A 57,671-nucleotide genomic window follows, 5' to 3' on the forward strand; every position below is an offset into this window, starting at 1 on the left:
CTCTCTATTACTACTGTATCATTACTTTAAGTGGAGGTGGATGTTCTGAAATTGTTTCGAACACTGCCCAAGTCATTGTTCAACCTCAAGCTATTATTGATGTACAACCTTTGGCCTTTGACAGTATTTGTGTGGGAGGTAGTATTAACAATCCTCTTACGGTTAGTTATACTCAGGGAGTAGGAAATCCAAGTTACCAGTGGTTTGTGAATGGTACCCAAATCACAAATAATTCACCTTCTTTTACACCTCCTAATTTTAATACTACGGGAGATTACTTTGTAGAAGTCATTATTGATTTAGATGGAAACGGTTGTGACGCTGTAGGATCTGACTCCACACACATCACTGTACTTCCTGACCCCGTAATTAATCTTCAACCCATAGATGCTATTTATTGCCAAAACGCCAGTAATCCTGATACTCTAGTGGTAAGTGCTTCGGGTGGTTTAGGAAATTACAGCTACCAATGGTTTAGTAATACAACCAATAATAACACCTCTGGAAATGCGATTCCTGGGGCTACTGATTCTACTTTCGTTCCTAATGTTAGCAATATAGGTGACATCTATTATTACTGTGAAGTCACACAAACAGGTGCAAATTGTAATGTCACTTCAAATACTGCTCTTATACAAATTACACCTGCACCCGTTTTCAGCACCTTACCTTTATCTACGCAAGATTTATGTCTAGATGGAATTGCCTTACCCCTCGAAGTAAATTATCAAAATGGAACAAGCAGTGCAAATTATCAATGGTACGTCAATACTGTAAATTCAAATTCTGGAGGAGTAATCATACCTGGTGCAACTTCAAACATTTACACCCCATTAAGTGATAGTAGTACATTAGGTAGCAATTATTATTACTGTATTATAAGTTTCAATATTGGAGGTTGTTCCGAAATTATTTCACCTGTTGGACAAGTGAATGTTTATCCTCAACCTGTTATTTCAATTCAGCCGCTAGAAAATGATAGTTTGTGTGCGGGCGGAACCTTATCTTCTCCGTTGGAGGTTGCATATAGCTCTGGAATAGGAAACCCAAGTTATCAATGGTATTTAGGAAATGTATCACTTGTGAATGATACCCTTTCAACTTATACTCCACCTATGTACTCAACAACAGGAAATTTTAATTATTCAGTGGAAATAGAATTAGATGGGAATGGTTGTAATTTACTTACTTCCGACACTTCATTCATCGTGATCTTACCCGATCCAATAATTACATTGCAACCGCAAGACGCTGAGTATTGTCAAAACTCTCAATCAACTCTTCCTCTAAGCGTTTCTTCAACGGGTGGTATTGGTGCAAATTCATACCAATGGTATTACAATGTATCTACTAATACCTCTGCAGGAACATTAATTCCAGGAGCAACGGACTCAACCTACATCCCCTCAACAGCAATTGTTGGAACTGTATACTATTATTGTGTTCTAACTCAAACAGGAGTAGATTGTTCAACTACAAGTCAACCAGCAGCGATAGTTGTTAACGCACCTCCGAGTATAGATCAACACCCCATTGGATACCAAGAACTTTGTTTAGGAGGAAGTACAATCCCCTTGTCAACATCTTACATTAATGGTACGGGGACAGGAAACTATCAGTGGTACGTAAACACAACTTATTCAAGTCAAAATGGAACTATTATAAATGGAGCAACCACATCTTCCTACACTCCACCATCCAACCAAGTAGATAGCCTTTATTACTACTGTGAAATCAATTTTCTAACTGGAGGTTGTGATATGATTACATCCAACATAGCAACGGTTGTAATTAATATAGACCCTATTATTACTGTAGATCCTATAGTTTCTCAAACCATTTGTTTCGAGGACCCCATAGACTCTGCATTATCTATATCGCATCAAGGTGGGGTGGGGAATCCAATTTATCAATGGTACTTAGTTGGAAGTCCAAATCAAGCTATACTTGGCGAAACAGATAGTTCCTATTTTCCAATTATGAACCAACCCGGTAATTTCAATTATTTCGTCACTTTAAATTATACTGGGAATGGTTGTGATGTAGACACTTCTCAATTGGCAGAAATCATCGTGAATCCACTCCCTACGTTAACCAATATTATGGATACTTTAATTTGTAACAATACCCTTACAAATATTAGCCTATCGGCTTCAATTACCTCTAATTTTAATTGGTTAGCAATTGATAACCCTAATGTTAGTGGAGAAACTTTACAACTTCAGAACACCTCATTTATTCAGGATTCCCTAACCAACACTACGAGTTCTCCACAAATAGTTGAATATATTGTTACTCCTATTTCCATAGTAGATAATTGTCCAGGCCGTGATACTATAATACAGGTTATTGTTCAACCAGACATAGAATTAAGCATGCCTACCAGCATCGAAATTTGTTCTGGATCTCCTGTAAACGTTTTACTTGCTTCTAATGTAGCTGCTGAATTCAGTTGGTTCGTGAGTATAGATAATCCAAACGTTAGCGGCGAATCTATTTCAACAAGCACCAATACTCTAATTAATGATTATCTGATAAACAACTCAAACACAAATCAGGTAGTAGTATACTCAGTATTTCCGGTTTCAACGGAAGGTAATTGTATAGGAGAAGCTCAACCACTAGTTGTAACCGTTAAACCACCCATAGAATTGATTAGTTCCGATAGTTTAGCCGTTTGTTCTAATACCCCTTTAAACCTTCATTTGGTAGCAAACACTAATGTTAACTTCAGTTGGTATGCAGATCCATCCGTAGACATATTGAATGAAACCACAAGTGTGGTAAATGGGGATATAATCGACGACATACTTGAAAACCTGGTCAACTTTCCACAGGAGGTAATCTATCATGTAATTGCAACTTCAACAGTAAATGGTTGCTCTAGCCCTATTATACCGGTTAGTGTATTTGTTAACCCTATACCAACCGTAGACCCGCTAACCGACACCATTTTTTGTCATAACGAAATCGTAGCTCCAATTTCATTTAATGGTCCCGTAAATGGTAGTATTTACACTTGGACCTCTTCCAATACAAGCACAGGTCTTTATTTACAAAATGACATCAACTCTCTCCCTGGTTTTACAGCGAATAATACAAGCGGTTCTATCAATACATCTACAATTAATGTACTTCCAAGTTTCTCTAATTTCGGAACAACATGTTATGGCTCATCCACGTCGTTCAACCTTCAGGTTCTTCCGCAAACAGATGTATCTCCCCTTTTAGATATAGAGATTTGCGACAATAACAATGTTGTGCAAATCACCCCGTCAAGTTCTATAGCTAGCACTCAATTCAATTGGTCAAATTCAAACACAGATGTTGGTTTAAATGCTAATGGTATTGGTCATGTTCCCGCCTTCGTAGCGACAAATACCAGCATAAATGATATTATTTCCACGGTTACTATCACCCCAAGTTTTGTCCTTAATAACCACAGTTGTGACGGGGTAGCTGTCGACTACACGATCACTGTTCATCCTTCTCCAAAGGTTCTGAATACAGATATAGAAATCTGTTCTGAACAATCCACAGACATATTGTTAAATGCTACTCTTCCGAGTCAATTTGAATGGATTGCTACCCCAACACCTAACGTGTACAATGAAACCTCTTTTCCGCTTCAAAATAACTCATACATTAATGACAATCTTGTAAACAACACATTAACAAGTCATGTTGTAGAGTACACGGTAACTGCAACGTCTAATCTAAATGGTTGCATTGGACCGGATAGCACTCTAGAAGTCACTGTACACCCTCTTCCAATTGTTGGCTTGGAGATCATTACAGACCCTATATGTGAACAAAGCCCTGTAGCCTTCCAAAACAACAGTATCGGTAACTTAGATTTCATGTGGTATTTTGGTGATGGCGATTCTTCTTTCTTGGTCAATCCAACCCACATATACGACTCCATGGGTGTCTTTAATTTAAGCCTACACGCTCTAAATCCACTAAATGGTTGTACCAATGAAATAGATACTATTGTGTCAATTCTACCAATACCCAATGCAGAATTCATAATTTCTGATAGTATAGGATGTGATGTATTAAACGTTCTCTTTACAGCAGAAGAAACGCAACCATCTTGGAATTACCAATGGTATTTTGGTGATCTAGATAGCTCTGCGCAATTCGGTTTAGCTGGTTACCAGTTTACAGAAATTGGTTGTCATGATATTTCACTTACGGTTACGGACATTACAGGGTGTGCTTCTAACAACACCATGATTAACGGGGTATGTTTATATAAAACTCCTATTGCAAGTATCTATATAGACAACTCAACCATTTCTACTTTCGACCCCACGGTACAGTTCATCAACCAATCTCTTTATGCAACATCCTATGTGTGGGATTTTGGCGATGGAAGCTCTAGTATAGTTGAACATCCTGTACATACTTACCCTGATTATGGGCAAAACTATACTATTATTCTCACCGCTTCAAACGAAATAGGCTGTAGTGATACTACACAGAAAACGATTACTATTAAAGAAGATTTAATACTTTATGTTCCCAACACTTTTACTCCAAATGCAGATGATTTCAATAATGTGTTTAAACCCATACTTGCTCAAGGCTATGATCAACACACTTACAATTTAAAGATATACAACAGGTGGGGAGAATTGGTATTTGAAAGTAACAAACCTACTATAGGTTGGAACGGAAGCGTTCACAACCTTGGTAACAATATTTGTAAAGACGGTACATACACCTGGATACTCGAAATAGATGCGCTTCAAGACGGTGAAAGAAAACAATTTACGGGTCATGTTAATTTGATTAAATAGCTGGTTAAAATTTAAGTTCCCGATGATATCGGGAAATTTAAAGATTTAAGGATTATCTTCTTTTGAATTTTGAACCTTGAATTTTGATTTCATACAAAGTGAGGGGACTATAATGGATGGCACGGCCGTTTGCCAAAAACAGCCCTGCATCAAACTCAAATTATCGCTTTACAACTTTAAAGCTTTGGGCATGATTTGCAAAACGGATAAAATATATTCCTGCTGGAAATGAACTCAAATCCACGGTGAATTCTTTTGTAGAAGCATCTTCCTTGATTAAAGTTCTTCCTAGATTATCCAAAAGGATTATTCTGCCCAAAATTGAATTACCTGTTATGTTCAATTTGTCGTGCGTCGGATTGGGAAATAACTTTAGATCAGCGTGCTGTTCATTTACTTTCAAAAGTTCAGGAATAACAAACTGAAACAATTGAACCGCGTTGGGTTGCATATTGAAAGAAAGTTCACCATTCGTTAATTGCACAGGGGCATGCGCTAAGGATTGATTTGCCGTTATGATTCCAATTGCTGCACTTTGAGTATACCCTTCAGCGATGAGCGAATCATAAACGTGGTGTGCATTGTTGATGGTATTATCTATACGATAACTTCTCCCCAAGTGATTCCCTGTTAACCCAAGCACTTCCAACTTAAATTGTCTGTTAACTTGTTGTAAACTATCGAAATGGGCATATATGGGGATCGCATTATTGATTGAAGCAGGAACAGGATGATTATTGGAGACACTTATAAATCCTTGATAAATGGAATCTAGGTGGCTTATATCTCCACCTGTCAAATCTATATACCCTGCACTGTCGAATTGATTCACATTGAGTTTCCCTTCAAAAAGGCTATGATTGAAAGCCTCCACCAGCGCAGGTGGAATATAATTGGACACCAATACATTAAGTGTATCACTGTGAGCAGAAACCACCAAATCTACAGGAGCATTTGCCGCATATTGAACATGAACTCCTTTTAATTCATTGGCCAAACACAAGGCTTTATAGGCAGGTTTATGTATACTTCCATAACTAAGTAAACCATAATCCTTATGAAACTCATTTGTGCTTTGCTCAAAATCTTGCCAAGCAGCAACCATGTTATTTTCAATAGGACTTGCGGCCAAAGCTATCTGGTGCTTTACAAAATAAGCTTTTTGGAGTGGTGTTTCTCTCACTTCTGACTGCGTATTCCATTCGCTTATTACTAAGGAAGGAAGGTTTATTCCCAAGCTATTACACTTCTGCTCAATATATTCAACTGCGTTGTGATTGCTTTGATAACTAATATTGAAACTGTGCCATGAAATGAAATCTAAACTTTTGTTCCAAGCATAGGTAGAATCTAAGAGTTGACCAATGAGGGATGAATCTCCCCGAGCATTACTAACATAACCATAAGGAGGTTGATAGTTAATATTGTTGGCCCAAAAGTTTGTTGCCGCACCTCCTACTGAAAGGTTGGTATTCACGGATTTCACTGCATCGTAAGTGTGTTGAAAAAGCTTGAAATATTCAGCGCTTGTACCCGTCCAGGAACCCAAATCTGGTTCATTCCAAAACTCAAAATAAGCGTTATCTATACCAAAATCATTTACAATTTTATTGACCATGGCCACCACCATAGTATCCCAATGGGCGTAACTACTAGGTGGTTTAGTATTCAGCACATACCAACCGGGTGTAGTTGCAGCTGTACCGTCTGAAGAACTACTCAACCATGCCGGCATTTTTTCGAAAATAAAAAATACTTTATCCGCCTTATTCGCTAGCTCTTGCAAGGTGCTTTGAACCCCGTCCAATAATTGTAAACAATCTTGAAGGTTGCTAGAGTTATTCAACGCACTTTCAATTACATGCAAACGAATGGAGTTCTGACGCTTACCATTGGTTAAGAAATCTTGTTGCGCCGCTGTTGTTTTTGGTACATAAAATACCCCAGGTTGATAATTTGTACCTACTGGTGTAAGTAGAGTGTCTAAATATAAGTTCACTGTTGTTTGACTCAACAGCGGGCATGAAAACAACCAGAATAAAAGAGCCATTCCCTTCCACCTCATTCGTTTGATATGCCTTTGATTAATTCTGTATTTAGAACGCATTTTTTAGTCAATTGATTTACAATACACTACACCAATAAACATAGTTATTTTTCCGAAATTCTCACCTTGAATTTCAAATTTTCCTTCTCAAACAGTGACAGCAATGGCAGCGCCGTGAAGTTAGGCCTTAGTAAGCGCAAGGGAAAGGTTACGACCACCGGAAGTGGCATTGATTTTTTGTGCGACTTAGGTCGTAACGAAGGGACTATAATGGATGGCACGGCCGTTTGCCAAGACAGTATGGAGTGTGAGTAAGGAGTCCTGAGGTAAATTATTCTGTGTAAAAAAGAATGGAAAAATTAATCTGTTTACTTTTACTACAAATTTTTGAGGCATGAACGAGAAGTTTGAGAAGATATTTGAGCACAGTAATGAAGGATTATTGGTGGTAAATAGCTCGGGGGTGATAGACACTTTGAACCCGAAACTTTTGAAACTTTTTGGTTATGATGATGAAAAGGAAATCTTGGGTCAAAAGCTTGAGATACTGATCCCTAGAAGGTATACCAAGAGTCATGTTGGCTACCGTGAAAAATACAACGCCGCTCCCTCTAACCGTTCTATGGGAGCTGGGAGAAACTTGATGGCTTTGCGTAAAGATGGTACTGAATTTCCGGTGGAAGTCAGTTTGAGTCACTACGAAGAAAACGGCGAAACCAAATCCATTGCCTTTGTGGTAGACATCTCTAAACGTGTGGCCATAGATACGGAATTGAAAAAGCTAAACAACCAATTGGAAGAGGAAGTTGTGAAGCGTACCAAAGAGGTAAATGCGCAAAACAAAATGTTACGTTCCATAGCCGAGAACTTCCCAAATGGAAACATCTTTATCATCGATAAAAACTTCATTATAGAATGGGCCGATGGTTCGATGTTACGTAGCATGGGATTGACCGACTCTTCGTTAAAAGGAATCTCTTTTATTGAACGTTTGGGAGATCATGTAAAACCCGTGATTACCGAAAAACTACCCCGTCTTTTCAAGGGTGAAACCATTAAATTTGAAATAGAATTTAAGGAAAAATACTTCTCTATTTACGGGGTTCCATTAACTGAAAAAAATGGAGCTACCGACAGTGCTTTGTTGGTAGAAATGGACGTGACCATAGAGAAACATGCTGAATTGAACATAGAACGCGCCTTGCAAAAGGAGAAAGACTTGAATGAATTGAAATCGCGTTTCGTGGCCATGGCTTCGCATGAATTTAGAACTCCTTTGAGTACCATAGATACCTCTGCCACCCTTATTTCTAAGTACACAGAAACGGAACAAGATGAAAAGCGCTCCGTGCACGTGAAGCGTATTAAACGTATGGTTTCGAATCTTACGCAAATTTTGAACGACTTCCTTTCTTTGGAAAAATTAGAGTCTGGGTTAATCAAACCCAATGTTTCTAGTTTCAATTTCCATTCTTTAATTGAGGAAGTAATAGATGAAGTGGGATTGATCAAGCGCAAGGAACAATTTATAGAACTCGATTACGGTTTAACGACCTCACAAGTCATCTCATCGGATCAAAACATCTTGAAAAACTGTATTACCAATTTGGTTTCTAACGCCTGTAAATACAGTCCAGAAGGTGCAACAATTGACCTCATCATTAGCGAAGAAAATGGTAACATACATGTTAAAGTGAAGGATCAAGGAATTGGAATACCGGAAGAAGATCAACAACGCTTATTTTCTCGTTTTCACAGGGCAAGAAATGTAACCAACATCGAAGGTACTGGACTGGGACTCAACATTGTAAAAAGATACATGGATGTTTTGGAAGGAAACATCACCTTTACCAGTAAAGTGGGCGAAGGATCTACCTTTGAATTGTGCTTTCCAAAAAATTGATAAATATCAATTTTCTTTACCTTAATCGTCAATATTTAAAGTACTAACAACACTCATCTTTGTAAGATGTTTAAGCTGTTAGTCATAACGTCTTTAGAGGAAAGTATAGTTCCTTACCTGCACAATGTTCTCGAGTACTTTGCCGATAACAACGTGCACATAGATGTGATTCACGGATATGAACCGCAGAAAGACAGTGCCATTAGCATAATGAACTTAAACGACCTGATTTACAGGGAGAAAGTTAAAAAAATGGACGCTATCGTTTTACAAAACAAAGCTTTAACACAACATTTAATAAATTTTCAGCTCCACGGAAAAGTTCGTATTGGCGAGATAGAAGACTTGGTTCAAAATCAACTAGATGCGAACAAATACGACGCTATCCTGTTTACCTATGAAATTCCAAAGAGCGTTAGTAGAAAATTAAAACAATATCAGGTCCCCCTATTCTTACCAACCTCTTCTCGTTATACCTATCACTTGTCTTTCGAACAAAATTCGGAAGATACTACATCAATAGGTGAACTTACTGAAGTAATTCGTCGTCTAAATATGGTTGAGCAAGAGGGGGGATTTCTGTTAAACGTACCTCACATTTAGGCTGATTTTACTTACCTTTATCTTATACATCAATACTAAGCAATGAAGAAAATATTACTCATAGAAGACAACGAAGATTTTAGGTTAAATACTACAGAAATTTTAGAGCTTAACGACTATGAAGTAATCACCGCGTGTAATGGTGTGGAAGGTATAGAAAAGGCCATTCTTACTAAGCCAGACATCATTATTTGTGATGTAATGATGCCTCAATTGGACGGTTATGGTGTAATTAACATCCTGACTAAAAATCCAGAAACTTCGAGCATTCCTTTTATCTTTTTAACAGCCAAAGCTGAAAAAACGGACATTCGTAAGGGAATGAATTTAGGAGCAGATGACTATTTGTTGAAGCCCTTCGACGAACAAAGTTTGATCTCTTCTATAGAAACGCGTATTGCCCGTAACCAGAAAATCAAATCGCAAATTTTGCAAGCTTTTGTGGGTCAGGGTGCCGTGATAGAAGAAGACAACAAACACCAAGATATTAAGAGTTTATTGGAGCACAAGAAAACCAAATCTTACAAGGCAAAAGAAGAGTTGTATAGAGAAGGTGATTTTGCCCATTACTTATACTATGTAAACAAAGGGAAAGTTAAATGTCAGAAAACAGACAGTTACGGAAAAACCTTTGTCACACAAATCATTAACCCCGAAGAATTTTTCGGTTACATGGCCCTTTTGGAAGGAAGTGAGCACAACGAAAGTACCATCGCTTTAGAGGATACAGAAATCACACTTATTCCTAAAAAGGAATTCTTAAAGTTGATAGAAAGTAACCGAGAAGTAGCTACCCTATTCATCAAATTATTGACAGGGAACATCAAGGAAAAAGAGGAAAAACTTTTGCAATTGGCTTACGCTCCAGTTAAAGAAAGAATTGCGCGTACACTTTTAAACTTATGTGAGAAAGATGGGGTGCATACCTTAAATATTTCTAGAGACGACTTGGCCAACATCGTAGGAACGGCCAAAGAATCTTTGGTGCGTAATTTAAGCACCTTTAAAAGTGAAGGTGTAATACGTACCAGCGGTAGAGAAATCACAGTTCTAAAGCCAGAAGAATTGTCGCGCCTCATCGACCTGGTATAGAATTAATCAATAAATTGACATTTGTCAATTCTTAAGCTTTTCTGATTAAAGACATTTGCAGCATGAATTGTTACCATTGTGGAGATACATGCGCAAGCACTATCGTTCTAGACGACAAGAACTTCTGTTGTAACGGATGTAAATCTGTGTACGAAATACTACAGCACAATGCACTGGGCGATTTCTACACCATCAACAATTCACCAGGTGTTAAGATAGACGAAAACCAGCAAGGCTATTTCGATTTTCTGTTGTTACCTGAAATCCAGAAAAAGTACCTTTTCTTTGAAAATGAGACCCTCAAAAAAGTCGTATTTCACTTACCACAAATCCATTGTAATTCCTGTATTTGGTTGCTCGAAAACCTTCCTAAAATTTACGAAGGTTTAGAACACGCCGAGGTGAATTTCAATGCTAAGAAGGTTCAATTCACACTTACGAAAAATGCAGACATCATTGCCTTTGCAAGTTTTCTTCAAAAACTGGGTTATCCTCCAGATTTTAGTACGCAAGAAACCGTTGCAAAAAGCAATAAAAAGCTCTTGATTAAAATTGGGGTTGCTGGTTTCTGCTTTGGAAATATCATGTTGTTTGCCTTTCCGGAATATTTAGGAATGAGCGAAGATGAAAGCTTTAGAGATCTGTTCCTCTACCTTTCTTTCTTTTTGAGTTTACCGGTTACTTTTTACTCGGGTTGGGACTATTTTAAAAACTCCTTTATCGGTTTAAAGAACGGTGTTTTTAATATGGATTTGCCCATCGTTTTAGGACTCATCACGCTATTTGTTCGAAGCACCTACGAACTATTTGTTTACACCGGTCAGGCCTATTTCGACTCATTGTCTGGACTAATTTTCTTTCTATTGATAGGAAAGTGGTACCAAGACAAGACCTATAATCATTTAAATTTTGATAGAGATACACTTTCTTTTTTCCCCATAGCTATTCAACGTAAAAAGGGAGAAGCATTTGAAACCACGAATATTTCAGACCTCCAGCCGGGAGATATCATTCAAGTACGCCACAAAGAACTAATCCCAGCGGACGCCTTGGTTATGGAAGGGAAACCCGTAATTGACTACAGTTTTGTTACAGGTGAAAGTACACCCGAATATCCTACTCAAAAAGAAGCCGTTTATGCAGGTGGAAAACAAATGGGTGGACGCATACTCTTGCAAGTCGTTAAAAAAACAGATCAGAGTTATTTGACTTCGCTTTGGAACACCCAAAACTCCTCTTTGCGTCCCAAAGACCATAAACTCACTTTACTTTCCAATGCCTTAAGCAAGTATTTTACGCTGTTCATACTTCTATTGAGTTTAGGTACGGCTACCTATTGGTATTTCCACGATGTAAATATGATATGGCGCAGTGTGAGTGCCGTGTTGATAGTGGCTTGTCCGTGCGCCCTGGCTTTGAGTCTACCTTTCACCTACGGAAACGCGCAACGCCTCTTGGCCAAAAACGCCTTTTTTGTCCGCAAAATGGATTTGATAGACAATTTGCCCGACGTTACAGATATCATCTTTGACAAAACTGGAACCCTTACAGATACAAGTGCAATTGAACTTTCATTTGATGGAAAATTAAACCAAGAAGAGATAGATACTTTGTTCACCGCAACAGCCTCCTCTCTTCACCCCTTGAGTATAGCCATACATAACTATTTAAAGGAACATTACGAGCCACAAAAAACGGAAATTGAAGCTTTTGCCGAAACGCCTGGTCAAGGTCTCTCCTTTAAAAAAGGCAACTTAACTTATAAAGTAGGATCCTCAGAATTCACTGAACTTGAGGGTAAAAAAGACATCAATGGCGTGTTCGTAACCATTAACGGATACTATCACTGTTGGTTCAGAGCTACGCATAATTTTAGACCGGGAGTACAAGAAAGTATAGCAAAACTGCACCATAAATACACCTTGCATTTACTTACTGGAGATAAGAATAAAAACGAAGCATTTTTAAAACGCGAATTTGGTTTCCTCAACCTTCACTTTAACCAAAAGCCGTCGGATAAGCTTGCCTATGTAGAGCAATTGGAGCAAGAAGGTAAAAAAGTAATGATGATAGGTGATGGAATTAATGACGCAGCGGCACTTTCAAGAAGTAGCTTTGGTGTTGCCGTAGCCAACAAGGAACACGGTTTTACCCCAGCAAGCGATGCCATACTCGACGGAAAGAAATTACACCTTCTCCCCCAAATCATGAAATTTGCCAAGCAAAGTAAGGCCATTGTTGTGAGTAGTTTTACGCTTTCATTTCTCTACAATGCCATAGGTTTATTTATTGCTGTTCAAGGAATTTTCGCACCTGTTTTCGCCGCCATTTTGATGCCTTTAAGTTCTATTTCTGTAGTCTTATTCACCACCCTTAGCACAAGTATAGTTGCCCGCAGAACCTTGCGCTAACCGCTTTTTCTGGACAATTTTCCATTATTGACAAAAATCAATTTTGGGGTTGATCAAACACATTTTAATCCCTTGTAATAATGCCTCTCTTTGTTGAACAATTTGTACAACATGGAAGTAATAGTTTTGCTCATCTCGGTTAGTTTGCTTTTGGCAAGCATATTTCTCGGAGCGTTTATCTGGGCACAAGTTAATGGTCAATACGAGGATGATCAAAGTCCTGCCGTTCGCATGCTAATGGACGATGAACAAACTATCACTTCTAACAATAGAACTAAGCAGTAATGGAAGTAGAAAAATTTCAGTACGACAATAAGATCGTAAGCAAATTTGCCCTGGCCACAGTGATCTGGGGTGTAATTGGTATGCTCGTCGGGTTGTTAATCGCATGTCAGCTCGTTTGGCCTTCGCTTAACTTAACCTCTTGGCTTACCTTTGGTAGAATTAGACCACTGCATACCAATGCGGTGATTTTTGCCTTTGTAGGAAACGGTATTTTCGCCGGTGTTTACTACTCACTTCAGCGTTTATTAAAAACCAGAATGTGGAGTGATAAACTAAGTAACATCAACTTTTGGGGATGGCAACTTATCATTTTATCGGCAGTAATTACACTTCCTTTAGGGTATACAACTTCTAAAGAATACGCAGAATTAGAGTGGCCGATAGACATCGCCATTACTTTGCTTTGGGTAGTTTTTGGTTGGAACATGTTTGCTACTATTTTAAAGCGAAGAGTAAAGCACTTGTACGTAGCCATTTGGTTCTACATTGCCACTTTCGTTACGGTAGCAGTATTACACATAGTTAACTCTTTTGAGTTCCCGATTCACTTCATGAAAAGTTACTCTTGGTATGCTGGTGTGCAGGATGCCTTGGTACAATGGTGGTACGGGCATAACGCCGTTGCTTTCTTCTTAACAACTCCTTACTTAGGGTTGATGTACTATTTTGTACCGAAAGCGGCAAACAGACCGGTTTACTCGTATAGATTATCTATCATTCACTTCTGGGCCTTAATCTTTATTTACATCTGGGCTGGACCTCACCACTTGTTATACACGGCCTTACCCGACTGGGCACAATCATTAGGAGTTGTTTTCTCTATCATGTTGATTGCTCCATCTTGGGGTGGTATGTTGAACGGTTTATTGACCTTGAGAGGTGCGTGGGATAAAGTACGTGATAACGTAGTATTGAAATTCATGGTGGTTGCCTTAACCTGTTACGGTATGGCCACTTTTGAAGGTCCAATGTTATCGTTGAAATCAGTGAATCTTATTAGTCACTTTACCGACTGGACCATTGCTCACGTACACGTAGGAGGTTTAGGATGGAACGGTATGTTGACTTTTGGTATGTTGTACTTCATCATCCCAAAAATTTACAGAAAGCCATTATACTCTAAAAAGTTAGCCAACGCACATTTCTGGATAGCAACCTTAGGAATCTTGTTATACGCCATTCCTATGTACTGGGCAGGATTTGCACAAGGATTAATGTGGCAACAATTTAACCCAGACGGAACTTTGGTAAACAAAGATTTCTTAGAAACAGTTACGCAGTTACGTCCTTTCTTCGCTATGAGAGCAGCTGGTGGGGCCTTGTTTATCATAGGAGCTGTAATGATGAGTTACAACTTATTGAAAACAGCCTTAGCAGGTAAATTAGTAGCCAACGAAGATGCTGAAGCAGTAAATGCCTTAGTAATTGAACACAAAAAAGAGAAAAAAGAATACTGGCACAAAGTGGTTGAGCGCAAGCCGGTAAGAATGTTGATTTTGAGTTTAGTGGTTATCCTTATTGGTGGAGCCATAGAGATCATCCCAACTTTCTTGGTAAGCTCTAACGTGAAGACGATTTCTAGTGTAAAACCCTATACTCCGTTAGAATTAGAAGGTAGAGACTTGTACATCAGAGAAGGATGTAACAACTGTCACTCTCAAATGGTACGTCCACTACGTTTCGAAACAGCACGTTATGGAGAATACTCTAAGGCAGGGGAATTCGTATACGACCACCCTTTCCTTTGGGGATCTAAACGTACAGGACCAGATTTACACAGAGAAGGTGTAGGGAACAAACAAAACCGTCCAGACTCTTGGCACTACTTACACATGATGGAACCAGCAAGTATCTCTCCTGGAAGTATCATGCCGACTTACGAATGGTTGATAGAAGATGACCTTAATGCTGAGCATGTATTGAACAAGATGAGTGCAATGAAAAGCATGGGTGTTCCTTACGAAAACATAGAAGAACAAGCGGTAAGAGATAGTATAGATGCACAAGCTAAGCGTATTGCGAAGAGTGTATTGTACGACATCACCAAAGACAACTACACAGAAGAAGATGTAGCCAGCTTGAAGCAGAAAGAAATCGTTGCACTAATCGCCTACTTACAACGATTGGGTTCTGACATTAATAAATTAGAAGCAACTAAAACAGAATAAGATGCTGAAGTATATCAAACACCACATGACCTCTATTGATGGTATAGAGATTTATCCCATCATCTCATTGGTCATTTTCGTAGCCTTTTTCATAGGATTATTCTTTTGGGTATTCAGCATGAAAAAGAAACACATTAATGAAATAAGTGATTACCCTTTAAACGATTAAAACATGGAAAAAAGTGTAATATTTTGGGCCTTGGTGGTAACCGCGTTTGTATTACTACTCAGCATATTCAGTTTAGGAAATGCCATGAAAGTGTACATCAAGAGCGATACCTTCAAGCAAAAAGTAAATAAAATAAAAGAAAACAATACCCTTAAAACTTTGTTGCTACTCCTTGCTTTCGTAGCAACAAGTACAGGGACCTTTGCACAAGATGCCGCACCAGCAGTAGAAGAGGCAAGTTTTTATACTTCTACAAAAATCTACATCCTTTTGGCCATAGATTTAGCCTTGGTTGCCTTCTTGGTGTACTACAGAACCTTCTTCAATAAGTTGATACACATCGACAAGAAAGAAGAAGACGAAGCGCCTGTTCAAGAATTTGTAAAAGAAAGAGCGAGCAAGCTTACGCAAATCTTAACAGATACTGTTCCTGTAGAAGAGGAAGAAAGCATTTTGATGGACCACGAATACGATGGCATCCAGGAGTTGGACAACAACTTACCACCATGGTGGATCTACGGTTTCTACTTAAGTATCATCGCCGGTGTACTTTACTTATTGAACTACCACGTTTTCAAAATCTCTCCTTTGCAAGAGGAAGCCTACCAAACTGAGGTTAAAGAAGCCAAAATTGCAGTGGATTTATACTTGAAAGAACAAGCCTTGAACGTGGATGAAAACAGCGTAACGGTATTAACAGATGACGTTGATATTTCTAAAGGTAGAATGTTGTTTAACCAATACTGTATCGCTTGTCACAAAGAAGGCGGAGGTGGAGACGTTGGTCCAAACTTAACAGATGATTACTGGATACACGGAGGTACAATCAACGATGTATTCAAGACGATAAAATACGGAGCCCAAAACGGGATGAAGAGCTGGAAAGACGAATTAAATCCAGTACAAATGCAACAAGTTGCTTCATACATCAAGTCTTTGCGAGGAACAAATCCTCCAAACGCCAAGGAGCCTCAAGGGGACTTGTATGTAGAAGAAGGAACAGCTGAAGCGGAAACAACAGAAGAAGCTGCAGTTGAAGTTGCAGACACCTTAAATGTAGAGTAATGGCACAAGAGGAGTTTAGAGACAAAATCGCTACTGTAGACGCACAGGGTAAACGCATTTGGATATTTCCTAAAAAGCCAAGTGGAAAGTTCTACTCGAAGCGAAAGATATTGAGTTACTTCCTGCTCTTGCTCCTCTTTGCTATACCCTTTATTAAGATAGATGGAGAGCCTTTTTTACTCTTCAACATTATTGAGCGAAAATTCAGCATTTTTGGTCAGGTTTTCTGGCCACAAGATCTTTATCTCTTCGCCTTGAGCATGTTGGTAATGATTTTATTCATTGTTGTTTTTACCGTAATATTTGGTCGACTTTTCTGTGGTTGGATTTGTCCGCAAACCATCTTCATGGAAATGGTATTCAGAAGAATAGAATACTGGATAGAAGGTGATTACAAAGCGCAAAAAAAGTTAGCCAACAGTGAATGGAATAGAGAAAAGATTTGGAAACGCAGTTTAAAATACAGCATCTTCTTTGGTATTTCTTTCATCATTGCCAACACTTTTTTAGCGTACATCATCGGGTACGAACAAGTTTGGGAAATTGCCACGACTTCTCCTTCTGAGCACATCGTTGGTTTCATAGCTATATTGATTTTCACTTTCATCTTCTTTATGGTGTTTTTGAAATTGAGAGAGCAGGTGTGTACAACGATTTGTCCTTACGGAAGATTACAAGGCGTACTCTTAGACAGCAAATCTTTAAACGTTATTTACGATTACAAACGCGGTGAAAACAGAGCCAAGTTCAACAAAAAAGTAGACCGTAAAGAAGCCGGACAAGGAGATTGTATAGACTGTAACCAGTGTGTAAATGTTTGTCCAACAGGTATAGACATCAGAAACGGAATACAATTGGAATGCATCAACTGTACCGCTTGTATAGACGCATGTGATTTCATGATGGAGAAAACCAATCAGCCCACAGGTTTGATTCGTTACGACTCTGAAGACGGTGTATCTAAAAAGGAGAATTTTAAATTTACGCCACGTGTAATTGCTTATACCATCGTCTTGGTTGGCTTATTAGGACTGCTCACAACCCTATTGATGTTGCGAAGTGATTTTGAGGTGACGCTACTCCGTACACGTGGAACATTGTTTGAGCAAAATGAAGCAGGTGAGATATACAACATCTACGATATCAACATCATCAACAAAACCAACAAAGACCTTCCGGTTCATTTCGAAATCATTGGTCATGAAGGAAGAATACAAATGGTGGGAGATGATATTACACTAAAAGCCAGAGATGCAGCAAAATCTAAGTTTATCATTTACATAGAACCGAAAGATTTAACCCAACTCAAAACCGACCTTGAGATAGGAATTTACGAGGGTGAAGAGTTGGTAGAAACAGTAAGTACAACATTTATAGCACCAAGAATATGAAGTTTACATGGGGATGGGGAATAGCATTATTTTTAATGGGTTTTATGGCCTATATCTTATCTATGGTATTCCAAGCGCAGAAGGTTCAAACCGATTTATATGCCGAAGATTACTACGCACAAGAAGTTAATTTTCAGCAAACTTTAAACGCAAAAGCACGTGCCGTTGTTTATAAAGACAGTATACGTGTTGAGCAAAATGAAACAGGAATTAAAATCAGTTTTCCGCAAGCTTTGGCAGGAAAGGAAAACACGAAAGTGAATTTATATAGGGCCAACAATGCACAGTTGGACCTTAATTTTAAAGCTCCACAGAACAACTTTATTTGGATAGCTAGCGAAGACTTGATCAAAGGTAACTACCAGTTAAAAGTGCAATGGGAAGCTGAAAACGAAGAATATTTAGTAGAAAAAAACATTTATTACTAGAATGCTCTGGACTGCATTAACATTAGGACTCATTAGTAATCTTCACTGCCTTGGTATGTGTGGACCTATCGCCCTTGCCCTACCTGTAGGGAACATGCAGCCATTGCAAAAATTCATTTCCATTTTCACGTATAATTTTGGTAGAATTACGGTCTATACCCTACTCGGTTTGGTTCTAGGATTTTTCGGAAGCTCTTTAAAACTCATAGGTTTCTTACAAGGTTTTAGTATACTGGCTGGAATAGCTTTAATACTCATCGGTTTAAGTGAATTCGGAATCTTAAAATTTAAGTTGCAGCACGTAGGTTTTAAAGCCTTGAATCAATTGAAAGGAAAGTTTGCCCAACTCTTACAGAAAAGAAGTTTAGACGCCTTCTTTATGATGGGGATTTTCAATGGTTTACTCCCCTGTGGTATGGTTTACTCGGCGTTGATTGCCTCTTTGGTAATGGGAAGCGTGCAGGGCGGTGCTACGTACATGTTCCTTTATGGAATAGGAACTTTACCCGTGATGTTCTTTCTACCCTTCTTTAAAAGCTTCTTTCATTTCAAGGCCAAGCGCTATTTAAAAATACTCATTCCAGCCTCTTTTATACTCATAGGAGGATTACTAGTACTGCGAGGAGCAAACTTAGGGATACCCTATATGAGTCCTGCCCTCCAAGAACAAATCGGGGTGCTACCCGCAAATCAAATTAACTGTCATTAACATGCATACTTTTCTCTTTAAATATCTAGTTTTCGGACCTATATCCAGCAGAAGACTGGGCAGATCCTTAGGCCTTAACATTTTGCCCAAAGAGCACAAACTTTGCAATTTCGATTGTGTGTACTGTGAGTGCGGTGAAGACCATGAAAAACATCAAAATGTAAAATTCCCAACGGTAGAAGACATCATTGAAGAATTGCTTTTAAAGTGCCAAATGCTCAACGATAGAGGTATAGAAATAGACACCATAAGCTTTGCTGGAAATGGTGAACCAACACTTCATCCCGACTTTGAGGAGATCATGTACTCGGTAAAAACAGTGAGGGATCTATTGTTGCCCAAAGCAAAAATTGCGGTATTAAACAATGCCACTATGCTACACAAACGTCAGGTTAAAAAGGCATTGGATATTGCGGATTACTCGATTTGCAAACTCGATGCTGGAGACGAAAAAAGTTTTCAGTTAATCAACAGACCTTTGGGGAATTTGACCTATGAAAAAGTAAAAGAAAACTTGAGAAACTACGGCAATAAACTCATCATACAAAGTTTGTTTTTCAAAGGAAAAAACGCCAATGAAAAGTTGGGGAATTACAAAGACGAAGAAATAGAAAAATACCTTCAAGAGGTAGTTGAAATACAACCCGAGAGTGTAATGCTTTACAGTTTGGATAGAACTACAGCCGTTCCCGATTTAGAAGCGGTAAGTATTGCTCAATTAAAAACCATCGCCCAACGTTTAAATCAATTAGGAATTACTGCAACCGTAGCATAAAATGAGTGAATTAATACGCAAATACAACCAACCTGGACCTAGATATACAAGTTACCCCACAGTTCCTTTTTGGAAGGATATGGACATCGATAAGGAAGCTTGGAAAAAGAGTTTGGTAGAAGCCTTTAAAGTAAGACGCAACAAAGAGGTTAGTTTATACATACACCTCCCGTTTTGCGAGCAACTCTGTACCTTTTGTGGCTGTCATAAACGCATCACAAAAAACCATGCGGTGGAAGAACCCTATTTACTTACAGTTTTAAAAGAATGGCAATTGTACACCTTCTTTCTTGGAGAGGACATGGTGATAAAGGAAATTCATTTAGGAGGAGGAACACCTACTTTTTTCCAACCCGAAAATTTAGAAAGACTTATTCAGGGCATACGCGCACTTAGTTTATTTGACCCAAACGTGAGTTTAAGCTTTGAGGCGCACCCCAACAACACTACGGAAGAACACCTTAAAACTTTTAGAGAACTAGGTTTTAATCGTTTAAGTTTTGGAATACAAGATTACGATCCGAAGGTGCAAAAAACCATTAACAGAATTCAATCTTTCGAGCAGGTTCAATCTGTACATCAATTGGCTTTGGATTATGGTTTCACTTCTGTGAGTCATGACATTATCTACGGTTTACCTCATCAAACCTTGGAGAGTATACAAGATACGATAGCTAAAACAGCGCAGTTAAGACCCCACCGTATTTCCTTCTACAGTTATGCACATGTTCCCTGGATCAAAGGTGTTGGTCAACGCGGTTACAGCGAAGACGACCTTCCTAAAAACGAAGAGAAGCAAGCCTTATACGAATATGGAAAAGCAGAATTATTGAAATTAGGCTATGAAGAAATAGGGATGGATCACTTTGCTTTACCGGAGGATGAATTGTCTATTGCCCATCACAAGGGTGAACTTCACCGCAACTTTATGGGCTATACAACGCAAAGTACAGAAGTGATGATAGGTTTGGGTATGTCGGCCATCTCCGATGCTTGGGGAGCCTTTGCACAGAACGACAAACACGTTGAAGATTATCAAGCGACAATCAACAGCGGTGAATTAGCCGTTTTTAGAGGTCATTTTTTAAGCGAAGAAGACGAAATCGTGCGTAGACTCATCTTAGATTTGATGTGTAGGTATAAAGCCTCTATTCCAGCTCAAATTGCAGAAAGTGAATTTATCAATCAAGAGTTGCTTCAAGAACTTATCAGCGATGAACTTATACATTACAAGGGTAATGAATTAGAAATTTTGGAAAAAGGAAAACCCTTTCTTCGCAATGTTTGCATGTGTTTCGATTTGAAACTCAACCAACGCGAAAAAAGGGAGCAATTATTTAGTTCTACGATATAATATCCTTCGAATAACTTAGATGAATAATCCGTTTTGCATGGCGTACATCACCAATCCAACACGAGATTTTACACCTAATTTATCAAAAACAGATGCTCTGTAGTTATCTATGGTTTTCACGCTTAAACACATTTTGTCAGCGATTTTATCATAGGTATCTTCAGAGCAAGCTAATTCTATAAAGCGCAATTCTTTAGGGTTTAAAGCATCTTGTTTTTCCAATTCAGACTTGTCACCGTTAATGGTTCCTATCAATTGAGAGGTCATCTGTTCTGTATAATGAAAACCTTTGTCCACCATATCAATAATCGCACGCTCTAACTCCTCAGGATCTACATCTTTTGAGATATAACCTTTGATACCCAAACGCAACATTTTTAATAGAGAAGTATCATCATCATTCATGGTCACCACCAAAAGTTTCATTTTTGGATACAACTCCTTTAATTGCTTAACGGTTTGAAAACCATCCATTACGGGCATGTTAATATCCACTAAGGCTAAATCGGGAATGATTTGGTTTTCTAACTGCTCTAAGAAATGTTTTCCATGATCCGCTTCGCAAACCACTGTAAAATTTGAATTGATGTTTTGGATTAAGTTGGCTAATCCACTTCTAAAAAGTTTATGATCGTCTACTACAGCGATGTTAATGTTTTCCATTTTATATACTAATTTGATAGGTTGTACCCTTACCTGGAACTGATTTTAAATCAAAACTTCCTCCGATAAATTTACACCTTTCTTTGATATTTAATATTCCTGAACCCAAATTGACTTCCTCCAAGACAAAACCTTTACCATTGTCTTCTATACGAATGAAACTGTCGTTTTCATCCATCTTAATGGTGATAAAAACTTCGGTGGCTTCTGCGTGTTTGATTACGTTGTTGAGAATTTCCTGCACCATACGATACATGAAAATTTCTTTATCCTTATCAATCTCAACATCTTCAGTAGGTAGTTCGAGATGTATTTTTAACTCGCCCGCTTTTTCGTAGCGATCTACATCCATTTTAATCATACCAAATAACCCGAAACGATTTAGATTTTCTCCCTTTAAACTTACAGACAATGATCGAATATCCTGAATGTGCTGTTTAATTAACTCCGTGGATTGTTTAAGATTTTCTTCTCCACCTTCATCTACATGTTTGGTTAACAGACTTAAGTTCATCTTTATTAAAGAAGCAACTTGCCCGAAATTATCATGCAACTCTCTTGAGATTGTGGTCAATGTTTCTTCCTTCATCTCTATTTGAGCTTGAAGTACCGCTTGTTTAAATTGTTCCCTTTCCAACTCAAAAACCTCTTGTTTTCTTCTGTACAGAATAATAAAGTAGATAATGAATACCAACAAGGAAATGACCAGTAGCGTACCGGTAATTACAGAAAATATTATTACGAATTGATCAGACATAAAGTAAAAAATCACATCAAGCAGTGTGCTCTAAATTGGTCTTAATATAGTTAAACTAAATCTTTCTTTTTTAGGCTAGCGAAAATTCTAATGTAACTAGAAATTCATTTTAACCACGTAATACTTAGTGACCTCTTATTAATTGACCGTTCTGACTTGATAAGTGTTACACTCTTTAGAGCAAGCATGTCCCAAACCAACGTAATTCCCACTTATTACCCCATCTTTCATTTGTCCAACTGAGAAGTTCAAATGTCTTGGTACTGTATTTCCTTTCGCCGGAGAAAGCACAGGAATAAACACAAACACATCTTTCTTATTCTCTTCTGTGGTTGTTTTATCCAAACCTAAAAAGTCCAAAAATTCTTTCGTAAAATTAACTGAAGTAATTTTTTCACCATTGGGTAACACCAAGACTTCCTCTCCAGACAGAACCGCTTGTTTCAAATCCTCATTTAACTGTACAGGATTTGGCGTCTCATCAAAACTGTTAACGTCTTTTGAACTTATGGGCAAAGTAACAGGATGCTGAGATGAAGGCATCATAGCATCAAGGTTTACCGTTAAATTCTTTATGGGAGAAAGATACACCTCCATCTTCGCTACTTCAGTAGTTCCTGTACATGCAAGTGTTAAACAGAGTTCTTTCGCCTTTTGAAGGGCAAGTCCTATCTCTTCTCTAGAAAAAGCATAAGCCCTTATGAAATTGCCATAAGCATCAAAAAATAAATCATTAGAACTTACATTTTGATACATATGTATAGACTTTTGAATTTGGACAGGGGATAAATTTACAGTTGGAATTTCCATGGTATCTATTTGGTAGGTCCAAATGTAAGCGCTAGTAAGTGGCTTTGTTCATAATCCGATAAAATACAGGCATAAACATGCATGAAAAGGGGGGAAATCCCCTAACGATTTCAGGCTCTCCCCTTGGGCTAAAAACTTAAAGGCTTAGCATCTTTGTGTCATATATAATTGAGAACTTATATAATACGCATTTTACTAACCACTCCAAGCGGCATTGATGATCATCAATGCCGCTTGTTTTTTATCCCTTTTTCCCCTCTACAAGTATTTTCGGTTTTAAAAATATAATGTACAGCATCACGGTATACCCCATGTCCAAGCAAATGGTGGAAAGATCAAAAACCATCAACCTGTATTCAATTAATATTTCCAAAGGAAGTTTGTACAATACCGGTCTAAAGGATAAGGACCAGAATTTCACACAGTAGATCAATACGTTGGCAAATGAAAAAAGGAATACTGGATTTTTAGCGAGCGGAATATAACTCGGACTTTCCATCAATTGGACAAAGCTCAACAAACACAGCACGATGGTATAGATGCAAAAGATAGCAACAGACAAAAAAGGAAATGAATAATCCCTCGAAAATACAGACGGATTAAAAATTATCAAGAATAAAAATCCCAAGCTCACCCAATAAAAGCGCTTTTCTCCTTTGGGCGAAAACTTTAAATACAGAGAAAAAATAAGATAATTCAATGCATAGAGAAAAACAGTAATGAGCAAATAGTTAAAGCGATTATTGATCTCCAGCACTCTGAAGAACATCATTGTTGATTCTAACAAAAACACACCTAAAAAAAGCAAGTTGATAAACCGAGCCATGCGCGTTAATTTAGGGAAATGAATTAGACCGTATAAGACTCCTGTTAATAAGACAAAGTTGTAGTAAAAATACTGAACACTAAGTTGATCTAAGTAGTAATAAAGGAGGGAAACAGCTACGAACAAGGTTAAATCTAACCCTAGAAATCGTTGAATACTTTGAACGCGTTGCAGTAGCATAAGGAGCTGATTTACTCAAAGATATAAGATTTCAGGTAAATGTTCGGTTTATTTGACAGAAGACATAAAGATGATGATTATTGACAAAACCTTAAGGAAGAAACCTTGGGCTATCAATGCATTGACTTCGAACTTATCATCAAATTTCATTATTTAAAAAATCACTCTATTTACTCCCTCCGCTTGGGTGCATAATCAAAGTACTTGTTTGAATTGGACATTAAGCACCAGCTTTAGGGCCGCTGTTTTCTTTAGGGAAGTGTTTGATTTCAAGGCTTAACGCATAAGCTATCAAGAAATAACCTATAATTTGAATTAGAATATGAAAAGTATGAAAGACAAACCTGTATTGAAAAAGAAAATCTTTTGGAAATTTAGAGTAAACAGGTAAGAAAGATATGACCCAAAACAGGGTGCTATAAATCAGTAAATTGCCTAACGAATACACAAATAGAGTATCCTTTTTTAAGGGAGTTAGCTTGGGTCTATCAAATAGGGCATACATGTAACACAAGGAAAACAACACGTTAATTAGGCACAAAAAAGAAATCGAAATTTTCGGTGTGAAGATTAACCCTAGGTTTACCAGGTAATCTAGAACAGATACACTAACCCCTAATAAGGTCACAATTACCAATATCTTATTTGTTAAAATTGAATTTAATACGGAATTGGTATAGAGCATCCAATTTAAAACGAGGCCGGCGATGGATAATAGCGTATAGATTAAGAGAATTCCAACATCATCCAAGGTAAACAAAAGCTGTTGTCCGCTTATTTCTGCAAACAATACAAAGAATAAATACAGCAATAAAGCCTTTCCACGTAGAGATAACTTTTTAAACTGAAAAACCCCGTAAGCTAAAGATGAAACCAGAACAAGTAAGTAAACCAAAAATGGAACTGATTTATTGAACAGCCAGAATTGATTAATATCTAAAACACCTAAGATTGCAAGGAGACTAGCAACGATAAAAATCTTATGATACTTGAATACTTTCATCATGCTGCTTTTATATATGCTTTCTTCAAAAGTTTGAATTCTACTCCTTGGGTTTGTTAATATCCATATAAAGATCATAAACAATAATCGTATAGCTTAAAAGATACCACATTTTTAGTTTCTAAAATGCCAAGTAAACATATCAGAATCACATGAAGAACACTTCGTGTATTTCTTTTAAAAAAACAGACTTACACTCATTTTGCTATCGTACCCACCAAAACCATCAATAAATCAGAATATTCAACAGTTAGTCTACTTCTATAGTTAAACTCAATTTCCCTCCAGTTGAACAGGTTCCTTTTTATCTCCATATAACAGAATAAATACAAATACGCAATAAGCTATTTCCATTATATAATTTGAAAAATTGAAGAGTAAGAACTTATATTTCAACATGATTTCCATAGGCAATTTATGCAGTACGGGACGAAAAGACACATTCCAAAACTTCAAAGAATACATTACAAGTGTAGCTACTGAAAACAAGAATACAGGATTAATCCATAATCTGGTTTTAATAGGTACTTCTATTAAATGATAGGGTGTATATAAAGACATTGAAATGACGTAAATACAAAACAAGCTGACAGCAATTGATGGAAAACCTGATAGATTCCAATGGTATATCATTATACTTAAAAAAAGACTTGCAACTAGCAGTGAAAAAAGATTAAGCCCTTTTTTTTGTTTCCCAATTTGTTCTAAAAACTGACTAAAAATTAAGTGATGAAGTAGAAGGAGAAAAAATAATAACAAAAAATAATACAAAGGAACTAACAGCTTTAACTCAACCAGTATCAACACTCCTAATTCAGATAAAAAAACTCCCAAAAATAAAATGGTGACTAATTTTAAAATTTTAGATCTCTTTTTGTATTGCGTAATCCCAATAATGAATCCACTAAGTAGTGTTAGATTATATACCAAACTATGGACGGAAAGGAAATATATATTTACCCCAATATGATCTAAGTAAAAAGCTATAACTAAAAAACTTAAACTAATAGATACAAACAAACTCCCTTTCATTCTAATAAACTAAGTTTTCAAAATTAATCGAAGATGAATAAAGTATGAACTAGTTTTATTAACTAGTTCATACCCTCAGTTTTACATAAATACGTTTTGATATCCATTACATTTTGTTGGACAAAGTTCTGAGAAATCAAAAATATCACCCGACACTATACCATCATTAACGTAAGCTAATGCAAAAGTTAAATAAGGTTTTTGTGTTAAACTATCCACAGGTCTTATCATAGGAATAAAAGCGAAGGTATCATTTTTATTCTCTGATGTTGGTTGATCTTGAAGATTCAAACCTTCTATCATTGCTCTTGTAAAATTATAACCTTTCACTTTTTTGTCTGATGCTAAATGCAAGGGTTTTGGTTCAGCATCATTGATGTAATTATTGTACATATTCGTAAAATCAGCTGCCGTAACTGTTTTACCATCTGGATTTTTAGCGTTGTTTGTATTAAAAGTTAAAGGAGCAGACAAAGGAGTTGAGCTACTCACATACAAAGCGTTTACATCTATTATTCCGTTATCTACCCTACACAAAACTAAGTTCAAGAAATCCATGGATGCACCAGGGTAAGTACTTAATGCCGAAACCATAAAATACTCACTTGTCGCACTACTTCCTAACGCTTCAAATAATTCTTGTCTTGTAAAAATATGCCCGGTAATTTTGTCATCATTTGGATCTACAAAATTTGCACTTGTACCATTGGCAACATAATCCTGTACTTCAGGTTTAATAGTTGATAAATTAACTAATCCCATACTTGGTTATTTATTGATTTAAAATTTAATTGTTTGAACGGTAACTTGGTTACCTTGTAGCAGTAGTTTATAGATGGTTTTGTATTCGTGATCTCCAATCTTTTCTTGCGGTCTTTTTCCACCAAAGTGTTCTATCATCGGTAATAATATATCGCCATGTCCACATACAGCGCTTACTTGAGCCTTGTTTTGTTGAATATCATCAACAACTTGTTCCCAAGCTTCCCATTCGTATAAATTTAAGTGGGCTTTTGTACTATCCAACAAAGGATTGATAGTCATTAGGTTTCTAATATACTTGGTACTATAAACCTCTTCCAGTTTACTGTCTTTCAAAAGTTCACTAATCTGCAGCGCCTGTTTTTCTCCTTCTAGTGTTAAAGCAGGATTCTTTTCTGTACTGTCTAACACCTTCTCTGCGTGCCTAAATAAATAAACCGTTTTCGTTGAAGATAAATTTGAACAAGATGTTAGAAATAACAGGTTCAGTAGCAGTAAAATAACGAAAGGAGATTTTAGTTTATTCATACCATGAAATTAGAATTTCATTTTAAATCTAAGCCTATCCCTCGTACTTTTTTGTGCAATTTTGGAGAGGGCAAAAGCAGTTAATTGAAGTACTCTTGGGTATCCTCCACTTGTAGCCGCATCTTTCATAAGGATGATTAATTTTCCTCCCGAAGTTAGTTGTACCGTGCCTGGTATTACCGGACTCGATAAAATTTCGGGTATATCATTGGCAAGGCTTTCCTCCAATTGGTAGCCCATTCTGTTGTTGAGATTAGCAATAGTAAAAGTTGAATTAAACAACTCCTCCTTTTGTTGCTCAGATAAATGATCATATTCAGGTCCTGGTGTAACCTCTACTTCTTCGGAAAACAAATCTGCATTTACGACCACATTTCCATATTTATCTAAGAAATTAGCTTGAGGTAAGTAGTTTAATTTATCCCCTTGATCACACCTAATTTTTTCGGTAATTCCACTAAACCAACTTCTACAACCATACTGCTCTGGTGTTTGAAAACCACCTTTAATGGCCATGTACAATCGTATACCTTTTTGGCAATACCCTACCTTTACTTCGCTTTGGGCAGTTATCGCATAAGCTTTGTTCAACTCAATTTTTTCACCGTTAATTTTTACTTCAGCTTTTGCCCCAGAAAAGGCAATAACTGCCGCTTTTTCAAAATGCATGTGCGGACCAATTTGGGTGATCTCTAATACGGCATCACTGGTTTTATTATTCACCAAGGCATTAGCAATTTGTGCTGAAAAATCATCCATACAACCTGAAGAAGGAATTCCTTTATTGCGGTATTTCCATCTTCCTTGATCTTGTACAGAGGTATAAAAACCAGGTTTGATAAATGTTAGCATGGTACAGATTTTAGCTTATAATTTTGTTGATCAGCCTCCTTTTTTATGAATTCAAATTCTTGTGGTGAAACGGCAATAAACTTGAGATAATCTCCGGGTTGTATTCCATTTTCTTCTCTCAAATTGAGTTGGAGCATATCCACGGGAGTATTTCCAATAATGTTCCATCCTCCGGGTGATTCAACAGGGTAAATCCCCGTTTGTTGTCCCCCTAGCCCCACAGCTCCTCTTGGCGTAATTTTGCGCGGAATAGCCTTGCGCGGAATGTGTAATTTTTCATCCAAACCTCCGAGGTAACAGAAGCCGGGCAAAAAGCCCATGAAGTACACCAAATAAGTAGACGAAGTATGCAATTCTATCACTTCCTCTTTACTCAAGCCATTCTTTAAGCAAACCTCGGGCATGTCTAAAGCATAAGGTTTCTCATAACAAACAGGTATGTACCATGTTTGCCTATTCTTCAACCCCAAATCCAACACACTTTCATTTACAAAAAAGAGTATCTCTTTCTCATCTTCGGCACTGGGCTCCTCTAAAAACTGCAATAAAATACTGTTGTAGGCATTCTGCGTAAAAGCCAAACGCTTTTCGTATTTCTCTTGTAGGGCATTTTGGAAATTAAGCACCTCCATGAGTATACTTTCTTTGATTTCATTGGGCCAGGTCAACAAGAGTCCATGACTACCATATCTTTTGCAGCTCACTTTCATACTACTTCAATTTGACCGTTGTGTTCCCAAGCTGTTCGCAGGTAATGCAGTACATCTTTTGCATTAGGATTATCACCATGTATACAAAAAGTTTCGCCGTGCATCTCTATGGTTTTACCACTCTTTGTAGTTACCTGTTGGTTCAAAGCTATACTTTCTATCTGCATCAAAATATCCAAAGGATTATGCAATACTGCTCCTGATTTTGTTCTCTTCACCAAACCTCCGGATTTGTTATAGGCTCTATCTCCAAAAGCTTCGTTTAAAAAGCGAACACCTCTCTCCAGAGCAACATTTTCCATCACACTGTTAAAGGGAACGTATAGTTGATAATCTGAAAACACGCGGTTACAGGCATCTATGAAAACATGAACCGTTACGGCGTCTTCGGCTGCTTTGTTGTAAAGTGCGCCATGCGCTTTGATATGATTCAACTCCATGCCTTCCTCTTCCATAACTGCCTTAAACTCTTCAAGCTGACTTACGATGCTTTGCTCTAAAGTATCGAAGTCTATATCCATTATTTTTCGTCCAAAATTCTCCTTATCTGGATAAGAAGGATGTGCACCTATGCGCACTCCGAAATGTTTGGCGAGCATCATGCTTTTGCGCATACTTTCGCGGTCACCATAATGGCCACCACAAGCAATGCTACACGAACTCAGAAAGGGCATATACTCCTCTTCCGTTTCTATTCCTTCTCCTACGTCTGCGTTTAAATCAATCAGTATTGTTTCCATTTTATAAAAGTGTGTAAATGCTTTTTAAGCTCATACCGAAAGCGAAAAGGACAACCAATGCACCAAGTATGTTTTGTATGTTAGTATTTCTTTGATTCCCCAGTAAAGCTTTGTTGTTCATCATCCACAATAAAACCACCGCGATTAGTGGTAAAACGATGGCATTGGCAATTTGTGCAAATTGAATGAGTTCTAAGGATTTCAAACCTAAACTAGAAAGCGTAACGCCCACCAATAAAACGAATATCACAACGCCCTTTTCTTGTTTCTCGTTTAAGTTAAAACAACCTTTTGCAACAAACCCGGCTGCCAAAGGTGCTGTAATAGCACTGGTGAGTCCGGCTGCGAACAAACCAAAAGCCAATAAATATTGAGCTATATTTCCATACAAAGGAGCTAGAGAATCGGCCAATTGATGAGGAGCTAGTAATTCTTGCAAACCACTTTCTGCTGCGCTTACGACTATGGCCATAGAAACTAATCCACCCAATATCATGGCGATGAATACATCTCTTTTACTTTTGACTACTCCTTCTTCTCCCTTCCACTTTTTTGCTGCCAAAGAAGCATGGAGGAATAAATTGTAAGGAACCACTGTTGTTCCGATCAAGGCGATTACGGTTAAAAAACTTCCTTCGGGTTGTTGAAAAGTGAAGAGTCCTGCAAAAAACTCTGACCATTGAATATCTGCTATCAGTGCTGTTGAAATAAAAGCTAAACTCATTAAAACAACAAGGGTAAGCAGGAATCTCTCTACGCGAACAAAACTTTTTGATAGCAACAAGAGCAAAGCAATGGTTCCTAAAAGCAGGCTGTAAAAATTAAAGTGAAAGGGTCCGACATCATGCGTTAATGTACCAAAAACACTTGTTAAGCCCATACTACCCCCAGTAATATTCCCTCCTTCGTAGGCTGCATTACCCACAATAATTGCAGCAATACTCACTGCTAAAACGAAATATTTCAAAATGGGATTTGCAATGGATTCACGCATCACCTGCGCCAAACCTTTTTGACTCACCACCCCTAAACGAGCGGCCATTCCTTGAAAGAGGATGCAAATGAACACAGAGAGCAACAGCGCCCACAACAATGCATAAGAAAAGTTCACCCCTGCTTTGGCGCAAACGGTAACTGTACCGGGTCCGATAAAAGCAGCAGCAACTAAGGGACCGGGGCCCAAGTCTTTGAATACATTGATTAGTTTGTTCACCCTTCTAAGTTAGTGAGAGTTTGGGGAGGATGGTTGGGAAGTTAAGAGATGTTATTCACGGGGGAGTGTTGGTATAGGAAGGTAAACTTCTTCTTCACCCTTTTCTTCATTTACCAACACCAGTTCTTGATTTTTATTGATAAACAAATACTTTGTCCCATAGGGAAAATAAAACTTGTCATTTCTACAGTCCAACTGAATATACTTCCCGTAGGAAATGTAATAATCGCCTTCTTTCGATCGATATAAATCGGTACATCCATCCTTAACTTTCCATTTTCCCAAACACACATTTTCGCCCTCAACAAATTTTATGAATTGATTCGCTTGTCTGGTAAGTTCTTCCAGGTCAAAAGACTCATCATTTAGGCAAGATATTGTATCCCCTTTTTCCCAATAAGAATCTATGCTTTGATTAAGGTAACTCCAATCACTGCTCTGTGATATTTCGTTAATGCCAACCATATTTTTATAGGTCATTCTATTTAAGTTGATAAGAGGAGAATGCATCCAGAGTGTAAGGGACATCCATAAATAATCGTGACCTTTTGTTTTTGTGGTATCAAAATATTTGGTTGATGAGTAAGCAAAGTGATCGTAAAAAGCAAGGGCTTTTACCCAGTTCTTAGTATGGATAACAGGGTTTCCTAAATTGCTTAAATCTTGATCCGAAGCATATAATTGTTTCCAGAAATTATCGATAAGGGAATCACTCGTAAGTGCTTTGATTTCCTCTTTTATCTCTGACAAGTTGATTGGATTATTTAACTCCTGACTAAAAAGTGCAGAATTTAGAAGGAGGGAAATCATTAAGAGCGATGAAAAGTGGTTCATATCTTAAAGATAGAATTTTTCTAATTAGTCGCATGTTTGCCAAAAGGTAAACCTCAATAGAATCAAGGCTTCTAACAGAATCTAAATATGAATAAGCTTCATTTTTTTATACGATTCGAAAAAAAACAATAAAAAAGTAACGAAATTTTCTAAGCATTATTCGCCCAATCGTCTGCCATTACTCGGCTTTGAGCTTTGGCAAACATGCGACCAATCAATAAATATAAAAGAAAAAATTTAAGCCTTCACCAATTCTACTTCGGCCAAATGCCCAGCCATCTTTTGCTTCACAATGCGGTAGAAATAATAACTCACCAAAGCCGTAAACACATCTGCAAAAACAAAGGAATACCAAATGCCCTCCAAGCCCCAGAAAAGTGGCAATATCAATACCAAGGGTACTAAGAAAATAATCTGTTTACTCAACGATAAGAACAGTGCCGGCATTACTTTTCCTACAGCTTGGTAATATCCACTCATCAACATATTGATGGCAACCAAAGGTGTAGCTGCAAAAATCCAACGCATGGCAAAGGTAGCATCCTCTATCAACGTAGCATCTTTGGTAAAGATCATAACGATATAGGGTGTAAACACCATGATGAGTACGAATATGATAAAGGCCATTATCGTTGCCCATTTGATAGATAAACTGATAATATCTGAAACCCTCTGGAACAATTTGGCTCCATAGTTAAACCCAACGATGGGTAAGAAACCTTGAGTTACCCCCAAAATTGGGAAGAAAGCAAACATGGCGATACGATTGACTATTCCATACACAGATAAAGCAATATCTCCACCGTATTGTACCAATGAATTGTTAAGTACGATAGCCAAAATTGAAATAGCTCCTTGTCGCACCAAAGTGATAGAACCTATAGACCCAATCTCTCGAATGATTTTCGCTTTCCAAATCATTTGTTTGGCTTTGAAATTCAATTTAGAGCGCGTTGAAAAGAAAAATACAATGGTATACAAGGCGCATGCAATAAAGGAAACCGTTGTTGCCCAAGCGGCACCTTCTATTCCCATGTCGAAATACACGATGAGTATAGGGTCTAAAATGACATTGATCACTGCGGGTATAATCAATACGACCATGGATATTTTGGGGTATCCTTCCGCACGAATTACAGAGTTGGTCATCATGGCAATGGTAAGGAAGGGAACTCCGTAGAGCAGTATGTCAAAATAAGCGGTAGCCGGAGCAGTAATCTTACCAGCAGTACCAAAAAGCAAGAGAATTTCTTCCATGTAAAGCGAACCACCGATGTAGAAAAGCAAGGCAAAAGCAACGGTTAAACTCACCATGTTGGCAAAGGTATGGTTGGCTTTTTCCTGGTTCCCTTCTCCAAAAGCTCTGGAAATAATGGATGAACCACCTACACCTATGGCCATACCTACACTTGACATTAAAAACTGTATGGGCATCACAACCGTAATGGCACCAATAGCATATTTACCCACATAATGACCTACAAATATGGTATCCACGATACCGTAGATGGCCATAACAAGTATACCTATGGATGCGGGAATGGCTTGTTTGCTCAATAGTTTTGCGAGTGGTTGAGTACCAAACTCATTGGTTTTGTTTGCTTTGCTCATGGATTGCAAAAATACTATTTATCTGTTCTATTAGGTTGCTCACTAGTAGGGTAAAAATGGCTATTTTAAGACATTACTTAATTTGATGCAATGAATTCGCCTTAGGGATAGCAGCGGCAGCCCGGAGGATAAAAAGCATAGAAATGTGGTGGGTGCAAAGCGACTTAAGAAGCTTGGCGACCGACATACATGCCTGGCTTTTTAGCCGAGGAATAAAGCGGAAAGCCCGTTAAAAGGCCGTCCAAAGAATTCAAAATTCACAAATCAAAATTCAAAATTCAAAATTCAAAAAAAGAGAGGAGACTAGGTGTATTTGAGCGCTCAGCTATTATTTCTTCTTTTTCTTGCGTCTTCCCCACCAAACTAGGGTTCCTGTAACGGGTAAGCTGGCAATGATGAGTGAAGCTAAAAAAGCTATTATTTTTCCGGGTAGTCCAGCGATGGCTCCGATATGTATGTCGTAATTCATTCTGTACAACTTGTCGGTAGCATCTGCATCAGCGTATTTACCCCAAAGGTGATTGACCTCTACCTCTTCCAAAGTTTTCTGATCAAAAAAGCGGTAATCCGTTCTGTAATGGGTGCCTTCATCGGGCTTAATCGAAATATAAATAGTGGATGAATCGGTATGTGGAACGTGCACTTCTATATTGTCAGCATTGGGATATTCCAACATCATTCTGCGCCACATTTCGTCCATGTTGTTTTCCATTAGGTCCGTTGGCAAGGCTGCTTGACCTTTCAAAGAAGGCGAATCTGGCTCTACGTAAACAATGGATTTTTCACCGCCCAGCAACTTGTAACTTCCGTAAGCGAACCAACCAAAGCCCCATACCAAACCGGTTAAACACAAGACCATGGCGATGGAAATAACATAAAACCCAAGGATGTTGTGTAAATCGTAGTTCTTACGCTTCCATTTGGTGGTTTCTTTCCACTTGAATTTGAATCGCTGCTTGCGCGCATTCTTGTTTTTCGGCCACCAGAGGATGAGTCCCGTAATGAGCATGAAAAAGAAGATTAAAGTAGAGGTTGCTACTACGGTATGACCTAATTCTTCAGGTAACCAGAGGTAGTAATGTCCGTCTAAAATGAAGCGGAAAAAACCAGCAGTTAAATCGACATATTTAATGCCCTCCCCTGTAGTTGGGTGCACGTAAAATGCATCGTAAATGAGCTCTGAAGTATCTGTATCATCTTCGTAATACATCACTTCAAGGGCTTTGTCCTTCCCTAAATAATTGATGGAGTGAATGTGTTGTTGCGGATAAATAGAATCTGCGATATGCGCAACTTGTGAAGGAGTTAAGTAGGGATCGTCATTCAATTCCACGTGTTTATAGTCTTGATACAGACTTTGAATCTCTTCTTTAAACGCGTAAAAACACCCTGTTATGGCAACAATAAAAACTACAACTCCCGTAATTAAACCGAGCCATTTGTGTACAACTAAAAATCCCTTCCTCATTCTTTCTCTTGCAAGCTTGTTTGAAAACGCCGCAAAAATCGGGGCTTTTGGAGGAGGAAACAATACCTAGGAGTAGGTATTTATAATGATTCTAAATAGTAATGAAGACTTTTAGACAGTTAGATTTTTAGACGGTTAGACTTTTAGATGGCTAGATGGCTAGATGGCTAGATGGCTAGAATGTATAAAACAACAAGTTGTTGGTAGTACTAGCGCGGCAGCACTGGAATCGCGCAGTGGCTGGAGTAAAATAAAAAAGCGGAACATTGCTGCTCCGCTTTTATCAATATGTGTGAGAAACTATAGTGTTTCTTTTAGCCATTTTTGGAATTCAGTGTGCCAGATGAGAGAGTTTTGGTAGTCGAGTACCCAGTGGTTTTCTTCTGGGAAGTACAACAACCTACTTTTTAATCCTTGTAATTGTGCGGCTTGGTAGGCTTCTAAACCTTGACCGATAGGCACTCTGAAGTCTAAACCTCCTTGGATGATCATGATTGGGCTGTCCCATTTTTCAACGTGGTCTGCTGGGTTGAATTCGTTGTAAGCTTTTTGAGCAACTGCATTGTCTTTATCCCAGTAAGCTCCACCTAGATCCCAGTTTACAAAGAACATCTCTTCTGTAGTACCGTACATACTTTGCCAGTTGAAAATACCATCGTGGGCAATGAAAGATTTGAATCTACCTTCGTGAATGGCTGCTAAGTAGAATACTGAGTAACCTCCGTAAGAAGCTCCTATACATCCTAAACGGTTTTTATCTACGTAGGATTCTTTGGCAACATCATCAATCGCTGCCAAGTAATCCTTCATGTTTTGTCCCCCGTAATCTTTCGAAATTTGCTCGTTCCATTCAACTCCATGACCTGGCATACCTCTACGGTTTGGCGCTACAACAATGTAACCTTGCGCCGCCATCAATTGGAAATTCCAACGGTAAGAGTAAAACTGAGAAAGCGCTCCTTGGGGTCCACCTTGACAGTATAATAGCGTTGGATATTGTTTCGTAGAATCAAAATCCGGTGGGTAAACTACCCATGTAACCATGTCTTTTCCATCTGTAGTTTTTACAATACGTTTGTCGATTTTACTTAAGCCTATAGATGCGTATAAGTCGTCATTCTCGTCGGTAACCTGGGCCATTTCTCCCGACTTCACATCAACGCTGTATACCTCTGAAGCATGGTTCATATCTCCACGCATCACCAACAGATTTTTCTTGTTCCAACCAACAATACCACGAACGTCAAATTGTCCGTTTGTTATTTGTACTGGTCTATTCAAGATCTTCTTCTTACCCGGTAAATCAATTTTAAACAAATGTGCCTCACCTCCCGTTGGAGCAACGAAATAGATACTTTTTTCATCTTCTGACCACACAAAAGAATTTACTGTTCCATCCCAAGCAGCTGTTAAATTGTGCTTTGTTGTTCCGTCGAAATAAATGATGTCGTTCTTATCACTTTCGTAACCGTCGCGTTTCATTTGCAAGTAAGCTAACTTTCCTTCTGCAGAGAAAACAGGGTTTGTATCGTAGCCCATGTTTCCTTCTGTAAGGTTAGATGTTTTTCCAGTCGCAAGATCATACACGTAAATATCTGTATTGGTACTTACCGCGTATTCCTTTCCGTACAACTTTTTACACACGTAGTAAATCTTTGTTCCTTCAGCATTCCAGGTGTAATCTTCAGCCCCACCGAAAGGTTGAGTTGGACATTCAAACTTCTCCCCTTCCATGATATCGACCATTTCTCCAGTCTCCAGATTCTTCACAAAAAGGTGGTTGAACTTACCATCTTGCCAGGTATCCCAGTGTCTGTAATCCAAATCGTTGTAAATCTGAACGTTTGACTGTTTCAATTCAGGGTAGTAATCCGTACCGAAAACTTTGTCCAGCTTCACTTCCTTCACCACAATTTGGTATTTACCATCTGCAGAAATTGTAGGGTCACCCAAAATTTTAGAAGGATCTTCTATAGTTCTTTTTGTACCTTCTTTCAGGTTCAAACCAAACACTTCCGTGCTTTTTTTATTGCTGGCGATATCTACTTTCGACACAGCATAAATCAATTCAGAAGTCTCGGCATTCACGCCCATTCCTCCTACTCTATTCAATTCTATCAATTGCTCTGCAGTGATTCCTTGTTGCGCCTGTGCACTCATTGTCAAGGTTGCTGCAAAAAGCATTACTAAACTTTTCTTCATGTTTCTCTTCTATGAAAGGTTTGTGAAATAACGATTGCCAAGATAAGGATAAATTCAAGGATTTGAAGATTTGTCTATCGACTTCCGCTCGAGAACCTAAATCTGAATAAAGGATTTGAGAAAAATTTAAAAACAGAACTTGCATTCTTGATGTAAAGATTTAAGGGAGGTCCACGGGGCTAAAGACTAAGACGCTACTAGTTGCTGAAATTGAAGGCCATTACAACAGCGAAATCAAAATTCAAAAACAAGCGCTACCAACCTAGACTTGTATATTGTCTAAAAATATTTTACCATCTAAATTTATAAACCTCCCGTTTAGATAGGTATATTCAACTCAAAACCAAGCAGTATGAAAACACTAACTACACTAACATCTGTCTTTTTACTGGGCGCGGCATTGGCGCAAGACTATGTTCCTTTTCATTCTCCTTCCAAGTTTCAAGAAGTTGGAGGCAGTAATGAGGAATTCTTTTTTCCTGAAGAGACCATAGTTAATGGCGGCGTGATAGAAGTCAAACAATATCAAAAGAAATCAGATAGTATCTTTGATTTAGACATCAATAATCCTTGCCCTTCTTGGGGCGGAATGGCAGAATGGTCTTTTGCAGGTTGGCTTGGGAGAAACCTCAATTACAATCAAACCGCAAAGACTTTAGCTATTGATTCAATCATTAGTTTTGATTTTAATTTATCTCTTGGAGATTCATCACTATTCTATATGGATGGCATGCATGAATATTACATACGATACACCAGTAAAACAGAAGAACAAGTATTGAACTTTACCGATTCTGTTAGAAATTACGCTATAGAAACTTATAACTTACAAGGTAGTTTGGTTGCTAATCAATATAGTACACAAGCTATAAGAATTGCCAAGTCGCTTGGAGCTATCAACTTTATAGATTTATCTGATTTTCCAACAACTCAGAAAGAATATCAAATCATTGGTCAAGCAAACACTAACTTAGGACATCTTGGAAATTATGGTTTAACCTACGACGAAGCATTTCCCTGGGATGTAGGAGACACTATTCAATGCTACGGTACGAATGTATTGGCTAATGGTGGGGAAAATAGTTATGTGACATATTTTATAACCAACAGAACAGAAACTTCCGATAGTGTTTTTATCTCTTTAAGCAAAAAGATTTATCATACAGCATCCATTGGTGGTCAAAGCACTTCTGACACAACTGACCTATCCTATAACATCACATATGATGACGTTTACGCTTATGAGAGGAATAAGCTCATTGGAAACCAAGCTCATCAATACGCAGGCTTTGGTGAGTTTTACAACCATACTTCAGAAACCTATGAAAAATATGATAATTCCAAGACAGGATATTGTGATTCTTGTAATTGCTTCACGCAATACGACGCTTATTTACAAAACTTTAATCATTTTGTTTACCAGAAAAATTTTGGCTTAACGATGCAAGAAGTCGAAGTGTTTGGCGAAGGACTAAAAGCACAGGCTTACCTCGTTTATGCACGTGTTGGAAATAACGTTTACGGTAACTACCACGCTGCCAATGTTAATGAAGCCGCTTTAATAGAAGTCAAACTAGCACCCAATCCTGTAACTGACTTCATCCACCTTTCAAGTAATGAGCGAATAGCAAGCGTAAATATTTACAATACCACGGGAGCTTTGTTGCAATCCAAAGCGATCAATAGTCAACAAAGTAAACTAGATGTGCAGCGCTTTAACCAAGGGGTTTACCTCATCCAAATTACTTTTGATAACGGCCAACAAACTACACAGCGTTTTGTAAAACAGAACTGAAGTTCTTGATTTAAAGATTTAAGGAAGGTCCACGGTGCTAAAGAATAAGACGCTACTAGTTGCAGAAATTGAAGGTCATTACAACAACGAAATCAAAATTGAAAAACTCGCGCAACAAACTTAGACCTGTGTATTTACTTAAATTATTTGCCGTCTAAATTCGAAAACCTTGCGTTTTGATAGGTATATTCAACTCAAAACCAAGCAGTATGAAAACACTAACTACACTAACATCTGTATTTTTACTGGGAACAGCATTGGCGCAAGACTATGTTCCTTTTCATTCACCTACAAAGTATAAAGCTGTGGGTGGGACGGAGGAAAAATTCTTCTTCGCGGAGGAAACGAACATCTACAACTCCACGCTAGAAATTAAACAATACCAAGAGGCCAGTGATGTTTTACAAGCTCCCGACCCGAATGATATGGAATGTGGTTCTTACGGGGATGTAAATTTGGCAACGAACAATTGGCTCGGTAGAAATATTCACTACAATCAATTGCTTCTTGAACTTGTAATGGATAATCATCTCTCTTTCAACTTTGATTTATCCCTTGGAGACTCAGCTGTGTTCAACACGACCAACAACACAGATTATTACCTCAAATACATTTCCAAGACCCAAGAAAACATTCTCAATTTTTCCGATTCTGTAAAAGCATACGCAATTGTAGCTTATGATGCACAGGGGAATGCTGTTACCACTTCTTTTAGTGCAACTCCAATTCGAATTGCAAAGCATTTAGGAGCTGTTAATTTTATAGATATACAAAGTTTTCCAAATGCTGCGGTAGAGTTTGAAATCGTAGGACAAGTTAATACAACCGAAGGTCACCTTGGTTCTTATGCCCCAACTTATGACGAAGTTTACCCTTGGGAAGTAGGCGATACCCTACAATACAAAGGCACTTCTTCTGTGGCAAGTTCGCAATCCTCCTACTATGCCGTAAATACGGTAACCGTAACGAATAGAGTTGAAACAACGGATAGTGTTTTCATTTCAATTTATAACGACTTATACACCTACAATTCAGCTGGAATTGTATACAACATCACCTACCCTCCCGTAATTGCCTTCAAAAAAGGGGAAGCCCTCACCACCTATCCATCTAACTATTACGAATACATGGAAAATTATCATGTGGGTGAGGTTGAATTTGAAAACTTAATCGGAAATGGAATGGAAATGTCTGATTTCATTTACGGTGATTATTGTGATTCATGTGCATGTTTTACAGCTTTTGAGTTGGTAAATATCTTGTTCGAAAATTACAAGTACATGGCACCTTTTGGTCAGGTACACAGAGAAAAAACAAACTATGATGGCGCATTAGACGTTTCGGCAGAAGCTGAATTGATTTTCGCACGTGTTGGAAATAATACTTTCGGTAACTACCACGCTGCCAACGTTAATGAAGCCACTTTAATAGAAGTCAAACTAGCACCCAATCCTGTAACTGACTTCATCCACCTTTCAAGTAATGAGAGAATGGCAAGCGTAAATATTTACAATACCACGGGAGCTTTGTTGCAAAGCAAAGCGATCAATAGTCAACAAAGTAAACTGGATGTGCAGCGCTTTAACCAAGGGGTTTACCTCATCCAAATTACTTTTGATAACGGTCAACAAACTACTCAGCGTTTTGTGAAACAATAAGTTTTATGGAACCTCATTGAACCCCGAAATTCTAGCTTCGGGGTTTTTTATGTCCCAGAAGTTGCGGAGGGATTTAAAAATTTAAAACAGAACATACGTTCTCGATTTAAAGATTTAAGGGAGCTTAAAGTTTTTTGAATTTTGAACCTTAAATTTTGAATTTCTTGTTGGCAAACTCACTACCCAAGAATCTTGGGTAGTGATCAGGCCATACACTATAGTTCACGTTTTAAACATCAAGTAGACTTAAGCTGCACGTTCACTTCCGGTGGTCGTAAGCGTGCAGCAAAGTCTACTAAATGTTCACCACGCAAAGCTGCCGTTGCTGTCCTTGTTTGATTTTTTATTCAACACTAAAATTGGCGCTCCAACTTGCGTCACTGATGTCTTTGAAACGTAAAATATAGGATCCTTTTGCTAATGCTGGTATCTTCATTTCTAAGGTGGCCAAGGCACCAAGAGGGAGCATTAAACTTTGTTGGTTCACCTTTGTTTTTGCTACGTAATGGTTTACAATTTTGAAGTTTTCTTCACTGTTAAAATCTTCTGAAGTTAAACTTTCAACCACCAAACCTTCTTCGTTTAACACGGAAATTTCCGTCACAAAAGAACCGTATACATCTATCCCTTCTACGCGCATTACGTTAACACTGAGTACATCTTCGTCGTATTGCACTTCTGACAATTCAAGCTTGGGCTTTTTAGAGAGGTTGTGCAACTCTCCCCAAACTCCACCATGGAAATATTGGTTGGTCCCTAAGGCTACGAACACCGCAAAAATAGAAGCAAACAAAACGGTTTTTTGCTGTTTTCTTTCCGACCAAGGTAAAGTTCCCGAAAACAGCCAGGGAAAGAGTCTCTTTTGGGTTAGCTTATGTTCCTTTTGTAGGAGGTAATTGTCCAAGCTCCATTTGCCACTTCCCGAAAAGAAGAGCACGATTCCACTGGCAATTCCAAGAATTCCAATTTGCCATTCGTCTAAGCAGGTGGTACCTAACCAACCCGAACCTAAGAGAATTCCTAAGGCTAAAAAGATGGTTCCTATACTGGCGAGTCGGGTGGCAAAACCGAAGATGAGGAAAAGTCCGACGATACCTTCGATAACTGTAAAGGCCACCATGTTGATCCACAATAAGTCGGGATGGGAAACTAAATGTTCAATAAGATCGCCTATACCCAGTGCGTTGGGTAGGAAATGATTAAATTTAATACCTACGTAATTCGCGGCTTCTGGATCGAGTTTGAAGTCGAGCACCAACCTGCGCCAAAGCGCTGAAAAGTAGGTCCAGCCAACCACCCATCTCAGTGCCGTTAAAGTGGTTGCGGATTGTAATATGTGTTTTGCTTTATTTTGCATTTTGTAAAGTTTTGGAGAGGTACATATAGACGTTATTCAAATTTTCGCATCAACTCATTTAAGGCTTTAACCTTATAATGAGCAAGGCATTTTTAAATCTAGAAGTCCCCTGATTATATAAATATGATTACTTGCCCGAACGGCAAGGGATAACTAGTGAACACTAGCACATCCTATCATCCAAAACTTTATTTATGCGGCGGTATAAGGAAAGTGAATGGTTGTAATCGAAAAGGTTGAAACGGTACAGCTGAAATTGATCTAAACGCTGAATGTAGACCTCATCATTCTCAAAGAATAGAAAGGGTTTGTACACGCCTTTCTCTGCTTTTTCTTGTCCTTGTTTTTCCGTTTCAGTCAGTGTATAAGCACAACTAGAAAATCCGGTTTTATTCGGACTTGTGACTTGTGTAACAGGTAAATCTAAAACAGTTTGTAGTGTTTTACGAACAGAACAACTAGACAGAACCAACAAGAAAATCAGCACAAAAATATGCGCCAACTTTTGGGTATACGTGTTTGTTTTGTTCTGCACCTGCATAGTGCAAAAGTGAACAAAAGCTGAGAAAAGCCTTGTTAAAAAAGTTGAATTAACAAATGAATAACAAAAACAGTATTGAGTTTGAGAAAAATAGTACTGAGTGTGAATAGGGAGTATTTAGGAATAGGTACGAAAAACGGGTTTTGTATTATGGTTTTATTCTGACTTTCAAATTGATGTTTCTTCTTCTTAGTGCACAACTAGAACACGATTGCAAACACACAGGAATGTAGAGTATATCTCCTGGATTCATCATCTTTATACGTTTGATTTCTGAAGCTGTAAAACTATTTGTTTGTGGTGTACGTGAAGAAGATCGTAGTGTAATTGTGTCTTTTTCTTTGGTAAGAATGTAGGCTTCAAACCCCAGAACTTTTGAGCAGGTATCACGTTCTCCACCATAAAAAATCAGCAATTGATTGTTAGCCACTATTTCATGAACCGTGGCAACACTATCTCTAATATTCCCGAGGTAAATCTGGCCATCCACTTTAAATGCAAAAAGAAGAAATAAGAGAATTAACTTTCCTTTCATATACATTAAATCCTCTTTTAAAAAAAGAAACAAAAACAGTATTGAGTTTGAGTAAGGAGTAAATAGTAGAGGGATGAGCAAGGAGAAAAGTATATTTCAACAACTCAGAAGTACATTAGAGAAACCAACACCCTTTGAATCAGGGAATTTCATTATATTTATTCAAAGCCTATTTCATGAATATCAAGCTTCTTCTTTCCACATTTCTTTGCTTATTGGGTCTAACAGCGTGGACACAAGTTCACTATTTAGGAAAATCCGATTACCAAATCTTGCACATTCTTAATCTCAACAAAGATGTTTCTCCTATGCTGTTTTGGCAAGATAAACTTGCAGTAGTTTACTCCTCGACTTATTCTGGAAGTCGGATTTCTATTAGCAACCCCGAAAAAGATGTCTTTGATAATGTTGCCCTAAGTGAGGGTGAAATTCGCTATAAAATTCATGACAACACATTGTACTATCATGAAGATTTTGGAAATCAATTTATTGCAATAGGTAATGATTTAAAGCTGCAGGTTATTCAAAACTTTCCTTATCACATCATTAATTTTTATGTGATAAACGACATGGCTTATGTGCAACTAGAAGAGGACAATTACCCTGTTTATCAGGTTGACCTGCAAAGCAAAACTATAGTTGATACACTTGATTTTAATCAAAAGCCTTTTAAGGTTCTAAAGGTTTTGGCAGACGGTCTTTTGGTTGCCGAAAAATACGGTCTACATTCTTCGCTTAAACATTATCATTCGGGCGGAATAACTCCTTTGTATTCGAGTACTTTTAACTTTCAAGAAATTACATCTAGAAGCAGTAAACATTCACCAGACAAGCTGTATATAGACGCCGACACGAACTTGGTTTTCGATCTACAAAATTTAACCCTTGATACGATTAGCGAAATAGACTTGTATGATGATTTTTATTTCGACAATGACAGTACAGTTATCGCACTAAACGTATTCGGTAAATTTTACCATCAAGACTTCATGCAACAATTGAACTTTCGATCGGATACCCTTTTCACGATTGACACTTTACTTCAAACCGAGACAAGAAGCGATACTGTTTTCAATAATTTGTTTCAAAAAAACAGTCCATATTTCTACCGCCTCAACAAACAAACAGGCACTGAACTGATAGAATTTAGTAATGGTAGCTTTCTACCAATTCCTGAAATAATGGAAGGAATGCAATCGTCCTTTTTGTATGGCTTTTGTGATAAAAACACCAACGAGCGAAAAGAAGTGATCTTAAACGGCAAGCCTTACTTTATCGCCACCAATGGTAACGATTTACATTACTACATCTATACTCGTACCAACAATGCGTGGGAGAGTTTGGCCAAGGTTCCGAAACACCAAGATTACCGCTTGGTTTCATTAAATGGAAAATTACTCATACAAGGTAGAACAAACTCAGATTACTCCTATTATTCTTTAGATGTAGACAATCTTAACCCCGAAATACAACCCAACATTCCTGTAGAGACCAGTGAATGGTTTATCAATTATGGGGCAACGAGGGATTCTGCAGATTTTTGTATTGATGACTTTAAATATACTTTCCTAAACTCTACCGTTGACCAGGAAGGAAGTCTCTATACTTTAGCAAAAAACTTCCAGCTCCACCCCCCTTATAATTCACAATACTTAGACCTTTACAATTCTGTTCATCAAAAAATGTATGGTAAACTAGTTTTAACCAAGCATACGGCAAAAGGAGAAATAGCATGGGTAAAAACCTTTGGATCAACATATCAAGGAGTAGAGTTTTTTCAAGGTAGTCATTTAAGCCTCAACACGGATGGAACCATAAGTGTAGTATACACTTACTATAAAAACTTTTCTACCGAAAACATAAGTATCAATCATGATAACGGTTCTTATTTATTTGAAATTAAGTTTAATCAAGCAACAGGACAAGAGGTAGAGGTACACGATTATTTTGACTTATGCCCTTCTAATTACGTTAGATTAGAAGCCGTAACAAAAGACAAAGCAGGAAACACCTATGTAATTACTCCTTATGTACATTACCAAGAAAGCTACATGGATACAACGCTCTATTCGGACTACGATAAACAATTCGTTCTTTTAAAGTTTTCTGCCGATGGTGAATTTAAATTTGCAAGGAACATTTTAGGGAACCACAATCAATTTAACAAATTTGATTTCAAAGTTTTGATAGATGAAGCAACAAATACCTTGAACATCATAAATTTAAGTACATCAGAGGAGAAAGGTCATCAAATGGAAATTCTCTCCTATGGATTAAATGGAAAATTAAAAAAGGTTTTGAACATATACGGTGTTAGTTACTACAGCAGTTATACAGCATATCTCAACACTTCACATCAACTAGTTGTAATAGGGATAGGTGATACAGAATTAACCGCTCACAACCACACCTTAAACCCCGATCATTTAGAAGCCTTCAATTTTAGTATAAGGCTCTCTCCCGAAAATTTAAAAATTATTGATTTTAAAGCCTATGACAGCCCTGGCCAAAGGATAATTGCTTCCTCTCATGATACAGAAAACACATATATACTTACTTACAAAGACAAGGCGTATTCTATATTAAAATTGAACCAAGAATTGGATATTGTAGGAATAAAACATCTTGGAAGACAAAATGATATTATGGACCTACATCTCGCTAATAAGCACCTCTATTTCGCGGGTGAAGATTGGAAATCTACGGAACAGTTTAGGTACAAAGTTTTAAATGATCATTACTACACTGTTTCCTTAGGAAGGATGAAAAACACGGGTTTCGAATCCTTTGCTCCGGCCACCATAGCAAGTAAACACACATTGATTGCATCGGGTAAATACGCCTTAGCCTACCCTAATCCATTTTACACCTACACCAACATCACTTTAGATCTATACCACCCATACACACATTACAGCATTTATGATGTTCAGGGAAGAGTGCTTTCCCAAGCCAAAGAAATTTCAGAAACAGATTTTAGGATAGAATTTCCGGAAAATGCGCAAGGTTTATATTTCATCAAACTCTATAGTGATGAAAGCGAAGAGGTTTTACGTGTAATGAAACAATAAAAATTAATTCACTTTGATACAGCGTACACTGTAGAAATTTTCTTCATGTCCGTAATTAACAGAGTACTTGTAATACCCATCGGCCATTACAAACTCTAAGATATTGTTTCCGTTGAGCACTCCTAAAACAGAGGCGCGGGTTAATTCATCAAAAACCACAGCTGTACTTGCGTCATTTTTAAAGGCTCTTCCTGCTGGCCTAAAACTTAACCCTGAGCTGTTGTCTACCCACGGAATATGTCTAAACCACAATCCATTCCCCATTTGAATTGAACCTTCTTCTTTCAAATAATAGGGAGTTTGAGCTGGACTCCCTCCCATATAATCAATGAGTTGTAATATATCTGAATAAGTTGCAACCCTGTAGTTACAAGGACAGATATTACGGTCATCTCTTATCGCATTTAAATCATACATTCTTCCATAGAAAGGGACTAAACTCGTATCATAATTGTAATTCGTTACTGAAGGGAGTGATTCAGAAACATCTGCATGTGTTTGGACGTAGTTCAAGGGTTCATCATTACAAAAACGCAGGGTTCTTAAATTTTCTGTGATCCACTCTTGATTCCCGATTACCACGGTTTTATAGAAATTACCATCTGCATCCGTTACGCCTTCTCCCACGCCATAAAAATCACCCAAATCGTGGTGAACCGTTTCACCAAAAAGGGTGTCTTCGGTGGTAATCATGTATGGTCTTATATAAAAACGAACATTAGCTTCTTGCAAGCGAATGATTTGTGCTACACTTTGCGTTAAGATTTCAGAGCTATCAATAAATTTTCTATTCCACAAGGAAGCCTCTTCATCCACAGTTACGATTACTCCCTTTTCTTTCACTACAACTCTTCCTTTTACTGTTCTGTCGTAGCTTAATCTTACGCGTTGTGCGTCTATGGGTTGAAGTTGAACATTTGTAATACTTACTTCTTTTTCAACTACCTCATCCTTTTTACATGAACTGATGACGCTAAAGAGAAAAATAAGGAGAAGAAGTGATTTAGACATGTGATTTGGATTTAACTCTTTAAAAATAAGGAGATTTCTCGAAAAATAAAACGGTGTTTAGTTTTTGAATTGAAGCAATAGAGTTTGAGTGCTGTACTTTGAATGATTACTCAGCCAGCGGTTGCAGCGGCAGCTCCCGAATGAATTCGGGACTATAACGGAAGACGCGTAATGAATCCAAGAACAGTATGGAGCAAGATTTTGAAACATGGTTTTAACCACAAAGTCAGCAAAGCACAACACAGAGTTCACAAAATATTTCGAACCGGTCAAATTCTCACTAACTAAATAGCGATGACTTTAAACTACTAATGGTTAATCCCTATTGCCTAAAACTAAATCTCTTCGTTAAAAGTCTTTTTAGAATCTGCAATTAGATCGTTCAAAACATCGAATTCATTCTTGGTGAACGGACGAATTTGTCCAGGTTTTAGATTTCCCAATTTAACGTTCATTATACGCGTTCTTTTCAACGCTTCCACCTCGTAACCTAGGTATTCACACATACGACGAATTTGGCGGTTTAAACCTTGCGTTAGAATGATTTTAAAAGTAAAGTTATCTATCTTTTCTACCTTACATTTTTTAGTCACCGTATCTAAAATAGGCAAACCACCTCCCATGCGTTTGATGAATTCGTCTGTGATACGTTTGTTGACCTTTACGATGTATTCTTTTTCGTGGTTGTTGCGCGCACGAAGAATCTTGTTTACGATGTCACCATCATTGGTAAGGAAGATGAGTCCTTCTGAAGGTTTATCTAAACGACCAATAGGAAAAATACGCTCCGGATAATTGAGGTAAGAAATGATATTTCCTTTGATACTGGTATCGGTGGTACAAGTTACACCTATGGGTTTATTAAAGATGAGATAAATATTACCCACCTCTTTGGTAATGAGCTTTCCATCCACAGATATACTATCCTTTTCTGAGACCTTTACGCCTAACCCAACCGCCTCACCGTTCACGGCAACACGACCTTCTTCAATAATCTTATCAGCTTCTCTTCGCGAACAGAAACCTGTTTCAGCAATGGCTTTGTTTAGACGTTTTAATTCACTCATAATCGAATATACTCTTGTACTTCAGGAAAAATTACAGACAAATCTATGGCGTTCCATTCTTCAGAAGTGGGCCATAACTTTATTTCATTCAAACCATCGTGGAGGGTAGAAGTTCTCAGTGCAATATGATCGAATACATCTGTTTCAGAAGGGTAATCGAAATGAGACATTAACAATTTTCCATTTTTAAACTCCATACGCGCAGGCATCCAAATACCTTGATCGTAAAAGTTGATGTAGTAGCAATCTCCATCATCAATGAGTTTGTTAGAAGTTGAGTCTCCTATGAGTTGTACTTCCTCTCTTAAACCATAGAAATAACGGTCACCATCTAAAACACAAAAGATGCTGTCATTTTCTTTGATTCCGAACAAATAGTTCCCTCTCACCGAGTACTTATCGTTCTTTTGTATCGTTTCTTTTGTAATAGAAAGGTACATGGTATTCTTAGAAAAAATACCTTTTTGGTTAATCACCAGGGTGTAGTCGTTGAACTTGTACTCACCGTAATAAGAAGGAGAAACATTTTCCACTTCTATACCGTTGGGAGCCACAAATTTTGCAAAAGAATAGGAGTTGGTTTGTGCGATGCCAAGTGTGCACAATGCAACCAACCATGTAGTTAATAAATAGCGCGTCATAAAAACTTATTCTTAGGGCTGTAAAGTTAAAAATATAAGCTTTCCAGTGAAAAAGTAAAACTTCACGAAGGATTGTGTAAAAGAAAATTTTGGCGTAACTTACGTAGGAAAGCTGATCACTACCTAACCAGATTTCAATAACACTTTCAAGTAACAACAAGAGAAGGCGCCGAGTATAGGCTGAAAATTGTCCTTCGCTTTTTTCGTGAATATCTTTGGTTAGGCCTGTGGATAAAATCAGGATTATTGAACCAAAAGCACAGAAGCTTTTTAACTTTGGAGTCATGGAAAAGAGATGGATCTTAAAAGAGCAACCTCAGGCGGAAGAAATTCAAGCCTTAGTAGAAGATTTAACAGTGTCGGAGACAGTTGCACATCTATTGTTACAGCGCGAAATTAAAACCTACGAAGATGCACGTCTCTTCTTCAGGCCCTCATTGGAAGATTTACATTCCCCTTTCCTGATGCTCAACATGCAAAGGGCGGTTGATCGTTTAAACAAAGCCTTTGAAAAGGAAGAAAAAATACTCATTTACGGTGATTATGATGTGGATGGAACCAGTGCTGTTGCCTTGGTATACTCCTTCCTTTCTAAACATTATTCGCAGCTCGAATTTTACATTCCGGATAGGTATGCCGAGGGTTATGGTTTGAGTAAAAAAGGTGTGGAATACGCCGCAGAAAATGGTTTTAAATGCATCATTACACTCGACTGTGGAATCAAAGCCACAGAACTTTGTAGTTATGCCAAAGCCTTGGGTATAGACATCATTATTTGTGACCACCACACGCCAGGTGAAGTATTGCCCGATGCCATCGTTTTAGATCCTAAGCAAAAGGAATGTGGCTATCCGTACAAAGAACTTTCTGGATGTGGAGTTGGTTTTAAATTAATGCATGCACTTTGCATACAAAATGAATGGGATACCCACGTATTATTCAATGAATTAGATTTGGTGGCCATTTCTATCGGGGCTGATATCGTGAGTATGACGGGGGAAAACAGAACACTTTGTATGAACGGTTTACAGCAATTAAACACACAGCCCAGACAGGGAATTGTGAGTTTGTTGAAGTTGGCGAATCGACAACTCCCATTGACAATAACAGATGTAGTCTTTACCATAGCACCAAGAATAAATGCCGCAGGACGATTGGGCGATGCCAAAGAAGCAGTACGACTTTTGACAGCCCAAGAAAATCACGAAGCGGAACGCATTGCACACGAGATACAATTGGCCAATGAAGAAAGAAGAAATCTGGACGCCAATATTACAGATGAAGCCTTGGTTGCCCTTACAGAAGAACCTGGGTTTGAGCAAAAGAAATCTACGGTTGTCTATCAAGGCGATTGGCACAAAGGAGTGATAGGAATTGTAGCATCTCGTTTAATAGAAAAGTATTATAGACCTACTATTGTCCTTACCGATTCAGGGGATGTTGTAGCTGGTTCAGTACGAAGTGTAAAAGGCTTTAATGTTTACAATGCCCTTGAAGCCTGTGCAGATGAAATGATACAGTTTGGGGGACATAAATACGCGGCTGGTTTGACTTTGGCGAAAGAAAATGTAGAAAATTTCAAAGCCAAATTTGAGCAAGTAGTTGCAGAAAGTATCACAGCAGAACAAGAAATTCCTGAGGAAATTATTGACTTAGAAGTAGACTTCGCAGACATCTTCACGCCTGGTGAAGATTTCACGAAAGTACCCCGTTTAAAGCGCATACTTAAGCAATTTGAACCGCACGGTCCGGATAACATGAAACCTACTTTCTTAACTCGAAACGTTAAGGCAGAAAATGGTTTTAGACTATTAAAAGACTTGCACATTAAGGCACAATTCTATCAAGAGGAAGACGGTGTAAAAATAGATGCCATAGGATTTAATATGCCTGAATTGTATGAAGTATTGAAAGATGGTAAGGTCATTGACTTAGTATACACCCTAGAAATCAATACGTGGAGAGAAAGATCAAGCTTACAACTAAATATTAAAGACGTAAAACTGGTACAAGAAAACGTTATGGAAAGGATATAAAAAAAGTGTACCGCAAAAACGATACACCAATTTTTTATAATTACAGTAGTAGCGATGGTTTTCAGTATAACGAAAACATACACTTACAAAAACGAGGGTGACTTTAAAAGCGTTGGAAGAAAAGTCGTGTAATTGACTATTTTTTTCAGTAAAAAAAATTAACCCTTGATTTTCAAAACTTTACTATCATAAAATTTCACCTTAGAAACTAAAAAAGGTTCTACCCAAGAATAAGCTTGAATAGAACCTTTTACGGAATCAGTATTTACTACTAACTATGCTTTTTCAGAATCACCTAAAAACAAAGCCTTGAGTTCAGTTGCATCTGCAGGGTTCATTTTACCTGCTAAAATTAAACTCAATTGCTTTCTTCTTAACGCTCCGTCGTATCTTTTAATTTCTTCTTCTGTTTCTGGAATTAGTTCAGGAACGTGAATCGGTCCACCATTCTGATCTACAGCAACAAAAGTATAAATTGCTTCATTACTTTTTTCCATTTTTCCAGAGACTTGATTTTCAACGTAAACGTCTACGAAAATCTCCATAGAACTGTTGAAAGCTCTAGAAACCTTTGCTTTTAAGGTAACGATAGAAGAATGCGGAATTGGTTTCTCAAAAGAAACATTGTTCACTGATGCAGTTACCACAACTCTTCTACAGTGTCTTTGCGCCGATATACTGGCAATCACATCCATCCAAGCTAACAAAGAACCTCCAAACAAATTGTTATGAGGGTTGGTATCATTGGGTAAAACTAGTTTTGTACTGGTTGCTAATGTTTCTGATGCTTTTTTAGGACGCATAACTCAATTTATTTTTTGCAAAAGTAGTCAATTTGCCCGAATAAGCGACAGGACATATTTCACCCTTACTGCTAACATTTATCAATATCACTTTACACGATTGGTTAGTGTGCCTTTTAGTTGAAAGATATCCAACCTTCTGTCTTGCAGATTTCTAACACTACCATGCTGATTTAATTCGCGCAATAAATCCATATCTACATCGGCAATTAATATCATTTCTGTATTCGGGGTAGCTTCTGCTTTAACTCCGTTACTTGGAAAGGCAAAATCACAAGGTGTAAATACCATAGATTGCGCATACTGTATATCCATATTGTGGACTTTCGGCAGATTTCCCACACTACCAGCAATGGCCACATAACATTCATTTTCTATGGCTCTAGCTTGGGCGCAATGTTTTACACGTGAGAAACCATTTTGTGTATCGGTAAGGAAGGGAACGAAGAGAATATCCATTCCATCATCCGCTAACAAACGACTCAATTCTGGGAATTCTGAGTCATAACAAATAAGCACACCTATTTTCCCACAATCGGTATCAAAGGTTTGAAGGGTATTGCCCCCTACCAGTCCCCAAACTTTTTCTTCATCGGGAGTTACATGTAATTTCTCATAACGCTCTACCCTACCATCTCGGTGGCAAACAAAACCTACGTTCAATAGATTTTCATTCTCCACATAAGGCATGGAACCCGTGATAATGTTGATATTATAGGAAATGGCGAGTTCCGAAAGTTTTTCAGTAATCACATCAGTAAACTTGGCCAATTCACGTATGGCGTCGGGTTCAGAGAGGTGGTTAAAATCTGCCATTAGCGGCGCGTTAAAATACTCTGGGAAAAGAGCGAAATCAGATCTATAACCAGACAAGGAGTCGATAAAGAACTCTGCCTGATGCATCAATTCTTCCATATTTGCATAAGAACGCATTTGCCATTGAATGAGTCCTAAGCGCACTACTTTCTTAGTAATCGTCGGTGCCTTTGTTGGTTTGGTATAGTAGATATTGTCCCATTCCAACAAAACGGCATATTCATTCGAAAGATTATCCCCTTCTAAGTAGTTTTTCAGCACTCTTTTCGGGTGGAAATCATTGGACATTTGAAAATTTAAAACGGGATCATCTATTTCTTTTAATCTAACTTTCTCTATGTATTCCTTAGGAGTAAGTTCATCTGCATAATTGTGATAATTGGGTATTCTACCTCCAAAAGCAACACTTTTCAAATTGAGTTTTTCACACAATTCTTTACGGTAATCATACAATCTACGGCCCAAGCGCATGCCTCTGAATTCAGGTTTTATGAACACTTCTATACCGTATAGTACATCTCCATTTGGATTATGTGTGGTGAATTTAGAATTCCCTGTTATCTCATCATAGGTATGTTGGGTATCCGTTTTTTCCTCATCTACAATAATAGAAAAAGCACAACCGGCTATTTGCTGATTAATTTTAATCACAACTTGTCCTTCGGGAAATTTCTTGAGAAGATTTTTAATTTCTTGTTTGCGCCAAAAAGAATCTGGCATAGAGGAATAAGCCTCTATCATTGCCTCTTTTAGCTCTTGGTAATCATCGAGGCTAAGGTAGTTAAGTTCAATATTTTCGATGTCTTGCATGCGGAGGTTTTTTAGGAGGTAAGATAAGGGAAATTGTGGGGAAAGCCTAGCTCAAAAAGACAAATTTTGATTATGCGGAATTTTGCCCAAGAGACTTTGCTATTAAATCCAAAAACACCATCAGTTTATCCCGGTTTTCCTTTCTATAATTATATTTAAAAGCATATTCTGCCAACATACCTTTCAAATAAATCAAGGAAATATTATGGTAAGTTCCTTTCACATTTTTGATGAAATTTTCTTTCAATTTCTTTTCCCACATTACAGACAACTTCACAATCTTATCTGTACTTTCAGTGTTCACTATAGGGAATATTTTAGGTAGCTTATTAATTCCCGTTTCCAGTTTGGTTATTAAAGCCTTTTTGTCCATTAAATTCAATGAAAAGTGAATTTTATCATTACCCTTCTTTTTAGATTTGGAAATGTGAATAAACAAGCTCTTTGGAAGATTTGGACGGTCAATAGAGTTTGATTGATTCTCGCTATCAGGTTCTACCAAAAACAATTCTGATACATAATCGGTAGGCAGTTTTTGATTTGTAACCATCAAGAGTTGTCTGATTTTTTTTAATGCATAAGCCACCGTATCATACCTACTTTGCCTACTAACTCTGGTTATCTCATTTACTGATAAAGGCTTCTTACCATAGGTGCTTAAGAACATTAACTCCACCCAATCAACATACGAAAGGTTACTGTCTTTCATAAAAGAAATGGATTTTAATGTCATGCGAAATCGGCATACCTTACACCTCCAACCGCACAATTTATTATTCCAATAAATACTTTTTGAGGAACATTTTTTACAGGCTTTAATTTCAGGTTCAATTATAGTTCTGAGCAGTTTAACACAGCTTTTTTCATCGCTATACTTGCGATAGAATTCAGAAAATTTCATAACGTAACTAGGTTGATTTACTTCAAGTTACATTAATCTATTTTATTACACAAATAATGGGCAAAATTCCGGGTAATCAATTTTTTGTTACTTACTCAAGCGTCACCTCAACCCCCTTACTCCCATCCATCACAATCTCCGCCTCCTCAAAACTCGGTGCTGAAAATGTCCCCCTAGCATCATTCGAAAAACCATATACTTCAGTAGGCACCCCAAACATGTTTTTATCCAAAACCTGGTTCTTATTCTCATCATGGTACAAAGCCAGTGCTATTTTTTCACCTTTCTTGAACGCCATAGAAAAACTCACCTCCCCCTTTTTAGCATCAACAATTTTGCTTTTGTACACTTTTATGGGGTGACTAAAATTCTTAGCATCGTTGTAAACTCCTACCATTACATTTCCTTTATCGTTCGGAATACCCTTCACTTTTACTGTTAATGTTACAGTTGTACTCGTCTGCAAGAAGAATAATGATAAAAGAAGAAGTAATTTCATAGTTGTTTGTTTTGCCCAAAAATAAGGAGTTTTCGAAAAGATTTACGCTCCTTCAAGACCTTTGGATGACACTTCATTGATTTAACACTTTTGCATCGCATTAATACTTATCTTTGCCAAAAATTATACGTAAGGATGGGATATTCTAACAAAAAAAGCGCTTCGCAGAAATCGAAGACGAATAGCGCTGGTAAAAGCAAGAGCTTTTCTAAAAACAAAAAATCAAAACCTTCTTTTAAGTCGCAAAAACCAGCTGGGGGTAGACCTCATTTTGGTAATAAAGCGCCAAAAAGCAAAGAGCCACTTCCTTCTTTCTCGAATGAAGTTCGTTTAAATAAATTTTTGTCAAACGCAGGTATCTGTTCGCGTCGTGAAGCGGATGTGCTTATTGAAACGGGTGTTGTTTCTATCAATGGTAAAATTGTTACCGAAATGGGATACAAAGTAAAACCTGGTGATAAAGTTCAATACGACGGTGAAACGATAAACGCAGAAACAAAACGTTATGTCTTACTCAACAAACCAAAAGATTTCATAACTACCATGGATGATCCTTGGGGAAGAAAAACGGTTATGGGATTGGTAATGAAAGCGTGTAAAGAACGTGTTTATCCAGTAGGTAGATTGGATAGAGACACAACAGGTTTACTACTCTTCACCAATGATGGAGATTTGGCTAAAAAACTTACTCACCCTCGTCACAAAGCGTCTAAAATTTACCACGTGCATACGGACAAACCCGTTTCTGTAGAACACATCAAGCAAATTGAAGCAGGGATTCACTTAGAAGATGGTGAAATCAAGGCTGATAATATTTCTTATGTTGAGGGTAAAACAAGTAGAGATGTAGGGATTGAAATTCACTCTGGAAAAAACAGAATTGTTCGTAGAATTTTCGAACATCTGGGGTATACTGTAGTGAAATTAGACCGTGTAAAATTCCATTCTTTAACGAAAAAGGACTTGCCTCGCGGTAAATACAGACATTTAACAGAGCAAGAAGTTGCTTTCTTAAAAATGAGCTAAAACATGAAAAAACTCAGTGCTTTTCTTTTTCTTCTTATGATTGCAGCAGCTTGTACTAAACCAACAACAAGCAATCAGATAAGTTTAGAAGAATACTTTTATCCTCTAAAACAGGAAAAAACGGCATACGTTTATTTAGACACCCTTCAACCTTTGGATGAAAAAATTCATTTGTTCTACAAGGGTAAATTAAAGAACGAAGAAGTTCTATTTCTAGAAGCCTACAAAGCCAATATTCGTTTAACTGAAGGTTATACGTTCAAGGTAAATGATAGTGTTTCTGTGGTGGAACATATGACCATAGATAGATGGAATCAAAAAAGGAGAAGCTTCATGAGAGCGAACGGTTATTTACCAGGTTCTCAGCAAAGTGATAGCTATATGAATGTTTCTTTCCCTAGTCATATTGATAGTGTTAGTACTTTCTATGAGTCGAAAAAAAGTTGTATTAACCAGGATACAAATTTCGTTTTTGAAGGAAAGACTTATCCGGCAATTTTAGTAAGAGATAGCATTAAAATGAGCCTATACAATTCCTTTAACGGGAAAGGTAAAAGTAACATTTTTGCTACCAACAACTTATATGCTAAAGGCTTAGGTTTAGTAGCTTATGCTTCTGCAGACAACAAATACTTACATGTTCTCAGCAGAATATTAACCCAAAAGGAATGGGAAGCACTTCAATAACATTTGGAATATGCGATACACACTCTTACTCCTCACACTTCTAAGTTGTCTATCTGTAAGTAATGTTCATGCCCAACGTAGTCGTAAAAAAGGGAAGAACTCTTACGCTCAAGGTACTTTCTATTTTTACTGGGGGTACAACCGCAGTGCATACACGCAAAGTGACATCAATTTTGTAGGAAGCAATTACGATTTTACACTCAAAAATGCAAAGGCCTCTGATAACCCTTATCCGTTGGACTTATCAGTTTACCTCAACTTAAAGAAAATTACCATCCCTCAATTCAACATAAGAGCGGGGTATTATTTCTGGAACAATTGGGATTTGAGCTTGGGATATGAGCACATGAAATACATCCTTAATAATCAAAATGAGGTATTACTCGATGGTGTTATTGAACCGGGTGTTGACAACATTTGGAGCGGGAATTACAACGACCAACCCATAGTTACAGATAGAGAGCATATCCACTATGAAAATTCTGATGGTTTAAATTATATCAATTTTAGATTGACGCGTACCGACCAATGGTACAGTACCAAGAGTAAAAACTTTGCTTTCAATACCCTTATGGGAGTTGGTGCAGGTGGAATTTTAAGTTTTAATGATTTTAACTTTGCCCAACAATTTGATAGAAGAACCATCTCCATGAGTGGTTATGGGATTAGTGGTCATGTAGGAATACGATTAGATTTATTCAAACATGTGTTTATTCAAAGTTCGGTTACGGGTGGATTTAACCATCAACTCAAAGTTAGAAATAGACCCGATGATAAAAGTGCTTATACACGCCAAAAATATGGATTTGTGATGTTTGACACTTCAATTGGAGCCTTGTTTTACATTCGACCTACCAATGGATGTAACACTTGTCCACATTGGTAAAAAATAGAAACTAAAGAAAAAGCGCAATACAAAATATTGCGCTTTTTTATTTTAATCCTTTAAGATCAATTCACATTGTCCCTCTTTCACTTTTAAGCGATAATTAGCGCCTAAACGCAACGCTCTATTATCATT

48 protein-coding genes (1 of these 48 running past the window's edge) are annotated in these 57,671 nt (G+C 37.7%); 21 read left to right on the top strand and 27 right to left on the bottom strand.

The window, feature by feature from the left end:
* A partial coding sequence (locus BM327_RS12790; protein WP_090251016.1) for a PKD-like domain-containing protein occupies nucleotides 1-4,805 on the top strand: 4,805 nt, incomplete at its 5' end.
* A gap of 160 nt (nucleotides 4,806-4,965) precedes the next feature.
* Here the strand turns inward: BM327_RS12790 and BM327_RS12795 are convergent.
* A complete protein-coding gene (locus BM327_RS12795; protein WP_170853761.1) occupies nucleotides 4,966-6,804 on the bottom strand; it encodes a GH39 family glycosyl hydrolase in 1,839 nt (612 codons plus the stop codon).
* Nucleotides 6,805-7,246: 442 nt separating this feature from the next.
* On the opposite strand from BM327_RS12795, the gene BM327_RS12800 reads away from it, so the two are divergent.
* The 13 genes from BM327_RS12800 (at nucleotide 7,247) to hemN (ending at nucleotide 21,205) form a co-directional block, all read left to right on the top strand.
* Complete coding sequence (locus BM327_RS12800; RefSeq protein ID WP_090251023.1) at nucleotides 7,247-8,755, top strand: sensor histidine kinase; 1,509 nt, start codon at nucleotides 7,247-7,249, stop codon at nucleotides 8,753-8,755.
* A gap of 66 nt (nucleotides 8,756-8,821) precedes the next feature.
* Nucleotides 8,822-9,358 (top strand): hypothetical protein, encoded by a 537-nt coding sequence (locus BM327_RS12805; protein ID WP_090251026.1) that lies wholly within the window; start codon nucleotides 8,822-8,824, stop codon nucleotides 9,356-9,358.
* Nucleotides 9,359-9,400: 42 nt separating this feature from the next.
* Complete coding sequence (locus BM327_RS12810; RefSeq protein ID WP_090251031.1) at nucleotides 9,401-10,450, top strand: response regulator; 1,050 nt, start codon at nucleotides 9,401-9,403, stop codon at nucleotides 10,448-10,450.
* A 62-nt stretch (nucleotides 10,451-10,512) separates the two neighbouring features.
* Entirely contained in the window at nucleotides 10,513-12,861 is a 2,349-nt protein-coding gene (locus tag BM327_RS12815; RefSeq protein ID WP_090251036.1) for a heavy metal translocating P-type ATPase, read from the top strand.
* Between the two features lie 111 nt (nucleotides 12,862-12,972).
* Nucleotides 12,973-13,146, top strand: a complete 174-nt coding sequence (gene ccoS / locus BM327_RS12820) for a cbb3-type cytochrome oxidase assembly protein CcoS (RefSeq protein WP_090251040.1) — start codon at nucleotides 12,973-12,975, stop codon at nucleotides 13,144-13,146.
* On the top strand, nucleotides 13,146-15,314 hold the full coding sequence (ccoN, locus tag BM327_RS12825) for a cytochrome-c oxidase, cbb3-type subunit I (protein ID WP_090251045.1): 2,169 nt from the start codon (nucleotides 13,146-13,148) through the stop codon (nucleotides 15,312-15,314). Before ccoS ends, ccoN begins: the two co-directional genes overlap by 1 nt.
* A gap of 1 nt (nucleotide 15,315) precedes the next feature.
* Entirely contained in the window at nucleotides 15,316-15,483 is a 168-nt protein-coding gene (locus tag BM327_RS12830; RefSeq protein WP_090251050.1) for a CcoQ/FixQ family Cbb3-type cytochrome c oxidase assembly chaperone, read from the top strand.
* A gap of 3 nt (nucleotides 15,484-15,486) precedes the next feature.
* Entirely contained in the window at nucleotides 15,487-16,548 is a 1,062-nt protein-coding gene (locus BM327_RS12835) for a cbb3-type cytochrome c oxidase N-terminal domain-containing protein (RefSeq protein ID WP_090251057.1), read from the top strand.
* Complete coding sequence (ccoG, locus tag BM327_RS12840; RefSeq protein WP_090251062.1) at nucleotides 16,548-17,939, top strand: cytochrome c oxidase accessory protein CcoG; 1,392 nt, start codon at nucleotides 16,548-16,550, stop codon at nucleotides 17,937-17,939. Before BM327_RS12835 ends, ccoG begins: the two co-directional genes overlap by 1 nt.
* The gene (locus BM327_RS12845) at nucleotides 17,936-18,367 is read left to right on the top strand and encodes a FixH family protein (RefSeq protein WP_090251067.1); all 432 of its coding nucleotides are present in this window, start codon (nucleotides 17,936-17,938) and stop codon (nucleotides 18,365-18,367) included. The genes ccoG and BM327_RS12845 overlap by 4 nt, the downstream gene beginning before the upstream one ends.
* A gap of 1 nt (nucleotide 18,368) precedes the next feature.
* On the top strand, nucleotides 18,369-19,076 hold the full coding sequence (locus BM327_RS12850; protein WP_090251074.1) for a sulfite exporter TauE/SafE family protein: 708 nt from the start codon (nucleotides 18,369-18,371) through the stop codon (nucleotides 19,074-19,076).
* A 1-nt stretch (nucleotide 19,077) separates the two neighbouring features.
* Complete coding sequence (locus tag BM327_RS12855) at nucleotides 19,078-19,851, top strand: radical SAM protein (protein WP_090251078.1); 774 nt, start codon at nucleotides 19,078-19,080, stop codon at nucleotides 19,849-19,851.
* 1 nt (nucleotide 19,852) lies between these two features.
* Nucleotides 19,853-21,205 (top strand): oxygen-independent coproporphyrinogen III oxidase, encoded by a 1,353-nt coding sequence (hemN, locus tag BM327_RS12860; RefSeq protein ID WP_090251083.1) that lies wholly within the window; start codon nucleotides 19,853-19,855, stop codon nucleotides 21,203-21,205.
* 15 nt (nucleotides 21,206-21,220) lie between these two features.
* Here hemN and BM327_RS12865 read toward each other — a convergent pair whose 3' ends face one another.
* The 15 genes from BM327_RS12865 to BM327_RS12940 form a co-directional block, all read right to left on the bottom strand.
* Nucleotides 21,221-21,868 (bottom strand): response regulator transcription factor, encoded by a 648-nt coding sequence (locus tag BM327_RS12865; protein WP_090251087.1) that lies wholly within the window; start codon nucleotides 21,866-21,868, stop codon nucleotides 21,221-21,223.
* Between the two features lies 1 nt (nucleotide 21,869).
* Nucleotides 21,870-22,625 carry a sensor histidine kinase gene (locus BM327_RS12870; protein WP_090251090.1) on the bottom strand — a complete coding sequence of 252 codons (756 nt, stop codon included), beginning with the start codon at nucleotides 22,623-22,625 and terminating at the stop codon, nucleotides 21,870-21,872.
* Between the two features lie 138 nt (nucleotides 22,626-22,763).
* Nucleotides 22,764-23,381: a hypothetical protein gene (locus BM327_RS12875; RefSeq protein WP_139230370.1), complete on the bottom strand. Its 618-nt coding sequence runs from the start codon at nucleotides 23,379-23,381 to the stop codon at nucleotides 22,764-22,766.
* A gap of 295 nt (nucleotides 23,382-23,676) precedes the next feature.
* Nucleotides 23,677-24,441 (bottom strand): hypothetical protein, encoded by a 765-nt coding sequence (locus BM327_RS12880; RefSeq protein WP_090251097.1) that lies wholly within the window; start codon nucleotides 24,439-24,441, stop codon nucleotides 23,677-23,679.
* A gap of 220 nt (nucleotides 24,442-24,661) precedes the next feature.
* Nucleotides 24,662-25,447, bottom strand: a complete 786-nt coding sequence (locus BM327_RS12885; protein WP_139230371.1) for a hypothetical protein — start codon at nucleotides 25,445-25,447, stop codon at nucleotides 24,662-24,664.
* Nucleotides 25,448-26,557: 1,110 nt separating this feature from the next.
* On the bottom strand, nucleotides 26,558-27,238 hold the full coding sequence (locus BM327_RS12895) for a hypothetical protein (RefSeq protein WP_090251111.1): 681 nt from the start codon (nucleotides 27,236-27,238) through the stop codon (nucleotides 26,558-26,560).
* Between the two features lie 18 nt (nucleotides 27,239-27,256).
* Complete coding sequence (locus BM327_RS12900; RefSeq protein WP_090251114.1) at nucleotides 27,257-27,766, bottom strand: histidine phosphatase family protein; 510 nt, start codon at nucleotides 27,764-27,766, stop codon at nucleotides 27,257-27,259.
* Between the two features lie 9 nt (nucleotides 27,767-27,775).
* Nucleotides 27,776-28,618 (bottom strand): 5-oxoprolinase subunit C family protein, encoded by an 843-nt coding sequence (locus tag BM327_RS12905; RefSeq protein ID WP_090251118.1) that lies wholly within the window; start codon nucleotides 28,616-28,618, stop codon nucleotides 27,776-27,778.
* The gene (pxpB, locus tag BM327_RS12910) at nucleotides 28,612-29,328 is read right to left on the bottom strand and encodes a 5-oxoprolinase subunit PxpB (protein ID WP_090251122.1); all 717 of its coding nucleotides are present in this window, start codon (nucleotides 29,326-29,328) and stop codon (nucleotides 28,612-28,614) included. Before pxpB ends, BM327_RS12905 begins: the two co-directional genes overlap by 7 nt.
* Complete coding sequence (pxpA, locus tag BM327_RS12915) at nucleotides 29,325-30,068, bottom strand: 5-oxoprolinase subunit PxpA (RefSeq protein ID WP_090251127.1); 744 nt, start codon at nucleotides 30,066-30,068, stop codon at nucleotides 29,325-29,327. Before pxpA ends, pxpB begins: the two co-directional genes overlap by 4 nt.
* 1 nt (nucleotide 30,069) lies before the next feature.
* On the bottom strand, nucleotides 30,070-31,281 hold the full coding sequence (locus BM327_RS12920; protein WP_090251130.1) for an NRAMP family divalent metal transporter: 1,212 nt from the start codon (nucleotides 31,279-31,281) through the stop codon (nucleotides 30,070-30,072).
* 51 nt (nucleotides 31,282-31,332) lie between these two features.
* On the bottom strand, nucleotides 31,333-32,031 hold the full coding sequence (locus BM327_RS12925) for a hypothetical protein (RefSeq protein WP_139230372.1): 699 nt from the start codon (nucleotides 32,029-32,031) through the stop codon (nucleotides 31,333-31,335).
* Between the two features lie 321 nt (nucleotides 32,032-32,352).
* Nucleotides 32,353-33,726: an MATE family efflux transporter gene (locus BM327_RS12930; RefSeq protein WP_090251138.1), complete on the bottom strand. Its 1,374-nt coding sequence runs from the start codon at nucleotides 33,724-33,726 to the stop codon at nucleotides 32,353-32,355.
* A gap of 328 nt (nucleotides 33,727-34,054) precedes the next feature.
* Nucleotides 34,055-35,194: a PepSY-associated TM helix domain-containing protein gene (locus BM327_RS12935; RefSeq protein WP_090251143.1), complete on the bottom strand. Its 1,140-nt coding sequence runs from the start codon at nucleotides 35,192-35,194 to the stop codon at nucleotides 34,055-34,057.
* 300 nt (nucleotides 35,195-35,494) lie between these two features.
* Nucleotides 35,495-37,396, bottom strand: coding sequence for a S9 family peptidase (locus tag BM327_RS12940; protein ID WP_090251146.1), 1,902 nt, complete (start codon nucleotides 37,394-37,396; stop codon nucleotides 35,495-35,497).
* A 352-nt stretch (nucleotides 37,397-37,748) separates the two neighbouring features.
* Between BM327_RS12940 and BM327_RS12945 the strand changes: the two genes are divergently transcribed.
* Nucleotides 37,749-39,191, top strand: coding sequence for a T9SS type A sorting domain-containing protein (locus BM327_RS12945; RefSeq protein WP_090251152.1), 1,443 nt, complete (start codon nucleotides 37,749-37,751; stop codon nucleotides 39,189-39,191).
* A gap of 209 nt (nucleotides 39,192-39,400) precedes the next feature.
* Nucleotides 39,401-40,849, top strand: a complete 1,449-nt coding sequence (locus BM327_RS12950) for a T9SS type A sorting domain-containing protein (protein ID WP_090251156.1) — start codon at nucleotides 39,401-39,403, stop codon at nucleotides 40,847-40,849.
* Between the two features lie 343 nt (nucleotides 40,850-41,192).
* Here the strand turns inward: BM327_RS12950 and BM327_RS12955 are convergent, their stop codons facing one another.
* The 3 genes from BM327_RS12955 to BM327_RS12965 form a co-directional block, all read right to left on the bottom strand.
* Entirely contained in the window at nucleotides 41,193-42,206 is a 1,014-nt protein-coding gene (locus BM327_RS12955) for a TQO small subunit DoxD (protein WP_090251160.1), read from the bottom strand.
* A gap of 163 nt (nucleotides 42,207-42,369) precedes the next feature.
* Nucleotides 42,370-42,747, bottom strand: a complete 378-nt coding sequence (locus BM327_RS12960; RefSeq protein WP_090251164.1) for a hypothetical protein — start codon at nucleotides 42,745-42,747, stop codon at nucleotides 42,370-42,372.
* Between the two features lie 148 nt (nucleotides 42,748-42,895).
* The gene (locus BM327_RS12965; protein WP_090251169.1) at nucleotides 42,896-43,282 is read right to left on the bottom strand and encodes a hypothetical protein; all 387 of its coding nucleotides are present in this window, start codon (nucleotides 43,280-43,282) and stop codon (nucleotides 42,896-42,898) included.
* A gap of 176 nt (nucleotides 43,283-43,458) precedes the next feature.
* On the opposite strand from BM327_RS12965, the gene BM327_RS12970 reads away from it, so the two are divergent.
* On the top strand, nucleotides 43,459-46,353 hold the full coding sequence (locus tag BM327_RS12970) for a T9SS type A sorting domain-containing protein (RefSeq protein ID WP_090251172.1): 2,895 nt from the start codon (nucleotides 43,459-43,461) through the stop codon (nucleotides 46,351-46,353).
* Nucleotides 46,354-46,356: 3 nt separating this feature from the next.
* Here the strand turns inward: BM327_RS12970 and BM327_RS12975 are convergent, their stop codons facing one another.
* The 3 genes from BM327_RS12975 to BM327_RS12985 form a co-directional block, all read right to left on the bottom strand.
* Nucleotides 46,357-47,364 (bottom strand): FISUMP domain-containing protein, encoded by a 1,008-nt coding sequence (locus tag BM327_RS12975; RefSeq protein WP_090251177.1) that lies wholly within the window; start codon nucleotides 47,362-47,364, stop codon nucleotides 46,357-46,359.
* 335 nt (nucleotides 47,365-47,699) lie between these two features.
* On the bottom strand, nucleotides 47,700-48,431 hold the full coding sequence (locus BM327_RS12980) for a pseudouridine synthase (RefSeq protein WP_170853763.1): 732 nt from the start codon (nucleotides 48,429-48,431) through the stop codon (nucleotides 47,700-47,702).
* Nucleotides 48,428-49,072 (bottom strand): hypothetical protein, encoded by a 645-nt coding sequence (locus tag BM327_RS12985; protein ID WP_090251184.1) that lies wholly within the window; start codon nucleotides 49,070-49,072, stop codon nucleotides 48,428-48,430. Before BM327_RS12985 ends, BM327_RS12980 begins: the two co-directional genes overlap by 4 nt.
* Before the next feature lie 284 nt (nucleotides 49,073-49,356).
* Between BM327_RS12985 and recJ the strand changes: the two genes are divergently transcribed.
* Entirely contained in the window at nucleotides 49,357-51,108 is a 1,752-nt protein-coding gene (gene recJ, locus BM327_RS12990; RefSeq protein ID WP_090252038.1) for a single-stranded-DNA-specific exonuclease RecJ, read from the top strand.
* A 275-nt stretch (nucleotides 51,109-51,383) separates the two neighbouring features.
* On the opposite strand, the gene BM327_RS12995 is transcribed toward recJ, so the two are convergent.
* From BM327_RS12995 to BM327_RS13010, 4 genes are all read right to left on the bottom strand, one after another.
* The gene (locus tag BM327_RS12995; protein WP_090251188.1) at nucleotides 51,384-51,911 is read right to left on the bottom strand and encodes an acyl-CoA thioesterase; all 528 of its coding nucleotides are present in this window, start codon (nucleotides 51,909-51,911) and stop codon (nucleotides 51,384-51,386) included.
* 87 nt (nucleotides 51,912-51,998) lie between these two features.
* On the bottom strand, nucleotides 51,999-53,537 hold the full coding sequence (locus BM327_RS13000; RefSeq protein WP_090251193.1) for a bifunctional GNAT family N-acetyltransferase/carbon-nitrogen hydrolase family protein: 1,539 nt from the start codon (nucleotides 53,535-53,537) through the stop codon (nucleotides 51,999-52,001).
* Between the two features lie 70 nt (nucleotides 53,538-53,607).
* Complete coding sequence (locus tag BM327_RS13005; RefSeq protein ID WP_139230373.1) at nucleotides 53,608-54,246, bottom strand: hypothetical protein; 639 nt, start codon at nucleotides 54,244-54,246, stop codon at nucleotides 53,608-53,610.
* A 283-nt stretch (nucleotides 54,247-54,529) separates the two neighbouring features.
* Nucleotides 54,530-54,937: a DUF2141 domain-containing protein gene (locus BM327_RS13010; RefSeq protein ID WP_090251200.1), complete on the bottom strand. Its 408-nt coding sequence runs from the start codon at nucleotides 54,935-54,937 to the stop codon at nucleotides 54,530-54,532.
* A gap of 135 nt (nucleotides 54,938-55,072) precedes the next feature.
* Between BM327_RS13010 and BM327_RS13015 the strand changes: the two genes are divergently transcribed.
* From BM327_RS13015 to BM327_RS13025, 3 genes are read left to right on the top strand one after another with little or no spacing between them, the layout of a single operon-like run.
* Nucleotides 55,073-55,963 (top strand): pseudouridine synthase, encoded by an 891-nt coding sequence (locus BM327_RS13015; protein ID WP_090251204.1) that lies wholly within the window; start codon nucleotides 55,073-55,075, stop codon nucleotides 55,961-55,963.
* A 3-nt stretch (nucleotides 55,964-55,966) separates the two neighbouring features.
* Nucleotides 55,967-56,650 (top strand): hypothetical protein, encoded by a 684-nt coding sequence (locus BM327_RS13020; protein WP_090251209.1) that lies wholly within the window; start codon nucleotides 55,967-55,969, stop codon nucleotides 56,648-56,650.
* A gap of 10 nt (nucleotides 56,651-56,660) precedes the next feature.
* Entirely contained in the window at nucleotides 56,661-57,536 is an 876-nt protein-coding gene (locus tag BM327_RS13025) for a hypothetical protein (protein WP_090251214.1), read from the top strand.
* Between the two features lie 51 nt (nucleotides 57,537-57,587).
* Here the strand turns inward: BM327_RS13025 and BM327_RS13030 are convergent, their stop codons facing one another.
* Nucleotides 57,588-57,671 carry the final stretch of a S66 peptidase family protein gene (locus tag BM327_RS13030; protein ID WP_090251217.1) on the bottom strand. Its footprint extends 813 nt past the window's final position, so 84 of the gene's 897 nt are visible here — the last part of the coding sequence; its start codon lies beyond the right edge, outside the window; its stop codon occupies nucleotides 57,588-57,590.

Source organism: Lishizhenia tianjinensis (assembly GCF_900116425.1).
Classification (GTDB): Bacteria; Bacteroidota; Bacteroidia; order Flavobacteriales_D; family Crocinitomicaceae; genus Lishizhenia; species Lishizhenia tianjinensis.

Coding starts and splice junctions, on each gene's coding strand:
- hemN (WP_090251083.1), top strand. CDS start 19,853: ATGAGTGAATTAATACGCAAATACAACCAACCTGGACCTAGATATACA.
- ccoG (WP_090251062.1), top strand. CDS start 16,548: ATGGCACAAGAGGAGTTTAGAGACAAAATCGCTACTGTAGACGCACAG.
- BM327_RS13015 (WP_090251204.1), top strand. CDS start 55,073: ATGGGATATTCTAACAAAAAAAGCGCTTCGCAGAAATCGAAGACGAAT.
- BM327_RS12950 (WP_090251156.1), top strand. CDS start 39,401: ATGAAAACACTAACTACACTAACATCTGTATTTTTACTGGGAACAGCA.
- BM327_RS12945 (WP_090251152.1), top strand. CDS start 37,749: ATGAAAACACTAACTACACTAACATCTGTCTTTTTACTGGGCGCGGCA.
- BM327_RS12955 (WP_090251160.1), bottom strand. CDS start 42,206: ATGCAAAATAAAGCAAAACACATATTACAATCCGCAACCACTTTAACG.
- BM327_RS12875 (WP_139230370.1), bottom strand. CDS start 23,381: ATGTATCAAAATGTAAGTTCTAATGATTTATTTTTTGATGCTTATGGC.
- pxpB (WP_090251122.1), bottom strand. CDS start 29,328: ATGAAAGTGAGCTGCAAAAGATATGGTAGTCATGGACTCTTGTTGACC.
- BM327_RS12845 (WP_090251067.1), top strand. CDS start 17,936: ATGAAGTTTACATGGGGATGGGGAATAGCATTATTTTTAATGGGTTTT.
- BM327_RS13025 (WP_090251214.1), top strand. CDS start 56,661: ATGCGATACACACTCTTACTCCTCACACTTCTAAGTTGTCTATCTGTA.
- ccoN (WP_090251045.1), top strand. CDS start 13,146: ATGGAAGTAGAAAAATTTCAGTACGACAATAAGATCGTAAGCAAATTT.
- BM327_RS12995 (WP_090251188.1), bottom strand. CDS start 51,911: ATGCGTCCTAAAAAAGCATCAGAAACATTAGCAACCAGTACAAAACTA.
- BM327_RS12940 (WP_090251146.1), bottom strand. CDS start 37,396: ATGAAGAAAAGTTTAGTAATGCTTTTTGCAGCAACCTTGACAATGAGT.
- BM327_RS13010 (WP_090251200.1), bottom strand. CDS start 54,937: ATGAAATTACTTCTTCTTTTATCATTATTCTTCTTGCAGACGAGTACA.
- BM327_RS12900 (WP_090251114.1), bottom strand. CDS start 27,766: ATGAATAAACTAAAATCTCCTTTCGTTATTTTACTGCTACTGAACCTG.
- BM327_RS12905 (WP_090251118.1), bottom strand. CDS start 28,618: ATGCTAACATTTATCAAACCTGGTTTTTATACCTCTGTACAAGATCAA.
- BM327_RS13020 (WP_090251209.1), top strand. CDS start 55,967: ATGAAAAAACTCAGTGCTTTTCTTTTTCTTCTTATGATTGCAGCAGCT.
- BM327_RS13005 (WP_139230373.1), bottom strand. CDS start 54,246: ATGAAAGACAGTAACCTTTCGTATGTTGATTGGGTGGAGTTAATGTTC.
- BM327_RS12880 (WP_090251097.1), bottom strand. CDS start 24,441: ATGCTACTGCAACGCGTTCAAAGTATTCAACGATTTCTAGGGTTAGAT.
- BM327_RS12975 (WP_090251177.1), bottom strand. CDS start 47,364: ATGTCTAAATCACTTCTTCTCCTTATTTTTCTCTTTAGCGTCATCAGT.
- BM327_RS12985 (WP_090251184.1), bottom strand. CDS start 49,072: ATGACGCGCTATTTATTAACTACATGGTTGGTTGCATTGTGCACACTT.
- BM327_RS12870 (WP_090251090.1), bottom strand. CDS start 22,625: ATGTCTGATCAATTCGTAATAATATTTTCTGTAATTACCGGTACGCTA.
- BM327_RS12865 (WP_090251087.1), bottom strand. CDS start 21,868: ATGGAAAACATTAACATCGCTGTAGTAGACGATCATAAACTTTTTAGA.
- BM327_RS12965 (WP_090251169.1), bottom strand. CDS start 43,282: ATGAAAGGAAAGTTAATTCTCTTATTTCTTCTTTTTGCATTTAAAGTG.
- BM327_RS12980 (WP_170853763.1), bottom strand. CDS start 48,431: ATGAGTGAATTAAAACGTCTAAACAAAGCCATTGCTGAAACAGGTTTC.
- BM327_RS12815 (WP_090251036.1), top strand. CDS start 10,513: ATGAATTGTTACCATTGTGGAGATACATGCGCAAGCACTATCGTTCTA.
- BM327_RS12935 (WP_090251143.1), bottom strand. CDS start 35,194: ATGAGGAAGGGATTTTTAGTTGTACACAAATGGCTCGGTTTAATTACG.
- BM327_RS12805 (WP_090251026.1), top strand. CDS start 8,822: ATGTTTAAGCTGTTAGTCATAACGTCTTTAGAGGAAAGTATAGTTCCT.
- BM327_RS12800 (WP_090251023.1), top strand. CDS start 7,247: ATGAACGAGAAGTTTGAGAAGATATTTGAGCACAGTAATGAAGGATTA.
- BM327_RS12885 (WP_139230371.1), bottom strand. CDS start 25,447: ATGATGAAAGTATTCAAGTATCATAAGATTTTTATCGTTGCTAGTCTC.
- BM327_RS12930 (WP_090251138.1), bottom strand. CDS start 33,726: ATGAGCAAAGCAAACAAAACCAATGAGTTTGGTACTCAACCACTCGCA.
- BM327_RS12850 (WP_090251074.1), top strand. CDS start 18,369: ATGCTCTGGACTGCATTAACATTAGGACTCATTAGTAATCTTCACTGC.
- BM327_RS13000 (WP_090251193.1), bottom strand. CDS start 53,537: ATGCAAGACATCGAAAATATTGAACTTAACTACCTTAGCCTCGATGAT.
- ccoS (WP_090251040.1), top strand. CDS start 12,973: ATGGAAGTAATAGTTTTGCTCATCTCGGTTAGTTTGCTTTTGGCAAGC.
- BM327_RS12810 (WP_090251031.1), top strand. CDS start 9,401: ATGAAGAAAATATTACTCATAGAAGACAACGAAGATTTTAGGTTAAAT.
- BM327_RS12835 (WP_090251057.1), top strand. CDS start 15,487: ATGGAAAAAAGTGTAATATTTTGGGCCTTGGTGGTAACCGCGTTTGTA.
- BM327_RS12855 (WP_090251078.1), top strand. CDS start 19,078: ATGCATACTTTTCTCTTTAAATATCTAGTTTTCGGACCTATATCCAGC.
- pxpA (WP_090251127.1), bottom strand. CDS start 30,068: ATGGAAACAATACTGATTGATTTAAACGCAGACGTAGGAGAAGGAATA.
- BM327_RS12970 (WP_090251172.1), top strand. CDS start 43,459: ATGAATATCAAGCTTCTTCTTTCCACATTTCTTTGCTTATTGGGTCTA.
- BM327_RS12830 (WP_090251050.1), top strand. CDS start 15,316: ATGCTGAAGTATATCAAACACCACATGACCTCTATTGATGGTATAGAG.
- BM327_RS12895 (WP_090251111.1), bottom strand. CDS start 27,238: ATGGGATTAGTTAATTTATCAACTATTAAACCTGAAGTACAGGATTAT.
- recJ (WP_090252038.1), top strand. CDS start 49,357: ATGGAAAAGAGATGGATCTTAAAAGAGCAACCTCAGGCGGAAGAAATT.
- BM327_RS12960 (WP_090251164.1), bottom strand. CDS start 42,747: ATGCAGGTGCAGAACAAAACAAACACGTATACCCAAAAGTTGGCGCAT.